General features: G+C 62.0%; 50 protein-coding genes (2 of these 50 only partly in view). 26 read left to right on the top strand and 24 right to left on the bottom strand.

The features are described 5' to 3' along the window. Positions 1–885 carry the 5' portion of a peptidoglycan DD-metalloendopeptidase family protein gene (locus ACFIQF_RS08120; RefSeq protein ID WP_393941802.1) on the bottom strand. It extends 474 nt beyond the left edge of the window, so the window shows 885 of its 1,359 coding nt (coding positions 1–885); it begins with the start codon at positions 883–885; its stop codon lies off the left edge, out of view. Between the two features lie 276 nt (positions 886–1,161). On the opposite strand from ACFIQF_RS08120, the gene tyrS reads away from it, so the two are divergent. Both tyrS and ACFIQF_RS08130 read left to right on the top strand, forming a co-directional pair. Continuing rightward, positions 1,162–2,394, top strand: a complete 1,233-nt coding sequence (tyrS, locus tag ACFIQF_RS08125) for a tyrosine--tRNA ligase (RefSeq protein WP_393941804.1) — start codon at positions 1,162–1,164, stop codon at positions 2,392–2,394. 150 nt (positions 2,395–2,544) lie between these two features. Continuing rightward, complete coding sequence (locus tag ACFIQF_RS08130; RefSeq protein WP_393941805.1) at positions 2,545–3,912, top strand: alpha/beta hydrolase family protein; 1,368 nt, start codon at positions 2,545–2,547, stop codon at positions 3,910–3,912. A gap of 154 nt (positions 3,913–4,066) precedes the next feature. On the opposite strand, the gene ACFIQF_RS08135 is transcribed toward ACFIQF_RS08130, so the two are convergent. Together ACFIQF_RS08135 and ACFIQF_RS08140 are read right to left on the bottom strand one after the other, a co-directional pair. After that, positions 4,067–4,804, bottom strand: a complete 738-nt coding sequence (locus ACFIQF_RS08135) for a GNAT family N-acetyltransferase (RefSeq protein ID WP_393941807.1) — start codon at positions 4,802–4,804, stop codon at positions 4,067–4,069. Positions 4,805–5,098: 294 nt separating this feature from the next. Further along, on the bottom strand, positions 5,099–5,596 hold the full coding sequence (locus ACFIQF_RS08140) for an Lrp/AsnC family transcriptional regulator (RefSeq protein ID WP_393941809.1): 498 nt from the start codon (positions 5,594–5,596) through the stop codon (positions 5,099–5,101). A gap of 234 nt (positions 5,597–5,830) precedes the next feature. On the opposite strand from ACFIQF_RS08140, the gene hppD reads away from it, so the two are divergent. From hppD to phhA, 3 genes are all read left to right on the top strand, one after another. Further along, a complete protein-coding gene (gene hppD / locus ACFIQF_RS08145) occupies positions 5,831–6,955 on the top strand; it encodes a 4-hydroxyphenylpyruvate dioxygenase (protein WP_393941811.1) in 1,125 nt (374 codons plus the stop codon). 117 nt (positions 6,956–7,072) lie between these two features. Next, entirely contained in the window at positions 7,073–8,038 is a 966-nt protein-coding gene (locus ACFIQF_RS08150) for a Bug family tripartite tricarboxylate transporter substrate binding protein (RefSeq protein WP_393941813.1), read from the top strand. Between the two features lie 58 nt (positions 8,039–8,096). Next, a complete protein-coding gene (gene phhA / locus ACFIQF_RS08155) occupies positions 8,097–8,948 on the top strand; it encodes a phenylalanine 4-monooxygenase (RefSeq protein ID WP_393941815.1) in 852 nt (283 codons plus the stop codon). 133 nt (positions 8,949–9,081) lie between these two features. Here the strand turns inward: phhA and ACFIQF_RS08160 are convergent, their stop codons facing one another. Next, positions 9,082–10,005 carry a hypothetical protein gene (locus tag ACFIQF_RS08160; RefSeq protein WP_393941817.1) on the bottom strand — a complete coding sequence of 308 codons (924 nt, stop codon included), beginning with the start codon at positions 10,003–10,005 and terminating at the stop codon, positions 9,082–9,084. Between the two features lie 138 nt (positions 10,006–10,143). On the opposite strand from ACFIQF_RS08160, the gene ACFIQF_RS08165 reads away from it, so the two are divergent. Next, on the top strand, positions 10,144–11,094 hold the full coding sequence (locus ACFIQF_RS08165) for an MBL fold metallo-hydrolase (RefSeq protein ID WP_393941818.1): 951 nt from the start codon (positions 10,144–10,146) through the stop codon (positions 11,092–11,094). Positions 11,095–11,180: 86 nt separating this feature from the next. Here the strand turns inward: ACFIQF_RS08165 and fabB are convergent, their stop codons facing one another. The 7 genes from fabB to ACFIQF_RS08200 form a co-directional block, all read right to left on the bottom strand. Next, on the bottom strand, positions 11,181–12,401 hold the full coding sequence (gene fabB, locus ACFIQF_RS08170; protein WP_393941820.1) for a beta-ketoacyl-ACP synthase I: 1,221 nt from the start codon (positions 12,399–12,401) through the stop codon (positions 11,181–11,183). Beyond that, a complete protein-coding gene (fabA, locus tag ACFIQF_RS08175) occupies positions 12,398–12,922 on the bottom strand; it encodes a bifunctional 3-hydroxydecanoyl-ACP dehydratase/trans-2-decenoyl-ACP isomerase (RefSeq protein ID WP_431193940.1) in 525 nt (174 codons plus the stop codon). Before fabA ends, fabB begins: the two co-directional genes overlap by 4 nt. A gap of 293 nt (positions 12,923–13,215) precedes the next feature. Beyond that, positions 13,216–14,802 (bottom strand): apolipoprotein N-acyltransferase, encoded by a 1,587-nt coding sequence (lnt, locus tag ACFIQF_RS08180; RefSeq protein ID WP_393941821.1) that lies wholly within the window; start codon positions 14,800–14,802, stop codon positions 13,216–13,218. A gap of 119 nt (positions 14,803–14,921) precedes the next feature. Further along, entirely contained in the window at positions 14,922–15,806 is an 885-nt protein-coding gene (locus tag ACFIQF_RS08185; RefSeq protein ID WP_393941823.1) for a CorC family transporter, read from the bottom strand. Between the two features lie 276 nt (positions 15,807–16,082). Beyond that, on the bottom strand, positions 16,083–17,024 hold the full coding sequence (locus ACFIQF_RS08190) for an amino acid ABC transporter substrate-binding protein (RefSeq protein WP_393941824.1): 942 nt from the start codon (positions 17,022–17,024) through the stop codon (positions 16,083–16,085). A 2-nt stretch (positions 17,025–17,026) separates the two neighbouring features. Further along, positions 17,027–18,358, bottom strand: a complete 1,332-nt coding sequence (locus tag ACFIQF_RS08195) for a dicarboxylate/amino acid:cation symporter (protein ID WP_393941826.1) — start codon at positions 18,356–18,358, stop codon at positions 17,027–17,029. A gap of 195 nt (positions 18,359–18,553) precedes the next feature. Continuing rightward, complete coding sequence (locus tag ACFIQF_RS08200; RefSeq protein WP_393941827.1) at positions 18,554–19,096, bottom strand: hypothetical protein; 543 nt, start codon at positions 19,094–19,096, stop codon at positions 18,554–18,556. A gap of 305 nt (positions 19,097–19,401) precedes the next feature. Here ACFIQF_RS08200 and ACFIQF_RS08205 point away from each other — a divergent pair, with 305 nt between their 5' ends. From ACFIQF_RS08205 to ACFIQF_RS08225, 5 genes are all read left to right on the top strand, one after another. After that, positions 19,402–19,875: a rhodanese-like domain-containing protein gene (locus ACFIQF_RS08205; protein WP_393941829.1), complete on the top strand. Its 474-nt coding sequence runs from the start codon at positions 19,402–19,404 to the stop codon at positions 19,873–19,875. A 21-nt stretch (positions 19,876–19,896) separates the two neighbouring features. After that, complete coding sequence (epsC, locus tag ACFIQF_RS08210; protein ID WP_393941830.1) at positions 19,897–20,826, top strand: serine O-acetyltransferase EpsC; 930 nt, start codon at positions 19,897–19,899, stop codon at positions 20,824–20,826. Beyond that, on the top strand, positions 20,823–21,131 hold the full coding sequence (locus ACFIQF_RS08215; protein ID WP_393941831.1) for a helix-turn-helix domain-containing protein: 309 nt from the start codon (positions 20,823–20,825) through the stop codon (positions 21,129–21,131). Before epsC ends, ACFIQF_RS08215 begins: the two co-directional genes overlap by 4 nt. Before the next feature lie 64 nt (positions 21,132–21,195). After that, positions 21,196–22,128 (top strand): family 2A encapsulin nanocompartment shell protein, encoded by a 933-nt coding sequence (locus ACFIQF_RS08220; RefSeq protein ID WP_393941833.1) that lies wholly within the window; start codon positions 21,196–21,198, stop codon positions 22,126–22,128. 14 nt (positions 22,129–22,142) lie between these two features. Next, positions 22,143–24,107: a family 2A encapsulin nanocompartment cargo protein cysteine desulfurase gene (locus ACFIQF_RS08225; protein ID WP_393941834.1), complete on the top strand. Its 1,965-nt coding sequence runs from the start codon at positions 22,143–22,145 to the stop codon at positions 24,105–24,107. Between the two features lie 80 nt (positions 24,108–24,187). On the opposite strand, the gene ACFIQF_RS08230 is transcribed toward ACFIQF_RS08225, so the two are convergent. The 6 genes from ACFIQF_RS08230 to apaG all read right to left on the bottom strand — a co-directional run bounded on the left by ACFIQF_RS08230 (position 24,188) and on the right by apaG (position 32,590). Then, a complete protein-coding gene (locus ACFIQF_RS08230) occupies positions 24,188–26,464 on the bottom strand; it encodes a protein-disulfide reductase DsbD family protein (protein ID WP_393941836.1) in 2,277 nt (758 codons plus the stop codon). Between the two features lie 258 nt (positions 26,465–26,722). Then, positions 26,723–27,022: a DUF4148 domain-containing protein gene (locus ACFIQF_RS08235; protein ID WP_393941838.1), complete on the bottom strand. Its 300-nt coding sequence runs from the start codon at positions 27,020–27,022 to the stop codon at positions 26,723–26,725. 300 nt (positions 27,023–27,322) lie between these two features. Further along, positions 27,323–28,981 carry a DUF4139 domain-containing protein gene (locus ACFIQF_RS08240; RefSeq protein WP_393941839.1) on the bottom strand — a complete coding sequence of 553 codons (1,659 nt, stop codon included), beginning with the start codon at positions 28,979–28,981 and terminating at the stop codon, positions 27,323–27,325. 111 nt (positions 28,982–29,092) lie between these two features. Continuing rightward, positions 29,093–30,082: a thiamine-phosphate kinase gene (gene thiL, locus ACFIQF_RS08245; RefSeq protein WP_393941841.1), complete on the bottom strand. Its 990-nt coding sequence runs from the start codon at positions 30,080–30,082 to the stop codon at positions 29,093–29,095. A gap of 1 nt (position 30,083) precedes the next feature. Next, a complete protein-coding gene (locus ACFIQF_RS08250) occupies positions 30,084–32,183 on the bottom strand; it encodes a site-specific recombinase (RefSeq protein WP_393941843.1) in 2,100 nt (699 codons plus the stop codon). Then, positions 32,183–32,590, bottom strand: a complete 408-nt coding sequence (gene apaG / locus ACFIQF_RS08255) for a Co2+/Mg2+ efflux protein ApaG (protein ID WP_393941844.1) — start codon at positions 32,588–32,590, stop codon at positions 32,183–32,185. The genes ACFIQF_RS08250 and apaG overlap by 1 nt, the downstream gene beginning before the upstream one ends. A 51-nt stretch (positions 32,591–32,641) precedes the next feature. Here apaG and rpe point away from each other — a divergent pair, with 51 nt between their 5' ends. Beyond that, positions 32,642–33,322 (top strand): ribulose-phosphate 3-epimerase, encoded by a 681-nt coding sequence (rpe, locus tag ACFIQF_RS08260; protein ID WP_393941846.1) that lies wholly within the window; start codon positions 32,642–32,644, stop codon positions 33,320–33,322. Between the two features lie 124 nt (positions 33,323–33,446). Here rpe and ACFIQF_RS08265 read toward each other — a convergent pair whose 3' ends face one another. From ACFIQF_RS08265 to ACFIQF_RS08290, 6 genes are read right to left on the bottom strand one after another with little or no spacing between them, the layout of a single operon-like run. Beyond that, positions 33,447–37,433 (bottom strand): pilus assembly protein, encoded by a 3,987-nt coding sequence (locus ACFIQF_RS08265; protein WP_393941848.1) that lies wholly within the window; start codon positions 37,431–37,433, stop codon positions 33,447–33,449. A gap of 43 nt (positions 37,434–37,476) precedes the next feature. Continuing rightward, complete coding sequence (locus ACFIQF_RS08270) at positions 37,477–38,106, bottom strand: pilus assembly PilX family protein (protein ID WP_393941850.1); 630 nt, start codon at positions 38,104–38,106, stop codon at positions 37,477–37,479. Then, the gene (locus tag ACFIQF_RS08275; protein ID WP_393941851.1) at positions 38,100–39,251 is read right to left on the bottom strand and encodes a PilW family protein; all 1,152 of its coding nucleotides are present in this window, start codon (positions 39,249–39,251) and stop codon (positions 38,100–38,102) included. Before ACFIQF_RS08275 ends, ACFIQF_RS08270 begins: the two co-directional genes overlap by 7 nt. Further along, the gene (locus ACFIQF_RS08280) at positions 39,248–39,733 is read right to left on the bottom strand and encodes a hypothetical protein (RefSeq protein WP_393941853.1); all 486 of its coding nucleotides are present in this window, start codon (positions 39,731–39,733) and stop codon (positions 39,248–39,250) included. The genes ACFIQF_RS08275 and ACFIQF_RS08280 overlap by 4 nt, the downstream gene beginning before the upstream one ends. An 11-nt stretch (positions 39,734–39,744) precedes the next feature. After that, on the bottom strand, positions 39,745–40,377 hold the full coding sequence (locus ACFIQF_RS08285) for a GspH/FimT family pseudopilin (RefSeq protein ID WP_393941855.1): 633 nt from the start codon (positions 40,375–40,377) through the stop codon (positions 39,745–39,747). Continuing rightward, a complete protein-coding gene (locus tag ACFIQF_RS08290) occupies positions 40,371–40,817 on the bottom strand; it encodes a type IV pilin protein (RefSeq protein WP_393941857.1) in 447 nt (148 codons plus the stop codon). Before ACFIQF_RS08290 ends, ACFIQF_RS08285 begins: the two co-directional genes overlap by 7 nt. Before the next feature lie 252 nt (positions 40,818–41,069). On the opposite strand from ACFIQF_RS08290, the gene gph reads away from it, so the two are divergent. The 8 genes from gph to trpC all read left to right on the top strand — a co-directional run bounded on the left by gph (position 41,070) and on the right by trpC (position 48,540). Then, positions 41,070–41,780, top strand: a complete 711-nt coding sequence (gene gph / locus ACFIQF_RS08295; protein WP_393941859.1) for a phosphoglycolate phosphatase — start codon at positions 41,070–41,072, stop codon at positions 41,778–41,780. 252 nt (positions 41,781–42,032) lie between these two features. Beyond that, entirely contained in the window at positions 42,033–43,319 is a 1,287-nt protein-coding gene (gene speE / locus ACFIQF_RS08300; RefSeq protein WP_393941861.1) for a polyamine aminopropyltransferase, read from the top strand. Between the two features lie 234 nt (positions 43,320–43,553). Continuing rightward, positions 43,554–45,053: an anthranilate synthase component I gene (gene trpE / locus ACFIQF_RS08305; RefSeq protein ID WP_393941863.1), complete on the top strand. Its 1,500-nt coding sequence runs from the start codon at positions 43,554–43,556 to the stop codon at positions 45,051–45,053. Then, the gene (locus ACFIQF_RS08310; protein ID WP_393941865.1) at positions 45,050–45,379 is read left to right on the top strand and encodes a chorismate mutase; all 330 of its coding nucleotides are present in this window, start codon (positions 45,050–45,052) and stop codon (positions 45,377–45,379) included. Before trpE ends, ACFIQF_RS08310 begins: the two co-directional genes overlap by 4 nt. A gap of 3 nt (positions 45,380–45,382) precedes the next feature. Then, a complete protein-coding gene (locus tag ACFIQF_RS08315) occupies positions 45,383–45,955 on the top strand; it encodes an anthranilate synthase component II (protein WP_393941867.1) in 573 nt (190 codons plus the stop codon). Then, positions 45,955–46,611, top strand: a complete 657-nt coding sequence (locus ACFIQF_RS08320; RefSeq protein WP_393941868.1) for a LysE family translocator — start codon at positions 45,955–45,957, stop codon at positions 46,609–46,611. The genes ACFIQF_RS08315 and ACFIQF_RS08320 overlap by 1 nt, the downstream gene beginning before the upstream one ends. 30 nt (positions 46,612–46,641) lie before the next feature. Then, complete coding sequence (gene trpD, locus ACFIQF_RS08325; RefSeq protein ID WP_393941870.1) at positions 46,642–47,670, top strand: anthranilate phosphoribosyltransferase; 1,029 nt, start codon at positions 46,642–46,644, stop codon at positions 47,668–47,670. A gap of 27 nt (positions 47,671–47,697) precedes the next feature. Continuing rightward, complete coding sequence (trpC, locus tag ACFIQF_RS08330; RefSeq protein ID WP_393941871.1) at positions 47,698–48,540, top strand: indole-3-glycerol phosphate synthase TrpC; 843 nt, start codon at positions 47,698–47,700, stop codon at positions 48,538–48,540. Positions 48,541–48,611: 71 nt separating this feature from the next. On the opposite strand, the gene ACFIQF_RS08335 is transcribed toward trpC, so the two are convergent. After that, on the bottom strand, positions 48,612–49,016 hold the full coding sequence (locus ACFIQF_RS08335) for a YfeK family protein (protein ID WP_393941873.1): 405 nt from the start codon (positions 49,014–49,016) through the stop codon (positions 48,612–48,614). Positions 49,017–49,303: 287 nt separating this feature from the next. On the opposite strand from ACFIQF_RS08335, the gene ACFIQF_RS08340 reads away from it, so the two are divergent. The 6 genes from ACFIQF_RS08340 to ACFIQF_RS08365 form a co-directional block, all read left to right on the top strand. Next, on the top strand, positions 49,304–50,443 hold the full coding sequence (locus ACFIQF_RS08340; protein WP_393941875.1) for an efflux RND transporter periplasmic adaptor subunit: 1,140 nt from the start codon (positions 49,304–49,306) through the stop codon (positions 50,441–50,443). A gap of 21 nt (positions 50,444–50,464) precedes the next feature. After that, positions 50,465–53,575, top strand: coding sequence for an efflux RND transporter permease subunit (locus tag ACFIQF_RS08345; protein WP_393941877.1), 3,111 nt, complete (start codon positions 50,465–50,467; stop codon positions 53,573–53,575). Then, positions 53,556–54,851, top strand: coding sequence for a TolC family protein (locus ACFIQF_RS08350; RefSeq protein WP_393941879.1), 1,296 nt, complete (start codon positions 53,556–53,558; stop codon positions 54,849–54,851). Before ACFIQF_RS08345 ends, ACFIQF_RS08350 begins: the two co-directional genes overlap by 20 nt. 42 nt (positions 54,852–54,893) lie before the next feature. After that, positions 54,894–55,619 carry a response regulator transcription factor gene (locus tag ACFIQF_RS08355; RefSeq protein WP_393941881.1) on the top strand — a complete coding sequence of 242 codons (726 nt, stop codon included), beginning with the start codon at positions 54,894–54,896 and terminating at the stop codon, positions 55,617–55,619. Beyond that, positions 55,619–57,031, top strand: a complete 1,413-nt coding sequence (locus ACFIQF_RS08360; protein WP_393941883.1) for a sensor histidine kinase — start codon at positions 55,619–55,621, stop codon at positions 57,029–57,031. The genes ACFIQF_RS08355 and ACFIQF_RS08360 overlap by 1 nt, the downstream gene beginning before the upstream one ends. 69 nt (positions 57,032–57,100) lie before the next feature. Beyond that, positions 57,101–57,472, top strand: partial view of a uracil-DNA glycosylase gene (locus tag ACFIQF_RS08365; protein WP_393941885.1) — the 5' portion only. 321 nt of this gene lie beyond the right edge of the window; the window shows 372 of its 693 coding nt (coding positions 1–372); the start codon lies at positions 57,101–57,103; its stop codon lies off the right edge, out of view.

Raw genomic sequence — 57,472 nt, forward strand, 5'->3', positions numbered from 1 at the left:
GAACTTGACCGGCGAGCCGATGTAGGTGCGCTGGTTGCTGTCGCCAGCGAAGTTGTAGTAATCGCCTTTTTCCTTGGGATTGGGCTGGAACCACAGGGCTTCGTGCGTTTTGCCGTTGTTGCGGAACTCGGCGCTCAGCATGCGGCCGGTGCGCAGGATTTCGCCATCGGCTTCCAGGGTTTCGTAGACCAGCGAGAAGCGGTCGCCCGCGCGCAGCGACTTGCGGAAATCGATCTTGTCGCCAAACACGTCGGCCAGTTGGTTGGCCACGTTGTCAGGGATGTTGGCGGCATCGGTGGATGCGTACAGCGAGCTGCGGATGATGCCGCCAGCCAGGCGCGTATTACGCGTGAGCGGCACGAACTCGGTCACCGTGTCGAACTTGCTGCCGTTTTTGCGGATGGTAAAGCGCTGGAACACATCGCTGTTCTCCGCTGCCCAGCGTACGGTCAGGGCGGTGAGCTCGTGGCTGTTGGTGGTTTCGGCGGTGACCAGGCGGCCGCTCTTGCCAATGATGGCGCTGCGCGCCTTGGCGTTGCTGCGGATGAAGGCCGCTGCCGCCGGATCGGCTACGCCCAGGCGGCGCAGCAGGGTTTCGGGCGAATCGTTACCGCGCACTTCGTCGCTGCGGTACAAAGAAAAACCTGGTCCGTCGACCAGGTCTGCAATGGAAATATCCGATGCCAGCGAGGGAACGCTGTACTCGACCGTTTGCACGGGCAGGTCATCGGGAGTAGGGCCGAGTTGGGCGACTGCGAAAGCGCCGCCACCGGCGGTCATCAGCAAAACGGCCAGAGCTGCGGCCAGACGCTTGGGGTGTTGTTGGGCGGTATTGACGAGCTGGCTGGCTAGTGCATGGCCTGCTGTGATGAATCCATTGTTCAAAGTTCAATCCCGGTTACGACGGTGCAGGCTTGTCGGGCTCTGGCGCAAGGCAGCTGGAGCAGGAAGGTTCAAGCGCGAACGATCCATGACAAGAGTTACACCCAAAATTCAAAGGCAGCGTCCGCCAAAGGCACCAACTCACTGTCACAGAACGTAATTAGTGCGGTTTTAGGCTTATCCACGCGTCGTCTGGCAGAGGCGACTAGAATAAAACGCTGCAAGGCAAGCGACCAAGTATACCGCGTCAGGCTTTGTTGGCAACCTGAGAAACCCCATATGAATCAATCGATTGTTACAACTTACCCCGTTACCGACCGTGTACAAGAGGCATTGCAGGTGAGTCTGCGTGGGGTGGACGAGCTGCTGCCGCAGGAAGACTGGCTCAAGAAGCTGGCCAAGTCCGAGGCCACCGGCGTGCCCCTGCGCATCAAGCTCGGCCTGGACCCGACGGCGCCCGACATCCACATCGGCCACACCGTGGTGCTCAACAAGATGCGCCAGCTGCAGAACCTGGGCCATACGGTGATTTTCCTGATCGGCGACTTCACCACGCTGATCGGCGACCCTTCGGGCCGCAATAGCACGCGTCCGCCGCTGACGGCCGAGCAGATCAAGATCAATGCCGAAACCTACCGCGAGCAGGCCTACAAGGTGCTCGACCCGAGCAAGACCGAACTGCGCTACAACAGCGAATGGTGCGACCAGCTCGGCGCCCGCGGCATGATCCAGCTGTCGGCCAAGTACACCGTCGCCCGGATGATGGAGCGTAACGACTTTCACCAGCGCTTTACCGAAGGCAGCTCGATCAGCCTGCACGAGTTTTTGTACCCGCTGCTGCAGGGCTACGACTCGGTGGCGCTCAAGAGCGACCTGGAGCTGGGTGGCACCGACCAGAAGTTCAACCTGATGATGGGCCGCCACCTGCAGCAGGAATACGGCCAGGAGCCGCAATGCGTGCTGACCATGCCGCTGCTGGTGGGCCTGGACGGCGTGCACAAGATGTCCAAGTCCAAGAACAACTACATCGGTATCACCGAAGACGCCAACACCATGTTCGCCAAGGTGCTGTCGATCTCGGACGAGCTGATGTGGGACTGGTTCACTCTGCTGTCGTTCATGAGCCTGCCCGAGATCGCCGATCTCAAGCTGCAGGTCGAAGGCGGCCGCAACCCCAAAGATGCCAAGGTGCTGCTGGCCAAGGAAATCACCGCCCGCTTCCACAGTGGCGCTGCGGCCGAAGCGGCCGAACAGGATTTCATCAACCGCTCCAAGGGCGGCATTCCGGACGAAATCCCTGAGGTCTCGCTGTCGGGCGCGCCGCTGGGCATTGGCGCCTTGCTCAAGCAGGCCAACCTGGCCCCGTCCACCAGCGAAGCCAACCGCCTGATCGACGGCGGCGGCGTGCGCATCGACGGCAGCGTGGTCAGCGACAAGGGCCTCAAGCTCACGCCCGGCACCTTTGTGGTGCAAGTGGGCAAGCGCAAATTTGCCCGCGTGACGCTGGCCTGATACTGGCTTTCAGCGCCCAATCGCTCTATAAACAAGGGCCGCGTTCCTGCAAGGGGCGCGGCCCTTGGTGTTTCAGCGTATTGTTTTTAGTGCGGCAGATGCTTGCTGGGCAAGCTCTCCCATAGCAAAGGCTTGAATATGCGGCTGGGTTTGTCTTCTGCTTTTTCTTCGGCCCGCTGGCTGGCGCTGGCTGTTTGCTTGCCTGCCGGCGCCTGGGCGGCCAAGCCGCAGGCAATGGGCTGTCCGCAGCATGTGCCTGCCGATGCGCGCTGCTTTGCCGCCGTCAGCAAAGCCGGCGCACACCTGATGGCCATCTTGCCCGCAGGCTGGCAGCCCGCGCAGGGCGTGGCCGTGATGCATGCGCATGGCGGGCCGGGCTTGGGCAAAGCGTCGATCAAACGGGTGGAGGAAGATGCTACCCGCTGGGCCGTGGTGCCCAGCAGCGGCTATGCCTGGGCGGGCACCAGTTACCGGCGCGGCGGTTATGGCGTGGCCATGGCGGCGCAAGACATGGAAGACCTGCGCGCATGGTTTGTGGCGGAGTTTGGTCAGCCGCGCCGCATGTTGCTTCACGGGCAAAGCTATGGCGGCGGTGTTGCCTCCATCGCTGCCGAGCGGCGTTATGGCAGCCAGCCTGTGGATAACAAAGGCCGCACGGCTTTCGATGCCGTTTTGCTCACCAGCGCAGTGCTGGGCGGCGGCGTTGATGCTTATACGATGCGCCTCGATTTGCGGGCGGTCTACCAGTACTATTGCCGCAACCACCCGTTGCCGAGCGAGCCGCAATATCCGCTGTGGCAGGGCTTGCCGGCCGACAGCAGCCTGACGCGCGCCGAGCTGGAGCGCCGCGTAAACGATTGCACAGGCGTGGATTTGCCCGCTGGCGAGCGCAGCCAGGAGCAGAGCTTGCGCTTGAAAGCTATTCTGGCGGCGATTCCGGTGACGCAGCGCAGCCTGACGAGCCATTTGGTCTGGGGGACATTCTTGTTCCGCGACCTGACGCAAAAGCGCCTGGGCAACCGCAATCCTTTCGACAACAGCCGCACGCACTACCGCGGGCTGAGTGCCGAAAACGAAACCCGGCTGAACGCCGGCGTGCAGCGTTATGCCGCTGACCCGCAAGCGGTGGGTCAGTTGCTGGCCGACAGCCGCCCCAGCGGGCGCACCCGTTTGCCGACGCTGACGCTGCGGGGAATTTACGACCAGACCGCGTTTGTAGAGCTGGCGCATAGTTATCAACAGATTCGCGAGGCCGCAGGCACGGCGGACCAGTTGGTGCAGGTGTATACCAAGGAGCGCGGACACAGCTATTTGAGCGATCCCGAATACCGCGCTGCGCTGGCCGCATTGCTCGATTGGGTGGACCAAGGCGCCAAGCCGACGCCCAATTCGCTCGCCGAGCGCTGCGAGCAAGCCCAGGCTTTGCCGGAGGTGGCGCCCGAGAGCAACCGCGGCTGCCACATCGAGCCGGGCTACCAGCCGCAGCCGCTGGCTGCGCGTGTGCCTGGGTCGGGCTGAGGTGTTATCCACAAGCGCAGGCGGTGGTAGTGAGAAAGCACGGTTATCCACCGTACTTATCCACCATGCCGCTGCGCTGCTTGCCGACCGCGCATGAAAAAAGCTGCTGGCGCTGGTACAAGCGCCGGCAGCTTTTGATTAGGGATTGACAGGCTTACTGACCCGATTGGTGGCGGCCGTTTTGCACGTCGCGGCGCACTTCTTGCACGGTGGCCAGAAAGGCCCAGAACTGGCGTGCCTGTTTCTTGAACTGGTAATCCATCTCGCCCATATGGTCCTCCACCAGATCGGCCATGCGGGTGTCGAAACCGGCGGGCGGCAGCTTCAGATAGGCTTCGGATTCCGAGCCGTCGCGCTCCACCTTGGCGCCGGCCTTGCGGGCGATTTTCAGCATGGCCGTGTTTTCGGACAGGGCATGGATGAACAGCATCTCGACACCCTTGGTGCGTGCATCCATGGCAGCACGCTCAAACAAGCGGCTGCCCAGGCCTTTGCCGCGGCCGGATTTGAGCACCGACACGCCGAACTCGGCGCAGCTTTCCATGTTGGACGAAGCGGGCGCGTAAGCCACGTGGGCCATGGCGATCAGCTTGAGGCCGCGGTTGTACACGCCGAAGATTTCGTCGCGCTCAAAGTTGAGGTTGTCCACATAGCGCTGGATCTGCGCATCGCTGGCCGCATAGCCAAAACGCAGATAGCGGTCTTGCTCGTCGAGGCTCAGCAGGTGAGCGGCGATGCGGGAGCGGTGGCGTTCGCTGAGGGCGCGGATCGGAACCATAGAGGAAGCAGTGCGTGGCTTCTTGCCGTCCGGGGTTTGACGGCCAAAGAAGGGGAAAAAGGCCATCATGCCGTTGCTCACGGATGAGGCGAACCATTCTTTCGTCGTGATCATGTGGGGAATATAAGGGTTAACCCCTGGATTATCAATCATGCTGCGGCGCAGCATATTTCGGGCCGAAAGCTTCTCCTAAACTTACAAGGGCTATTCAAGTGCAGCACTGGCGCGGCCTGCGGGCAAGGGCTGGCGGTGCGAAATCGGCGCAAAGGGCAGTCGTTGCTGCGGATGCAGGCTATTTTTTGCCAATTGCATGCCTATTTTTTGCGCAGGATCAAACCATTCAGCCCAGGAAAACAACAGGCGCCGTTGCGCAGGCTGTCGTGCCGATGTGACAGTGCAGGCGCTGCGCTATTGGCCCGGCAGCACTGGCAACGCGGTGGTGACTTTGACGCGGTCGAGCACAAAGCTGGTTTTGCAATCCTGCACCGCCGGGTGGCGCAGCAAGGTGTCCATCACAAAGCGGCTGTAGTGCGCCATATCGGCCACCACCACGCGCAGCAGGTAGTCCATGTCGCCGGTCAGCGCCACGCATTCCACCACTTCGGGCCAGCTTTGCACGCTGGCGCGGAACAGATCGAGCGGGTTGCGCTTGCTGGCCTCGGTGAACTTTTCCAGCCGCACGTTCAGGTAAGCGGTCATCGACAGGCCCACCGATTCGGGCTTGACCAAGGCCACATAGCGCTCGATCACGCCCACTTCCTCCAGCCGTTTGACGCGGCGCAGCACGGCGCTCGATGACAGGCCGACCTGCTCGCCAATCACGTCGTAGGTTTCGCGGCCATTGAGTTGCAGGCGCTGCAGGATGGCGCGGTCCAGTTTGTCGAGTTGGTGGGAGCTGGGGTTCATGGGCAGAGGGCTATGTTGCAGTGCGGCAGCTTGAAATTTCCATATCAAGCATGATTTTTGCGCATATTAAACCATCTCTGCAATAAACATGTTTGTATGGTGAATTGTGGGCCTGAAATCGCCAAAAACATGCGGGCATTGACCGCTACAGTACGGTTTTGCACCAGCCGTGGCCCCGCGTGGCCGCCCTGGCTGCCCGAATCCGTACCGCCGCGACACAACAGGAGACTTGCGATGAACGCCAACACACCGCACCAGACGATCGAATTCACCACCTGGGACAACCCCATGGGCACCGACGGCTTCGAGTTTATCGAATATGCCGCGCCCGATCCGGTGGCGATGGGCAAGGTGTTCGAATCCATGGGTTTCAAGCCCGTGGCGCGCCACCGCCACAAGAACGTCACTCTGTACCGCCAGGGTGAGATCAACTTCATCATCAACGCCGAGCCCGACAGCTTTGCCCAGCGCTTTGCCCGCCTGCACGGCCCCAGTGTCTGCGCCATCGCTTTCCGTGTGCAAGACGCCAAGGCCGCCTACGAGCGCGCCCAAAACCTGGGCGCCTGGGGCTATGCCGGATCAGCCGGCCCGGGCGAGCTGCACATTCCTGCCATCAAGGGCATTGGCGACAGCCTGATTTACTTGGTGGACCGCTGGCGCGGCAAGAACGGCGCGCAGCCGGGCGACATTGGCAACATCGGCTTTTTTGATGTGGACTTTGAGCCGCTGCCCGGCATCAGCGCGCAAGAGGCGCTCAACCCCAAGGGTTTTGGCCTGACCTATATCGACCACCTCACGCACAACGTGCACCGTGGCCGCATGGACGAGTGGGCGGATTTTTACGAGCGCCTGTTCAACTTCCGCGAAGTGAAGTACTTCGACATTGAAGGCCAGGTCACCGGCGTCAAGAGCAAGGCCATGACCAGCCCCTGCGGCAAGATCCGTATCCCGATCAACGAAGAGGGCAAGGAAAAGGCCGGCCAGATTCAGGAATACCTGGACATGTACAACGGCGAAGGCATCCAGCACATCGCCATGGGTTCGGACAATTTGTACGACACCGTCGACCAACTGCGCGCCGGTGGCGTGCGCCTGCTGGACACCATCGACACCTATTACGAGCTGATCGACAAACGCCTGCCCGACCACGGCGAAGACGTGGCCGAGCTGAAAAAGCGCAAGATTTTGCTCGACGGCAGTGGCCGCAAATTGCTGCTGCAAATCTTCAGCGAAAACCAGCTGGGCCCGATTTTCTTCGAGTTCATCCAGCGCAAGGGCGACGACGGTTTTGGCAATGGCAATTTCAAGGCGCTGTTCGAGAGCATTGAGCTCGACCAGATGCGCCGCGGCGTGCTGTAAACGCAGCAGTAAAGACAGCCTGTGCCTATGCAAACCCGGTGTTTGTTGAATATTGATATCTGTCAATTTGACACACAGGCTCTCTATACTTTCGGGCGTTAACAATTAGGAAACATTGTGAATCGCTCTGCTCTCCTCGCTGCCTGGCTGTGCGCCAGCGCGTTTGGCGCCATGGCACAAAATGCCAGCCAGCCCCTGACCTTTGTCGTGCCGTACCCACCGGGCGGCCCGCTCGACACCTCGGCCCATTTGCTGGCCGAAGGCGCCCAGCAATCCCTGGGTGCCATCACCGTGGCCAACAAACCTGGCGCCGGTGGTGCTACCGGCGCGGCCTTGATTGCCAATGCCAAGCCGCAGGAAAACCTGGTGGTGATGGGTGCGGTGGCCACGCATGCGGTGCTGCCTTATCTGGGCACGCCGCCAGCGTATGACGCGCAAAAAGACTTCAAGCCGCTGATTTTGGTGGCACGCGTGCCCAATGTGCTGGTGATGAAGAAAGAGCGCGCCGAGCAGCTGGGCATCCACCGCACGTCGGACGTGGTGGCCTACATCAAGGCCAACCCGGGCGTGCTGAAAATGGGATCGGGCGGCAACGGCAGCATTGGCCACATCGCAGGCGAAATGCTCAAGTCGCTGGCCAATCTGCAAATGCAGAACCGCCCTTATGCGGGCGCGGCGCCTGCACAGCAGGCTTTGCTGAGCGGCGAGGTAGATCTGGTTTTTGACAACCTGGCCTCCGCCCTGCCGCTGATCAACAACGGCCAGTTGCTGGCCCTGTCGGTCACCACGCCAGACCGCAATCTGGCTTTGCCACAAGTGCCGAGCGCGAACGAGGAAGTGCCCGGTTTTGACGTAGCTACCTGGTTCGGCGTGTTTGCGCCGGCCAGCCTGCCGGACAAGGATGCGCAGCGCTATGCCCAGGCTTTCCAGACCGCGCTGACCAACCCGCAGTACCGCGCCGCTTATCGCAAGATGGGCATCGCACCGGAAGACATGCGGCTGCAGGAGCTGTCGCATTTTGTGAACCAGGAAAGCCGCAAGTTCCAGTTTTTGATCAACACCATCAAAATCAAGGCGAACTGAAGCGTCTGCGCAAGACAGGTGCCGGTTCCGCCTTGTACACAACACTCAGGAGTACAAGATGGGAAAAGCACCCGTGGTCTATGGCCAATCCGAGCGTCCGCCGCGTGGCGATTACAGCCGCGCCGCCGACGACTACACCTGCGCGCAGAACTACGCGGCCTATACCGAGGCCGATCACGACACCTACCGGCGCCTGTACGCAAGGCAAAAAGCGTTGCTGCCCGGCCTGGCGAGCCAGGCTTTTATTGATGCGCTGCCGGCCTTGGGCGCCGAAGACCGCATTCCGCGCTTTGAAGACATCAACACCCGCTTGCGCGCAGCCACCGGCTGGGAGATTGTGGCGGTGCCGGGGCTGATCCCTGAAGTGCCTTTCTTCGACTTGCTGGCCCACCGCCGTTTCCCGGTGACGGATTGGATTCGCAAGCCCGAAGAGTTCGACTACGTGGTCGAACCCGACATCTTCCACGACCTGTTCGGCCATGTTCCGCTCTTGTTCAACCCGGTGATTGCAGACTTCATCCAGGCCTATGGCCAAGGCGGTTTGCGTGCTTCGGAACTGGGCGCGGCCGAGCTGCTGGCGCGCGTGTACTGGTACACCATCGAGTTCGGCCTGATCCGCGAAGCCGGAGGCATCCGCGCCTATGGTGCCGGCATTCTGAGCAGCTCGGGCGAGCTGGCCTACAGCGTGACCAGCCCCGAGCCACAGCGCCTGCCACTGAGCCTGGAGCGCGCCATGCGCACCAGCTACAAGATCGACACCTACCAGCAAACCTATTTCGTCATCGACGATATGCAGCAACTGCTGGACTTTGCTGCGACCGATTTCGCACCGTTGTATGAGAAGCTGCGCGACCAGCCCACCTTGGCTGCCAACGCTTTACTGCCGGGTGAGGCGGTGCTGGCGGTGTGAGGCGCATCACGCGCTGTGGGAGGCAGGTACTGAGCGCTTTCTGCCACCGGCGCGTAACAGGAGCGAATGAGTAGATATTAAAAAAGCATCTGCAGCGTGGGCTGCAGATGCTTTTTGTATGGGTCAGGCCTGCTTATTCCCAGCTGACCGTGATGTTGGTGGGTTGGGTTGTACCCGTTTCTGTCGTTTGCTGCACCGACAGACCGGCAAACTTGCCGACAGCTACGCGCCAATCGTCCCAGGTCTTGAGAACGCCATCATTGCCTTGGCTTGTGTATCGCAGCCTACAGGTCTCAAAAGTGCCAAAGGAGGTGGTGACCGGCTCGCGCCCCAAGTAGGTGACGGTGTCGCGCCAAGTGCCGGTCGGTTGGGGGTTGTATGCTGCGAATTCCTCACCCTGTGCGGTGTAAGTCTGGCTGGGCTTGAGTGAGATGGGGAAGCCCCTGCCCGGTACATTGTAGGTATCGAGGACGGGGACCACGCGAATTTGGAGGTACCTGCCGTAGTCCAAAGACATGCCATTGGTGATGTTGGTGTAGCGGTTGATAAAACTGTAGCCTGAAGCAATCTCAGTCGTAACCCAAGTCTGCACAGCGGCATAGTCGTGAAAAGTCGTCAACTCTCCCACAGAGAAGTGGGTAGTGGTCTGCGGAGTGATTATGGAATAGCGGTTGCCTGCTTTTAATAGCTGCGGATTGTCAAAGCAAGCCGCGCTGTCGGGGATATCGGCACACTGCACCCGAATATTGCTGACCGCCCCGTTGGCTGTGCCGCTGCCATTGGTCACAGTGCAGCTTTGGCCGCTGGGCTGGGTGGCGACGGTGACCTCGTAAGTTTTGCCCGATTCGATCTTGTTCTTGAACGCAAAAGCGCCATTGCTGCTTGCGGCCAGTGATTCGCTGCCGTTATTGCTAAGCACCACTGATTGGCCGCTGGCGAGGCCGGCCACTTCACCGCCAATGCTGAAACTGTCGCTGCCTCCGCCACCGCAAGCAGCCAGTGCCAGAGCTGCCGTGAGCGATGTCAGAAAAATTTTTGGTGTCTGGCGCAAGCGCATGGATTTTCCTCGTAGATGGCGCACACGGCCACTGGCTATAGCTAAGTGAAATCATGTTATCGGTATCCATCGGCTTGCGCAATGCGGGGATTGCCTGCGTTACAGGGGCTTGGCGGAGGCTCTGTTACGCTGTGTGCCGTGACCTATTCACCCCCATCTTCCCCATCGGCAGGCGCTGATTTTGCAGCGCTTCCAGGCCTGCAATTCATCGAGCGCGGCTGGCTGTCGGCCAATAACACTGTGTTCACGCAAGGCACAACCGCAGTCGTCGATACCGGCTACTGCATCCATGCCGAGCAAACGCTGGCGTTGGTCGAATCGGCCTTGCAGGGCGCGCCGTTGCAGCGCATCGTCAACACCCACTTGCACAGCGACCACTGCGGCGGCAACGCCTTGCTGCAACAACACTGGCCGCAAGCGCGCACCAGCATTGCGCCCGGCGATGCGCAGGCCGTGCAGCAGTGGGATGTAGAGCGTTTGAGCTACCGCCCCACGGGTCAGGACTGCCCTCGCTTTGTGTTGGACGATGTGTTGCAGCCCGGCGGCGAGACCGTGCTGGGCTTGCAGCGCTGGCAGGTACATGCTGCGCCTGGGCACGATCCGCATTCGGTGATTCTTTTCGAGCCGCAAACGCGCACTTTGATCTCGGCCGATGCGTTGTGGGAAGCAGGCTTTGGCGTGGTTTTCCCCGAGATAGAAGGCATTGCCGCGTTCGACGAAGTGGCCGCCACGCTCGATGTCATCGAGCAACTGCAACCTGCTGTGGTGCTGCCCGGCCACGGCGGCATTTTTACCGATGTAGCCGCAGCACTGGCCACTGCGCGCCGCCGCCTCGATGGCTTTGTGCGCCACCCCGAGCGCCATGCGCTCTATGCCGCCAAGGTATTGCTCAAGTACAAGCTGCTGGAATGGCAGCAACTGCCGCTCGCCCAGGTCTACGCTTGGCTGGCTGCAACACCGTATTACGGGCTGCTGCACCAAGGGTATTTTGCCGATCAGCCGTTTGCCGATTGGTCTGCTGCGCTGGTGGCCGATCTGCAGCGCTCGGGTGCCGCGCAATTGGTGGATGGCGTGTTGTTTAATAGCTGATGACGGAAGCGCTGATGACCCCGGCAAAGAAAAAGCGCCCGTGGGCGCTTTTTCGTGTCTTGAGCAACAGGTAGAGTTTGCGCTGCTCAGGCCGCTTCCCAGCGGCGCAGCACCAGGCAGGCATTGGTGCCGCCAAAGCCGAAGCTGTTCGAGAGCACTTGCTTGAGGTCTGCCGCGCGCGATTTGGTGACCAGAGGCATGTCGCCTACAGCCGGGTCAGGCGTTTCCACATTGGCCGAGCCAGCGATAAAGCCTTTCATCAGCATGATCATGCTGTAGATGGCCTCTTGCACGCCGGTGGCACCTTGCGAGTGGCCGGTGAGCGATTTGGTGCTGGAGAACGGCGGGATCTTCTCGCCGAACACCTTGCGGATGGCGTGCAGCTCGGGCACATCGCCCACGGGCGTGGAGGTGCCGTGCGTGTTGATGTAGTCGATGGGCTCGGGCAGGCCTTCGATGGCTTGCGCCATGGCCGCCACTGCGCCTTCGCCCGAAGGCGCGACCATGTCTTCGCCATCCGAGGAGATGCCGAAGCCGACGATTTCGGCCAGGATGTTGGCGCCGCGGGCCTGGGCGTGTTCCAGGCTTTCGAGCACCAGCGCGCCACCGCCGCCAGCGATGACGAAGCCGTCGCGCTCGCTGTCGTAGGGGCGAGAGGCTTTGTCGGGCGTGTCGTTGAACTTGCTGGACATGGCACCCATGCCGTCAAACAGCATGGCCAGGCCCCAGGACAGCTCTTCGCCGCCGCCGGCAAACATCACGTCTTGCATGCCCCAGGCGATCTGCTGGGCAGCCGCGCCGATGCAGTGCGCCGAGGTGGAGCAGGCCGAGGTGATCGAGTAGTTGATGCCCTTGATCTTGAAGTTGGTCGCCAGGTTGGCCGACACGGTAGAGCCCATGCAGCGCGTGACCTGATACGGGCCCACGCGGCGGATGCCTTTTTCGCGCAGCGTGTCGGCTGCCTCGATCTGGTTGGCCGGCGAGCCGCCGCCCGAGCCCATGATGAGGCCGGTGCGTGGGTGGCTGATCTGCTCGGGCTTCAGGCCCGCTTGCTCGATGGCTTGCTGCAGCGAAATTTGCGCGTACGCCGCAGCATCGCCCATGAAACGCAGTTGCTTGCGGTCGATCAGCTCTTCCACCTTGATTTGCGGAATGCCGGCGACCTGGCTGCGCAAGCCCAGTTCTTTGAACACTGGCATGTGCTGAATCCCGGAGCGGCCTTCGCGCAGCGAAGTCTCCACGGCATCCAGACCCACACCGATACAGGAGACGATACCGGCCCCTGTAATTACCACCCTACGCTTCATGCTGCGTTTTCCTTGCCGTCACCCTCGCGCAGGAACAAGCCCACGCGCAGATCGTTGGCTACATAGATTTCTTTGCCATCGGCCAGCAGGCGGGCATCGCCGATGGCCATGTTCAGTTTGCGCTTGATCACACGCTTGATGTCGATCTCGTACGTGACCAGCTTCACATCGGGGCCCACTTCGCCGGTGAACTTCACCTCGCCCGCACCGAGCGCGCGGCCACGGCCGGGCAGGCGCAGCCAGGTCAGGTAAAAGCCGATCAGCTGCCACATGGCGTCCAGGCCCAGGCAGCCAGGCATCACCGGGTCACCTTGGAAGTGGCATTGGAAGAACCACAGATCGGGGTTCACATCCAGCTCGGCCACAATCTTTCCCAGTCCGTGTGCGCCGCCGTTCTCGTCAATATGGGTGATGCGATCGAACATCAGCATCGGCGGCAGTGGCAGGCGGCCACTTTCAGGGGTAAACAACTTGCCTTCACCGGAGGCGATGAGTTGCTCGTAGGAAAAAGATTCAGCCATTGTCAGTCCAGGTCCAGGGGGCGGTCATCCGCCGCTTTTCTCTCACGGCAGCAAAAACACCGCCATGCGCAACCATGCATTATCCAGCTTTATCGTGCAAATGCAGCGACACATAGCCGTTGGCCTTGCTGTGCTTTGTCGAAAAAATACGTGTGTTGGCCGATTTTTACCAGATTTTGCACCGCGCCCCGTGCGCAATCCAACCGGGGCTGCGAGGCTGGCCATGGCAGCCTGCGGTTGCGAACTGCTGCCATCATGCGCTAACTGTCAGGCCGTGGCCGCCTCGGGGTTAATCAGCGTTGGCGGCGGGTGAGCAGGGCTCCCACCAGCAGCAACAGGCCCAGCGCCCACAGCGGCCACAGGCCAAAGCGGCCCGCCCATTGCGCAAAAAGCGTCGGTGCAGCATCCACGCCTTGCACCTGGGCCTGCAACACGCCGCGGCTTTGATGCGGCAAGGCTTTTTCCACCTGACCGCGGTGGTTGATGATGGCGGTGGCTCCGGTATTGGTGGCGCGGATCATCGGGCGTGCCAGCTCCAGGCTGCGCATGCGGCTGATCTGCAGGTGCTGGTCGATCGCGATCGAGTTGCCGAACCAGGCAATATTGCTGGCGTTGACCAGAATGGTGGGCGCCTGGCTGGCGTCGACAAAGCGGGCCGCCAGCTCTTCGCCAAACAAGTCTTCGTAGCAGATATTGGGTGCCCAGCGCTCGCCCGCCCAGCTGAGCGAGGCCTGGTTCATGCCGCCCCGGCTGAAATCGCCCAGCGGAATCTGCATCAAATCGGTGAACCAGCGGAACAGCGGCGGAATGAACTCGCCAAATGGCACCAAATGGTGCTTGTCATAGCGGTAATCGGCTTGGCCGGGCACCAGGCCGACCATGGAGTTGGTGTAGCCGAGCGTGAAGTTGCCCAGCGGCACGCCAATCAGCGCCGCCTGCTGGCCGCTGGCAAAGCGTTGTTGCAGTGCTTCCCAGTAGCCGATTGGGGCTTGTTGCAGCAGCACGGGGATGGCGGTTTCCGGCGCGATCACCATATCAGCCTGGCTGGCCCGCATTTGTTCGCTGTACCAGGCCAGCGCCTGGGGTATGCCCGAGCTGGGTTGGAACTTCTCGCCTTGCGAAATATTGCCTTGCAGCAGTTCAACCGACACGGGCTTGCGTGCCGTAGCGCTATCTTCGGCCACCAGCGGCTGGGTTGCCAGCAGCCATCCGCCAACGACCGCAACAGCCACCATGGCATAGCTGTGCCACTGGCGCCAATCGCGTGCTCGCCAGCCGCCGAGCAGCAAGGCGACTGCGCTGGCGACAAAGCCGATGCCGTACACGCCCACCCATGGCGCCAGTGCAGCCAGTGGCCCTTCGGTGTGGGCGTAACCGCCAGCGCCCCAGGGGAAACCGGTCCACCATTCGCCACGGGCCAGTTCGGCCAGCAGCCAAAGCGCGGCAAACAAGAGCACAGAACGAGGCAGGCATTGGCCTCGGTAGGCGACGAACAGACCGCAAGCGGCCGCGTAATAACTGGCCAGAAAAGCGGCCAGGGCCAGCACGGCCAGCACGGCCAGTGGTGCCGCGAGGCCGCCATAGATGTGCATCGATATGAACAGCCACCAGAACGTGGCGCACAGCCAGGCAGTGGCAAAACCCCAGCCCAGCGACACGCCATGCCAGGCGCGTTGCACGCGCGTCAGCAGCGCGGGCAGGGCGGCCAGAGACAAAATCTGCAGCCACCACAGCGGCTGGCCGTACCAAGTTTCGTACCCGTCCAAACGCCAAGGCCAAGCCAGCGACCAGGCCTGCAGCACGCCAGCGATGACGGCGAGCAGCAGCAAATGCCACGGAAAGCGGCGGGGTGGCTCATACAGCGAAAAGGATGCGGGCACGGTGTACGTCTTGTTGTGGTGCTTCAAAAACAAAAACGGCAGCGACGTCGCCGTCTGCTGCCGCCTTGCGCACTATACGCGATCAGGTGCTCGGGCGTAGCGCCCCTTGCATCTGTGGGTTACGCGTCTGCTGCCGGGTCCGAGACCGGTGCGGCCCGCTGCACGCGGAACCAGCGCACGGCGCCGCCCTTGGTCAGCAGCACCTCGAAGTGCAGGCCGCCGAGCATGATGTGCTCGCCGCGTTTGGGCACATGGCCCAGTTCGTGGGCGATCAGGCCGCCGATGGTTTCGAAGGATTCGTCCGGGTCGCTGCCTTCCAGCGCCACCTTGAACTCCTCGGCCACGCGCTCCACGGGCGTGTCGCCCGAGATGCGGTAGGTGTCGTCGGCCAGCGCGAAGATGTCGCCTTCTTCCTCGGGCAGGTCGAACTCGTCCTCGATCTCGCCGACGATCTGTTCGAGCACGTCTTCAATCGTCACCAAACCGGCTACGCGGCCGAACTCGTCGATCACGATGGCCAGGTGGTTACGGTTGCCTCGGAACTCGCGCAGCAGATCGTTCAGGCCCTTGCTCTCGGGCACGAACACGGCCGGGCGCAGCAGGGCGCGGATATTGAGCTGGGGGGAGCGCTGGAGTTTGAGCAGATCCTTGGCCATCAGGATGCCAATGATGTTCTCCTGCTCGCCGTGGAACACCGGAAAGCGCGAGTGCGCGGTGTTGATGACGGTGTGCAGCACCGTCTCGTAATCGGATTCGATGTCCACCAGATCCATGCGTGGCGCGGCAACCATGACGTCGCCGGCGGTCATGTCTTCCATCCGGATCACGCGCTCCAGCATGACGCGCGAATCGGCATTGATCACATCGTTGTTTTCGGCTTCGGCCAGGGTTTCGATCAACTCGTCGGGCGAGTCTGGCGCCGGGTGGATAAATTCAACAACCTTTTGCAAAAAGGTTTTTTTGTCTTCCTTGTCGGGGAATCGCGAAGGATGCGGGTCTGACACTGTCTTGGAATGCAGGACGTGCGGTAGTGGAACAAGCGCCCAGCATAACGGATTGCGCATTTCCTCTGATTTCGCTGCTGATTTTTTCAGCTGCAAATTTTGCTGGTTATTTAGCCTGTCAGCTATTTGTGAGCTTGGATTGAATCGTCAAAAATAATAGCAAACTACGGGAAACCGATAGTCCAGCCAGCGGCGCAGGCGGCTGCGCCTTGGGGTTTGGCGCAGGGCTTGCGCAGCGGCTGTACCCGCGCTGAAATGTCTGCTGCGCAGCCCCGCCTATTCGGTCTGGGTGGCGGCCAGGCTTTCCAGAATGATCTGCAACTGCGGGCTCATCGGCAGGTTCAGCGTCTGGCCGCTGGGCAGCTTGCGCAAAAACCAGCGGCGGTATTGGCGCTCGATCTCGCCATCGGCGGCCAAGGCCTGGAAGCTCTCAGTCACCAGCTTGGCCAGGGCCGGGTCGTCTTTGCGGAACATCAGCCCATAAGGGTCGTACGACAGAAAATCGCCCACCACGGCGTATTGTTCGCGCCCGGCCGGTGTTTGCGCGATAAAGCCGTACAGCAGCACATCGTCGGTGGCAAAGGCCTCGGCCGCGCCGCTTGCCACTTGGGCAAAGGATTCGGCGTGGTCGCGCATGGGCGTGATCTGCAGGTTCAGCTGCAAGCGCTCGGAGAGCTCGCGCAGGGTTTTCTCATTGGTGGTGCCACTGGTGACGGCCACTTTTTTGCCGGCCAGCGCGGTGTAGTCGCGCACGGCCGAGCTCTTTTTGACCAGCAGCTTGGTGCCCGAGACAAAGAATGTGGGCGAGAAAGCCACCGTCTGCTGGCGCTCCTTGTTGCTGGTGGTGGAGCCGCATTCCAGATCGGCCTGGCCGCTGGTGATGGCGGCAAAGCGCGTGGCCGAGGTGACGGGCACCCAGCGAATGCTCAGCGGCTTGTGCACTGCCACTTCCATCGCGTGCACGATGGCTTTGCACAGCTCGATCGAGTAGCCGATGGGTTTACCGCGCGCATCGAGGTAAGAGAACGGCACCGAACTCTCGCGGTAGGCCAGGGCGACCTCGCCTTTCTGGTGAATTTGTGCCAAGGTGCCAGTCAGCGCAACCGGGGCCATGGCGTTGCTTTGCGCCATGGCTGCCAATGGCAGCATGGTGCAGAGCAAGCCGCCGCGCAAGGCTTGTTGCCAAGCCTTTTGCAAAGGAGCGAGGGCGGCGCGCATGGTCAGCCCACATCCGGTGTTTTCAGGGGCTGCGCTTCCAGCGCGGCTTCGGCGTCGAGCTTTTTCGTCAGTTCGGCGGCATCGGCTTCAGACAACAACTCGCCCTCCCACTTGGCCACTACCGCCGAGGCAATGGAGTTGCCGACCGCATTCGTGGCCGAGCGCCCCATGTCGAGGAAAGTGTCCACGCCCAGAATCAGCAGCAGGCCGGCTTCGGGAATATTGAACTGGTTGAGCGTGGCTGCAATCACCACCAGCGAGGCGCGCGGCACGCCCGCCATGCCTTTGGAGGTGAGCATCAGAATCAACAGCATGGTGATCTGGGTCGACATCGGCAGGTGAATGTCGTAGGCCTGCGCGATGAACAGCGTGGCGAAGGTGCAGTACATCATCGAGCCGTCGAGGTTGAACGAGTAACCCATGGGCATGACAAAGCTGCTGATCTTGCGTTTGACGCCAAAGCGGTCGAGCGCGCTCAAAATCTTGGGGTAGGCGGCCTCCGAGCTGGCGGTGGCAAAAGAGAGCATGAAGGCTTCCTTGATCAGCACAATCAGCTTGAAGATGCGCGGCCCCAGGAAGACGAAACCCGCACCCACCAGCAACGCCCACAGCAGGAACAGGCCCAGGTAGAAATCGCCCATGAAAACGGCGAATTTCAGCAAAATGCCCAGCCCGTTGACGGCAATGGTGGCGGCCATGGCGGCCAGCACGGCCAGGGGCGCCAGCTTCATGACATAGCCGGTGATCTTCAGCATCACGTGGGAGAGCTCGTCAATCGCGGCCACCAGGGTTTTGCCTTTTTCGCCCAGGGCCGACAGGGCCACGCCAAAGAACATGGAGAACACCACGATCTGCAAAATCTCGTTGTTGGCCATGGCCTCGGCGAACGATTTGGGAATCAGGTGGTTGACGAACTCCTTGAGCGTGAACTTGCCGGTGGCCAGGTTCGCCGAGGCGCCAATATCAGGCAGCGGCAACCCCAGGTTGTGGCCGGGCTGCAGCAAATTGGCCAGCACCAGGCCCAGCACCAGCGACACCAGCGAGGCGGTGACAAACCAGGCCATGGCCTTGAGAAACACGCGCCCCACCGACGCTGCATCGCCCATGTGCGCAATGCCCACCACCAAGGTGGAGAACACCAGCGGGCCGATCAGCATCTTGATCAGCCGCAGGAACACGTCGGAGATGATGGAGATATAGCCCGCTACCTCTTTGGCGGCCCCTTTATCGGGGAACTCGACGTAGATCAGGTAGCCGATCAGGATGCCGAGCACCATGGCGCCCAGGATCAGGAAGGCGGTCGGAATCCGCTTTTTTGCGCTTGTTGCAGCCATGGTGCAGGTCCTTTGTCATTGCTATTGGTTGTTGTAAAGGCATAGCTGTTGACATCGTCCAAGGGCCGCCACGGCTTGTCCACCTTGGTTTTTACCTAGTTCGCCCCGCTGGCGTAAAACTTGTCAATGGTTGACAAAGTGCAGCGGCGCAGTGGGCCTGTGCCGCTGCTGGCCGTAAGCGGGCGTTGTTTGGGTTTAGGCCGGCTTGTCTTCCTCGTCATCCTGCGGCAAGGTCGCAAAGCTGAGGCCGCCGAGCATCAGCATCACCAGGGCAAACAGGTAGACCGCATTGGCAATACCCAGGCTCAGGCTGTAGCCCCAGGTGATCAAGGTGCACCAGTTGCTGTCGCCATACAGAGCTGCGCACTGCGTTTGTGACGGCATGTTGGCGTACCAAAGCACGGCCACCAGGGCAAAACCCAGCGCCGCCAGGGCGCCCAGCCAATTGCGGTGAAAGCGCAGCATCAGCAAAAACGACACCGGCACCAGGCTGCCCCAGACAAACATCATCAGCCAACTCGCCATGGGCGCTTGGGCCAGCCACTGTGCCAGCGCTTGCCACTGCATGCGGGGCTGGACCAGGTCGAGAGCCTCGCGCACCAAGGGCAAGGCGAGTGCCGCAATGGCGATGCACAGCAACAACACGCCCAGGCAGGCGCGTTTGGCGGTGACATGGTGGTGAGAAGGTGTTGCGCCGGCTGCGTGCTCAAACGCTTGCGCATGGGTGGTGTAAGCCATGGTGCATCTCCTTGTCGGACTGCACGGCCGGGCCGCAACGCTGGCGGCTGGCAAGGCAGCCCTGGTTGTTGCACTGTCTGTGCCTCACTGGCATAGCGCAGTGCGGAAACGCAAGCCGCAGGGGGCGGCCTACGTGCTGGAAATAGTAGACCGATTTCCCGCGTTTGACCAGCCGGCGCGGGTCACTCAGGCAGGCTTGCATATGCAAAAACTGTATTTGCAAGCGCATTTTTATTCGTTTTCTGCCGCAGCCGGCCCGCCTAAATTGGTGGCTATACCCACCAGACATTGAGAAGGTCGTATTCATGAGCACCACCGAAATCACTCTGCCCGCCGTGTTGGACGCGGCCTGGCAATACGCGCAACTGCAGGAGCTGGGCTATGCCGGCGGCGTCTCGCCAGCGCAGGCCTGGGAGCTGGTGCAAGCCGGCGAGGCAGTGCTGGTAGATGTGCGCTCGGCCGAAGAGCGCAAGTTTGTCGGCCATGTGCCGGGCAGCGTGCATGTGCCTTGGGCCACCGGTACAGCGCTCACTCGCAACCCGCGCTTTGTGCGCGAGCTCGAGGCCAAGCTCGCCCCGCAAGGCGGCAAAGAGGCCGTGGCGCTGCTGCTGTGCCGCAGTGGCAAGCGCTCGGTGCTGGCCGCGCAGGCGGCGACGGCGGCCGGATTTACCCATGTCTTCAATGTGCTGGAAGGCTTTGAAGGCGAGATCGACGCCGCCCAGCGCCGCGGTGGCAGCGACGGCTGGCGCTTTCGGCAACTGCCATGGATTCAAGACTGAACACCGCACCAGGAGTTGGCGATGAGCACCACTTTCCCCATCCAACAAGTGACGGCCGAGCTGGCCGAACAGCGCCGCCTGTGGCGCGAGGCGCACCAGCGCTCGCACGAAGCGGGCGGGCGCGAGTTCCCCTCACGCGACGCTTTGGCCCAGGCCTTGCAACTGCTCAAGGGCGTGCTTTTTCCCATGCGGCTGGGCCCGCAGGATTTGCTGCAAGAGAGCGAAAATTTTTACGTGGCCCACGCGTTGGACACGGCCTTGCACCAGCTGCAAACGCAGATAGCGCTGGAACTGCGCTACACCCAGCGCACGCCCAATGGCGTGGATGAGCGCGCGCTGGCGCTGACCCAGCAATTTGCCTTGGCACTGCCCGGCATTCGCCGCTTGCTCGATACCGATGTGCAAGCCGCTTACGAGGGCGATCCGGCAGCGCGCACGGTAGACGAAGTATTGCTCTGCTACCCCGGCGTGCTGGCGCTCATCCACCACCGCATTGCGCACCAGTTGTACAGCTTGCAACTGCCATTGCTGGCGCGCATTGTGGCCGAGCTGGCGCACAGCGAAACCGGCATCGACATCCATCCCGGCGCGCAGATTGGCGAAGGCTTTTTCATCGACCACGGCACCGGCGTCGTAATTGGTGAAACCTCGGTGATCGGCCGCAAGGTGCGCATCTACCAGGCCGTCACCTTGGGCGCCAAACGCTTTGTGCAAGACGCGCACGGCCATCTGCAAAAAGGGCTCGCACGCCACCCGGTGGTGGAAGACGGCGTGGTGATCTATGCCGGCGCCACCATCCTGGGCCGCGTTACCTTGGGCGCTGGTGCAGTGATTGGCGGCAACGTCTGGCTCACGCAAAGCGTGCCGCCCGGGGCCAGCGTTACCCAAGCCTCCTTGCAGGCGGCAGCCACGCCGGTGCCCAGCAAAACCGTGGCGGAGGTGGCGCTATGAGCGGCTTCTCCAACCACTTTGGCCTGGCCGTGCGCCAGTCGCGCGAGGCGCTGGGCTGGTCGCAAGAGCAACTGGCAGCGCGGGCCGATCTGAACCGCTCCTACGTCGGCGAGGTAGAGCGCGGCCAGGTAGCAGTGTCGCTGCCCACCATTGGCAAGCTGGCGCAGGCTTTGCAGGTGCCGCAATCCACGCTGGTGCTGCGCGGCGAAGTGCTGTGGCAGCGCTACACCGAGCGCGCTGCGCAGATGCAACAAATACAACAAGCCTTGCAGCAGGGGCGCGGCTTGGCGGCGATAGGCGGTTGAGCGCCAAGGCCCGCGCGGCCAAAAATTTCTGCTTATCACAACCACTTTCAGCACCGGAGTTTTTATGACAGCAAATGTTGGCGGCACCACCGCCTTGGGCGATATCGCCGCACGGCAGTTGGCCAATGCGACCAAGACCGTTCCCCAGCTCTCGACCATCAGCCCGCGCTGGCTCACGCACCTGCTGCAGTGGACGCCGGTAGAGGCCGGCATCTACCGCCTCAACCAGGTGAAGAACCCTGAGGCCATCAAGGTGGCTTGCACCGCCAAGGAGCACGAGAACCAGCTGCCGCGCACCTATGTCGAGTACGAGGAAAACCCGCGCGAGTTCTACCTGAACGCGGTGAGCACCGTGCTCGATGTGCACACGCGTATTTCCGATCTGTACAGCAGCCCGCACGACCAGATCAAAGAGCAGCTGCGCCTGACCATCGAAACCATCAAGGAGAACCAGGAGAGCGAGCTCATCAACAACCCCGAATACGGCTTGCTGGCGCAGGTGGCGGACGAGCAGCGCATTTTCCCGCTGACCGGCGCGCCCACGCCCGACGATCTGGACGAGCTGCTCACCAAGGTTTGGAAAGAGCCGGCCTTTTTCCTGGCGCACCCGCTGGCGATTGCTGCCTTTGGCCGCGAAGCCACGCGCCGTGGCACGCCGCCGCCCACCATCAGCCTGTTTGGCAGCCAGTTCATCACCTGGCGCGGCATCCCGCTGATCCCATCGGACAAAGTGCCGGTGGCCGATGGCAAAAGCAAGATCATCTTGCTGCGCGTGGGCGACAAGCGCCAAGGCGTGGTCGGCCTGTTCCAACCCGGGCTGCCGGGCGAGCAAGGGCCGGGCTTGTCGGTGCGCTTCATGGGTATCAACAACCATGCGATTGCCTCGTACCTGATATCTCTTTACTGCTCGCTGGCGGTGCTCACGCCCGATGCGCTGGCCGTGCTGGACGACGTGGAAATCAACAAATACCACGACTACCCCGACACCTACAAATAAGCGAAAAGGCCGCCATGGTTTCCACCGTCACTGGCGCGCCGGACCTGCCGGCCGCGCCCATCTCCCCCGATGTGCTGGCCCAGCTGGCCAGCGCATTGTTCAACGAGCGACCGGGCTCCGGCTCGGTGCCTCCGGGCGTGCAAGCGCCCGTCAATATTGCGCCGCCAGGCTCGCCCCTGGTCAGCCCTGCGGGCCTGGGGCCGAGTGTGCCGGGCACGCCCATCCCGCAAGGCGTGGCGCCGGGTGCCAATCTGTTGCCAGCATCGCCCACGCCGGTTTTGTCGCTGGCTAACCGGGCGCCTGCCTTGCTGCCGCACGCGCAAGCGGGCAATGGTGTAGCAGACACTGTGCTGAGCAATTTGCCCGCGTACGAGCCGCGTTTGGGCAGCGTTGTGCAAGGCGTGCCGCAAGCAGCGCCAGCGCAAGCACAAACCGAGCACCATGCGCCCGCCGATGGCGCCAGCAGCTACTATTTTTTGCAGCAGCAAGCCCCAGCTTCTGTGCCGGATGACAGTTTGCAGGCCTTGGCGCAGCAAGCGCGTGCAGGCGCGCCAAGCACAGGTTTGGACGGTATTGATTTGCGTGGACCGCGAGGTGTGGATGCAGCGCAGCCAGCACCTGCTGCGCCAGCCGCATCGTCTGCGCCACAGTTCTATTTTGTCGATGCAGTGCGCTTGCCGAGCGGCTACGTCACGCCCGCCAAGCCGCACCCGCATGGCGAGCCAGCCAACGCGCAGCAGGCGCAAGCCGACCGCCATCCGGCGTTTGACGTGCAGGCAGTGAGACGCGATTTCCCGATTCTGCAAGAGCGCATCAACGGCAAACAGTTGGTGTGGCTGGACAACGCCGCCACCACGCACAAGCCGCGCCAGGTGATAGAGCGCATCAGCTATTTCTACGAGCACGAAAACTCCAACATCCACCGCGCTGCACACACGCTGGCCGCGCGTGCGACCGATGCTTACGAGCATGCGCGTGAGGTGGTGCGCCGCTTCATCAACGCGCCCGATGTGAACGAGGTGATTTTTGTGCGTGGCACCACCGAGGCCATCAACCTGGTGGCCAAAAGCTGGGGCGGGCAGAACGTGGGCGAGGGCGACGAGATCATCGTCAGCCACCTGGAGCACCACGCCAACATCGTGCCCTGGCAACAACTGGCGCAAGCCAAAGGTGCCAAGCTGCGGGTGATTCCGGTCGATGACCAAGGCCAGATCCGCCTGGACGAATACCAGAAGCTCATCAACGACCGCACCAAGATCGTCGCCATCGGCCATGTGTCGAACGTGCTCGGCACGGTGGTGCCGGTCAAGCAGGTCGTCGAGATCGCCAAGCGCCGTGGCATTACCACCTTGGTCGATGGCGCGCAGTCCATTGCGCACACGCCGGTCGATGTGCAAGACATTGGCGCGGATTTCTTCGTCTTCTCGGGCCACAAGATTTTTGCGCCTACTGGCATTGGCGCGCTCTGGGGCCGCCGCGAAGTGCTGGAAGCCATGCCGCCCTGGCAAGGCGGCGGCAACATGATTGCCGATGTGACCATCGAGAAAACCGTATTCCAGCCCTTGCCCAACACCTTTGAAGCGGGCACTGGCAATATTGCCGACGCGGTGGGTTTGGGTGCAGCGCTGGAATACGTGGAGCGCATCGGCATCGAGAACATCAGCCGCTACGAACACGCCTTGGTGGATTACGGCATGCAGCAACTGGCCACGATTCCGGGTCTGCGCTTGATTGGCACCGTGCCGGGCAAGGCCAGCGTTTTGTCTTTCACGCTGCAAGGCTATACGACGGACGAAGTGGGCAAAGCGCTGAACGCCGAAGGCATTGCCGTGCGCACCGGCCACCATTGCGCGCAGCCGATTCTGCGCCGCTTCGGTGTGGAAACTGCCGTGCGCCCGTCGCTCGCCTTCTACAACACCTTCGACGAGATCGACCTGCTGGTGCGCGAAGTGCGCAAGCTGGCAGCGCAGCGGCGCTGAACGCCTGAACCGGGCTTGCCATGCAAAAGCGCCAGAGATGTTGTGTCTCTGGCGCTTTATTGATGGGTTGGGTGTGGCGCTTACAAGGCCTGCACGGCGTCCACCACTTCCTTCACACTCAGCACCTCGCTCAGTACCACGGGCGCTTTGCCCGGCGCATACAGCACATAAACGGGCACACCGCTGCGGCCCAGTTGCGTGAGCACGGCGGTGATGGCCGGGTCTTGGCGGGTCCAGTCGGCGCGCAGCAGCTGGACTTGCTTTTTGTCGAAGGCGGAGAGCACTTCGGCATTGCTCAAAGTGGTGCGCTTGTTGAATTGGCAAGTAACGCACCAGGCGGCGGTGAAATCCACAAACACCGGTTTGCCGGAGGCATTGGCCTCAGCCACTTGAGCGGCCGACCAGGCTTGCCAGCGCTCGCCCGGTGCGGTGCCGCTGGCCGCGACGTTGCTGACTGGCTGGGTGATATGCGGGCCGATGGCAGTGGCCAGATATGCGCCGCCCACCAATAGCAAAGCGGACAGCACCCAACGTGTACGACCGGCCAGGCCGAGCGCCCACACCAGAGCGGCCAGCACCACCAGCAAGGCGAGCAGCGCGGCGGCACCATCGATACCGCTTTGCTGGCCCAGCACCCAGACCAGCCAGACCACGGTGGCGAACATGGGGAAAGCCATGGCACGGCGGAAGGTGTCCATCCAGGCGCCGGGGCGCGGCAGCCAGCGCACCACGGCCGGTATCCAGCTGGCCAGCAAATAAGGCAAGGCCATGCCAATGCCCAGGGCGGCAAACACCAGCAGCGCTTGCGCGGCCGGCATGCTGACGGCCAAGCCCATGGACGCGCCCATGAAAGGTGCAGTGCAAGGCGAGGCAATGGCGACGGCGAGTACGCCGCTCAAGAAGGCATTGCTCAGCGGGTTCTTGGCTTGCTTGCCAGCCAGGCCGCTGGGCACAAAGCTGCCAAACTCAAACACACCCGCCAGGTTGAGGCCGATCACCGTGAACAGCGCGGCCAGCAGGGCCACCACCAGCGGCGATTGCAGCTGAAAGCCCCAGCCCAGTTGTTGCCCGGCAGCACGCAGCGCCAACAGCAGGCCGCCGAGCGCCAAGAAGGACAGCACCACGCCAGCGGTGTAGGCCAGGCCCGCAGCGCGTTGCTCGCGCAGCTGGTTGCCGTGGCCGGCAAAGCCCAGCACCTTGATGGCCAGAATTGGGAAGACGCAAGGCATCAGGTTCAGGATCAGTCCGCCGAGCAAGCCACCCAGCAGCGCCAACCACAAGCTGCTGGCTGCGGCATTGGATGTAGCAACAGGCGCTGCGCCCGCTGGTGCTGCGTTTTTGGCCAGAGCGGCAGCCAGTTCTGGCGACACTTGTGCCACGGCGGCGGCTTGCCATTGGCCGCTGATGGGCGCCACGGTACGCCAGGCAATGGCTTTGTCTACCGGTGTATGGTCTGCCGTGGTCAGCACCAGGGGCAGATCGGCCGGGGTTTCGCCGCGGGCGTCGGACAGCGGGACAGTGGCGGTCCAGACATCGCCTTGCCACTGCTGCGTGAAATCTTTGCCTGCCTCCATGGCGTGGTGCAAGGTGCTGGCGCTTTCGCTCAGCACTTGCAGGTTTTGGTTTTGCAAGGCGGCGGGGAGGCCGCTGACGCGCAATTGCAGCGTTGCGCCGTCGACCTTGGCGCTGCTTTCACCACGCAACGCTACCGGCTCTTGTGCGTGCGCCTGGGCAAAATCGGCTGCAAACATGCCGGTGCTGCTGTTGACGGGGATGCTCAGGCTGAACTGGCCGCTTTCCGGAATGCATTCCACGCGGCACACCAGCCAGGTGGCTTGCAGTTGCACCGTGGCGTTGCCGTTGCTGGCGGCAAAGGTGGTGGGCACCTGCACTTTGACGGGCAGCAGCACCTTGCCTTCGTAGCCATAGTTGACGAGGTTGCCAATGCGGATCGGGTGCGGCGTGGGCCAGGCTATTTCGCCCGCATCCCAGCTGGGCGGCAGCTGCCAGTCGAGCTGGGTGGCGAGGCCGGAGTCGCCGGGGTTTTTCCAGTAGGTGTGCCACTCGGGCTGGTGCTCGATCAGCAGGCCCAGCTCAATGGCCTGGCCGGGCTGTATGCCATCAGGCGCATTGGCCACCAGCTCGGCGCGCACGCGCGGCGTGGTGACCACATGTTTGCCATCGGCCAAGGCGCTGCCAGCTGCGCTGGCAGGCGTATCCATGGCGGGCCCATTGCCGCTGCCGCCGATATTGAGCTTGATTTGTGCATTGGCGCTTGTCCACAAAGCGCTGCATGTGAGCAAAACTGCCGTAAAAAACAGCGCCCGCAGAGGCAGGCGCTTGCTGTTGTGTGTCATGTAAAACCCCAGATCGCTCCGTAGGAGCCAGGCTGGCCGGCTTTGGTTCCCCGCCAGCCGCCGCACTGGGCAGTTTGCCCGCAGTGGCGAGTGGCGTAAATACCTGGGGCTTTGCCAAGGCCAGGGCTGCCACACGGGTTGGTCTAAGCCACAAAAGAAAACAGGCTGCTGGGGAGACAGCAGCCTGTGGCAGGGGCCAGGTGGGGAGTGTGTGCGCCGCCCGGCCGGTTTGGCAGATCGTGGTCTGCCAATGCGGGCTTATTCGCCTTCGACGATCGAGCCGTTGACCATGGCTTGGTGGGCAGCTTGCACCACTTCAGCGCGGCTGAGTTGGCCCTTGCCGGCTTCGTAAGCGTTCACAGCCACTTTGTCGCCTTGCACCACCATGGTGTGGTTCTTTTGGGCGTCGGCCAGTTGGGCTTGCACTTCAGCGCGGGTCAGGCCGCTGGTGGCAGCGCTCTTGGCGGCAATGGCTTGGTCGCCTTCAAAAGGGTTGGCTTGGGCCACGGTGGCACCCAGAGCGAGAGAAGCGGCGATAGCAAAAATACGTGCGTTCATTTTTCATTCCTTTTCAGATTGCGTCCGGCCACCTGGTCGGTTCGCATCGTCGGGCTGGGGCACTTGTTGGCGGCAGCCTTGTTGTTTGACGATGGAATGAAGTTTAAATTTGAGGCTAATCAAGATAAACCGGCAAAATACAGACGAATTGTTCTGAAATTTGCGCGAATCAGGCTGGAACTTTTACAAAGATGTGACAGTTTCTCTAGGTATTTACCATGAGGTATGGGTTGCACCGGGGCAAAAATATCTTATCGGTCGGCTAGGTAAAGCAATCAGCCCACGCAGGCCGCCGAGAGACTACTGCCTTTCGTTGATTTGCAGATCTTGCGGGTAGCGGATGTCGTGCTGCGCGCTCAGCTCTATGCTCGCGCCCGCAGCCAGCGTTTGCCACCACTCGACCATGCCGGCCTCGTCTTGCCAGCGCTGTGTGCGCGGCTCCGGCTGGTACTGTGAGCTGACGCTGATCTTGTCGTTGCGAGACACGGGTGCGGCCTCCAGCACCTGCAGTTGCACGGGCTTGTCGTGGCGGTTGTTGATGGCGTAGCGGTGCAGCACCTTGCGGTCGGTTTTGCTGGCCAGAAAACCTGCGCTGCCGCTGCCCGCCTCGGCAGGCAGGCTGCGCACCAGCACTTTCTCGTCGCGGCCAAAAGCCAGGCCCCGTGCCACTGCCTTGGCATCGCCAAAATCCAGCCGCGCATTGCCGACAAAAGCCGCGTCGCGGAACAAGGCCACTGGCCCGGCAGGCCAGACGCCGGGCGGCGTGCTCAGGTTGGCGACCAGGTAGGCAGCTTCTTCCAGCGCCGGCGTGCTGCGGGTGAACAGCTGCACAGCTTGCTGCTCGGTGCCCAGCGACAAGGTGACGCGCTCGCCGCTGGCGGGCACGCTGATCTTGTAGGGCACGGCAAACTGCGTGCTGTAAGCGGTGTTGATGCTGGAGACGTCGAGATCGGGTAGTGGCGCTGAGGCAGTGTCCATCTTGGCTGAAAGCTCAATGGATTTTCGTGCTGCGGCCATGGGGGTGGGCGCGGGCGGGGCCATGGCAGGTGCTACTTCGGCCTGGGGTGCACGCGCATCGAGCGTCCAGGGCCGTGGCAGGCTGGCCTGGGTGTTGCGGCCGGGCTGGCCGGTGGAGAGCAGCAATTGCACGTCGCGCCAGTCTTCACCGCTGTTTTGCACCACAAGCGCTTGGCGCTCCAACAGCACCTGGTTTTTCTGGGTGTCGAGCTGGGCACGGTAGCTGGGCTGCCAGCTGGGACCGCGCACCTGGTAGTTCAAACGCACCGTGGCCTCGGAGTTGCTGGCCAGCTGCACGGTCACGCGCATGACATTGGCGCGCTGTGCGCCGGTGCGCTCACGCTCTATGAGCAGCGGTTTGAGCTGTTCTTCGAGCAGCTCTTTTTGCCGCTTCAGCTGGTGCGCCCGCACAGCGTTGTCTCGGCTGCTGCTGCGCAATGCGTCGCCGGTGGCGGCTATCTGGTTGGGCGCAGGCAGTTTGCTGCCGTCATGGCCGGGTTTGGTCAGACCCTGGAGATAGTCGCTCACCAGGCTGGCGGCATTGGCTTCGGCAACGAGTGTGGCGAGCTGGTCTTCCAGGCTGCGGATCTGGGTATCGAGCGGGCTGGCGCAGCTTTTGCCTGCCACATCGCGCGGCTGCAGCAGGGTTTTGTAATCGCCAATGCGCACGCCGGCGTCGGCAGTCACTTGGAGGCTGGCGACGTCGATGGCTGCAGGCAGGCATTCGAACGTGAGCTGGCGTGTGCCAGCGTTGATGCGCGTGGTGCGCTCCACCGCCGCTATGCCGGGATAAAGCACCACCTGGGCGATAGGCGCTTGGTTGCCTGCAACAGTCAGCTGGTTGTTTTCGGCGGCTATGGCGGGTGCGCTAGCAGCAGCGGCCAGAGCGGATGTGATGATGGCGCTGAGCGCCAAGCGCTTGTTTTGTCGGGTGTTGCGCATGCGGTTCTCCTTGCCCACACCATAGCAGCGAGTAGCAGAAAAACCGTTGCAGATCAGCCGCAGCGGCGTTGCCTTGGAGCAAGCAAGTGCAACGGCTTGGGCGGAGAAGCCTCAGCCGTTGGCGAAGTGGTCGAAGGAGCGCAGCTGCGCCAGATCCAGCGCTTGGCCTTGCTCGTCCAGCACCCGCAAGCCGGGTTGCTCGGTGATGCGGCCGATGCGGTGCACGGGCGTGCGCGCGCTGGCAGCCGCCGCTTGCACGGCTGCGCGGGCGCTGGCTGGCGCGGTAAAGCACAGCTCGTAATCGTCGCCGCCAGACAGCGTGCATTGCTGCAGCAGCTTTTGCTCGAGCAGAGGCGCTTCCCCTGCCCACAAGGCGCTGGCTGCAATCAGGCGGCTGCTGGCGGCCAGTTCCACTTCGGCGCCCACTTGGCTGGCATCGAGAATGTGCGACAGATCGCCGAGCAAACCATCGCTGATGTCGAGCGCGCTGCTGGCAATACCGCGCAGCGCTGTGCCCAGCACAACCCGTGGCGTCGGGCTTTCCAGCCGCTGGCGTGCGCTGGCCAGCACATCGGCAGGCAGCGTGATGTGGCCGAGCAGTGCTTCCAGCGCCAAACGCGCATCGCCCAGCGTGCCGCTGGCGTAGATGTCGTCACCTGGCCGTGCGCCGCTGCGCAGCAAAGCCTGGCCGGCGGGCACTTCGCCAAATACGGTGATGCAGATGTTGAGCGGGCCTTGGGTGGTGTCGCCGCCTATCAGTTCGCATTGGTGCGTTTCTGCCAAGGCAAACAGGCCGGCTGCAAAGGCTTGCAACCAGTGCTCATCTACTTGTGGCAAAGCCAAAGCCAGCGTGAAGGCGCGCGGTGTGGCACCGCTGGCAGCCAGATCGCTCAGGTTGACGGCCAGGGCTTTGTGGCCGAGGGTGCGCGGGTCGACATCGGCAAAAAAATGGCGGCCTTGCACCAGCATGTCGCTCGATATGGCCATGTGCGTGCCTGGCGTGGGGGCCAGCAGCGCACAATCGTCGCCTACGCCCAACACGGCCTGGCGGGCCGGGCGCTGAAAGTATTTGGCGATCAGGCCAAATTCACCGAGTGCCATGTCAGCGGCCTCCTTCTGGTGCGGCCTGCTGGTTTAGGCGCAGCGGCAGCAAAAAGCTCAATGGGCGCGAGAAGAAGCGCTTGGCCAGCGCCTTGTAGATTTGCGAGCGCTCCACATGGCCCACGTTCTGGGCGCGCAAGGCCAGGCGGAAGGCGAGGTAGAAGCTGACCAGGATATTGAGGCCGCCCAAGACCGGCAGCGCTGCCACAGCCAGCCAGAAGCCGTGGTAATGCAGCACCTCCAGGCCCAAACTGGCGGCGGCTGCCGCCACTTGGCCGGCTGCGAGCGTGACGTGGCGAATGTCGATCGGCAGGCCGAAGAACTGCGCGACCACCGGGATCAGCCCCAGCATGAAACCCAGCGAGATATTGGAGGCAAAGCCCGAGATGTTGCGCCGCATGAAGCCGGCCCAGCGCGCCGCCCGCGCCTTGCCCAGAATGCGGGTGATGCTGGGGTTGTAGCGGATGGCCGAATCCATGCGGTTCAATACGAACCAGTTCTCCGTCCAGCCCGCGATGATGCTCGACGAGAACAGCAGCACGCCGGTGAAGGCAGCGTACAGCGCCGAGGGGCCGAGCAGACTGAGCGAGTGCAAGGTCTGGCGGGCGTAATCCTGGCTGATGAAGGGCGTTCCCTTGGCATAAGCCCAGCCCAGCGTCAGCGCCAGCACCATGGGGAAAACGGTGAGCACGTTGCCCAGTACAGCGGCCACTTGCGAGCGCACCAGGTAGCTCACCTGGTCGACAAAGGCGGCAATGCCTTCTTCGGTGCCGCCTGCTTCCTTGAGCTTGGCGGCCATGGCAGGCGCTGTCATGGCCGGCTGTTTGGTGGCCACGGTGAAGTGCAGCAGCTGAATCAGCACAAAGCTGATGGCGTAGTTGATGCCGGCAATAAACCCGCCCCAGAACGCCGATACCGCCAACGCGTGCAGCGTGAACTTGACCAAGGTGGTGAAGGCCATGACAAAGCCGCCGCCCGCGGCCTTGCGCACCATTTGCAGGTAGTCGCGTTTGTCGCGGGTGATGTAGTTTTCGCCGGCTTCGGCGCTGCGCTCGGCCACTTTGGCGGCGAGCAAGGAGGAGTTGGAGCCGATCAGCGCGCGGATGCTCTGGCGCTCCAGCCCCACCACCACCAGGTGCGCCAGCAGCTTGGCGGTGATGGTTTTGGGGTTGGCCGAGAGCAGGCAGTCGAGCAGCTCGCGCACGCGCAAGATGCGCATGCGCAGCTGGCGCAGGCGAAAGACCACGCCGACGGAGACGCCGTTGTCCTCGAAATGCTCGTAGATCGAGGCCACGGCCGAGCGGCATTCGTCCAGGCTGCGGCGCACGCTTTCTTCGGCTTCCAGCACGTCGGCGGCTTTGGGGCTGTGGTGCAGCATGGCACGGCGCAGCTCTTCCACATGGCTGATCAGGCTGTAGAACGGTTGTGTGTTTTGCGCGCTGCCGCTCATGCGCAGGCGCAGCTCGGGCGTGAAGCCCGAGGCCAGAATTTGCCCGGCGCAATAGGTGATGGCGTTGAGCACCAGGCTTTGCCAGGGCGAGAGGCGGTTGCCGTAGTGCTCGATGCCCACAATTGCGCCCTCGTGAACATCGCTTTGCGCAATTTGCGTGGGCACGACCAGCGGGGTCTCGATCGACTCAAAGCCGCGCGAGAGCAGCGCGGCAATGCGCTCCAGCATGGGTTTGTCGAGCGCTTTGAGCCACTGCGCATCAAACGGCGTGTGCAGCGCCATCGAGAACAGAACGGTGGCGTCGATGGTTTCGGGCGTGGAGGGCAAGAGCTTCCAGCGCAGGCGCTCGCCAAGTTCGTTGAAAAAAGCGGTGCGCGGGGCAAAGCCAAAATCGGCCAGCAGCGCAGTCAGGTCCACCGTTTGCAGCAACTGGCCCCACCAGGCCTGTACTTTGTCGCCGATGGCGGGGTTGGCCTCGATCGTGTCGAGCAGCAGGCCCACACGGGCCACCGCGCCTTCGACCGAGTTTTGCTTGCCGCGAATCCAGGCGGCCACTTCGATGATCCACAGATTGCGCTCGGCCAGCGGGGCGTCCGGGTCCAGGCTGGCCAGCAGCTCGGGCAGCCGATCTTGCTTGTCCTTGCGAAACATCAGTGCAGAACCCGTCCCGCGGCCAGATCGTCCTGCGAGGGCAGTTGTGTGGCATCCAGCACAAAGCGGGGGATGGGGCATTCAAACTGCTCGGCATCTTCGGTGATGCAGAAATACGTGCCTTCCATGCTGCCTTGCGCAGTGGCCAGGCGGCACTGGCTCTGGTATTGGAAGGTTTCGCCCGGATCGAGCAGCGGCTGGTGGCCAACCACACCGAGGCCGCGCACTTCCTGCACTTTGCCGGTGGCGTCTTTGATGATCCAGTGGCGCGCCATCAACTGCGCGGGCACATCGCCCCGGTTGCGGATGGTGATGGTGTAGACAAAGTGGAAAACACCGGCGGCGGGCGCCGATTCTTCTGGCAGATACTGCGGTGTCGCCGACACCTCGAAGTGGAACTTTGGCATGTGAAACTGGAACTTTGGCAGGTGGAAATACTAACTGCGACAATACGGGGGATGAGCTCCCCCTACCGAATTGCCCCCTCGATCCTGTCCGCAGACTTTGCCCGCCTGGGTGAAGAGGTGCGCACGGTGCTGGCCGCCGGCGCCGACTGGATTCACTTTGACGTGATGGATAACCATTACGTTCCCAATCTCACCTTTGGCCCCATGGTCTGTGCGGCTTTGAAGCCCCACGCCGTATTGCCCAATGGCCAGCCTGCGCCCATCGATGTGCACCTGATGGTGCAGCCGGTCGATGAGCTGGCTGCCGCCTTTGCCAAGGCGGGAGCTGACTATATCAGCTTCCACCCGGACGCCTCGGCCCATGTGCACCGCAGCATACAGGCGATCAAGGCGAACGGCTGTAAGCCAGGCTTGGTATTCAACCCCGCCATGCCGCTGGATGTGCTGGACTGGGTGATTGACGATATCGACCTGATTTTGCTGATGAGCGTGAACCCCGGTTTTGGCGGCCAAAGCTTTATCGACAGCACCTTGCGCAAGACCGAAGCGGCGCGCAAGCGCATCGAGGCTAGCGGCAAGGATATTCGCCTCGAAGTCGATGGCGGCATCAAGGAAAGCAATATCCGCCGCGTGGCCGACGCCGGCGCCGACACCTTTGTGGCCGGCAGCGCCATTTTCGGCAAGCCCGATTACAAATCCGTGATCGACCAAATGCGTCAGGCACTGGCTTGATATTGATGCACTTGGCGCTCTTCTATGGAGAGCACCAAGCGCTGAATCAACCAAGCGTCGCAAGACATCAACCCATAAAAAAACCGCAGCTGGACTGCGGTTTTTTGCTGGGTGCATGTCTGGCTTACTGGCCGGTGACCAGTTCGCGCCAAGACACGCGCCGGGTCTTCTGGCTGTTGGAGCCAATGGGCACCTCGATCGTCACCGTGGTGCCGTTGGACAGGTTGACGATGGCCACCACCTTGCCATTGGGCAGGCGCACCAGGGTGGGCGCACTGGCCAGGGCCGAGATGCCGTTGCTGGCCAACAGGCCACCGATATCGGTCTCGCCCGGCACGTTCAAGCCGGTTTTGTAGTTGATATAGATGATGTTGCTGGTACCGCCAGGGCTGCAAGCGCTGTCGTCGCTGGGCGTATTGGTGGTGAACACCAGGGTGCCCAGTTGCAGTGCCGGGTCGGTATTGGCGCGCTCGCCGCTGGCCGGCAGATCCACGTACCAGCCGCGCATGGAGTCGAAGTCCACGTCGAAGCCGACCGAGCTGCTGGCCGTGCGCCTGTTGTTGCTGTCGGTGTAGACCTGCTTGACAAAGCAGCTGATCTTGACCGTGCTGGTGCAGGTATCGTCGCGCGGGTTGCCGAACGAGGTGTTGAGATCTTTGATGGCGTAGATCGACTGCACATCGGTGTTGGCGATGTCGGAGACGCCCAGATAACGGCCTGTGCCCACGAACACGATGCGCTTGTCGCCGATCTTGCTGACCTGGGGGCGGGTTGTAATCGACTGCGCCCGGCTGCCGTTTTGCAAGGTCGCGAGCTTGGTAACCGTGGCGCTACCGCCGGACGATGTCAAGGTGCTGATGTCGATGCGCCAGACATTGCCCAGCAAATCGCCGCCGTACAAGGTGGTCGCCTTGTTGTTGGTCGCTGCGGTTTCGGAATAGGCCAGAATGCGTGCCAAGCCCGATGGGGTGGCGCGGCTGCCTTCACCGGTGCTGATCTCTTTGATGACAGCGCCGGTCTTGGCGTTCAACACCCAGACCTTGCCAGCGCCAGTAGCGCCCGACGCTTCGTTGTTGTTATAGCCGGAGGTGAGCAGGGCAACCCAGGTACCGTCCGACAGCTTGGTGATTACCGGTGTGCCAAACGAATAGCCCACATCAGCGTTGTTGGCCACGCTGAATTCCCACAGCACGGTGGGTGCAGCGCTTGGGTCAGTCACATCCAATGCATAAAAGCCGCGGCCACCCCGGCCCAAACCGCCCACCAAAATGGTGTGCCAGGCACCGTCGTAATACACATCGCCTTGCTGGGGCGTAGCGTTCACGTAGTACTGGTGGTTGTTGCCGTAGTTTTTGTCGGCCAGCTTGTACAGGTTGGGCAGCACCAGCGATGGGATATAAGACCAAACTTCTGCGCCCGTATCTGCATTGAAGGCGTGCAGCATGCCGTCGTTGGCGCCCACATAGACCATGCCTTGGCGGCCGGATTTGTTGCTCTTGTAGGTGCTATAGCCCGAGTCCGTGTAGTTGTACATGGGCTTTTTGATGTAGACCGCTTGCGAGTCCACCACGTCACCCATGACGTGGGTGCGCTGGCGGTAGTAAGTATTCTTGTCCGGGCCTTCGTTGCTGCGGTCACCGCGCAAAAAGTTCACCAGGTTGATGCCGGCTGCGCCGGTGGTAGTGCCGGCCGTTGTGCTGTTGACTTGGGCCGCAGTGTCCAGACAGGTATCTCCTGAGGCACACATTTGCGACAGCGAGCTGATGGCGCTGACCTTGAACATGTTTTGCAGCGTCGGGCTCATGGCTGACCATTGGAAAGCAATGCGGTTGCCGCCATCGTAGGTGTAGATGCTTCGCTCGGTATAGGTGCGGTTGTCCAAGGTGGGCGCGGCCGTAGTCTTGTTGGCGGCGTTCGAGTACACCGTGCCCGATTGTGACCAGTCGGCATCGGGGATCTGTGCGCCGGTATCCAGATCTAGGCGGTAACGTGCCAGCTCGCCAAACCACTCTACCGAGCGGAAGGTCGACTGGAACAGAAAGTTGTCGCCCTGCACCGTATTCGGGTTGCTGGTAGTGGCTGCGGCTGCGTTACCGGTGGCGGCCGACACACTTTGCAGGAAGTTGCTCAAACCGGTTTTCAGGGCGGCCGGGTTACCGGCGCTGTAGTAAGAGCCGCGGCCATTGACTGCGGCGTGCCACAGGTCGTCGATGGTGGTTTGCTCGCCGGAAACTGGCGCTGGCCAGTTGCAGGCGCCCGAGCTTTGCCAGCTGCACACGCCATTGTTCGCGTTGCTGCTGGTAACGGTAGTACCTTTAAGCACATCGTAGTAGTCGCCGCTGCGTGCTGTAGCGTAGTTCGATTGGTATTGCATCACGCCGGAAGCGCCGAGGCCCAGCGTGGAGGTGAACATGCGTTGCTGGCCGTCCGGGACATTGTTGGATGCCACGTCGGTTTGCAGGCTGCCGGTTGCGTTTCTCAAATCATCGGTACGCAAATCGGTGTTGTAGTAGTACAGCGCTACGTCGGCCAGCGTATTGCCGGTGGCGTTGCCATCGAAGAAAGGACGTGCGGTTGTGGTCGCACTGTCTTGGTCGTCAATGTTGGCAGAGCCATTGATTTGCTTTGGAAGCTCGTTCGGCAGGTTCCAATAGCCGTCGGTGGACAGAATGGTGTAGTTGCGTTGGCAGGCATACTGCATCGGGTCGTTAGCGGTGGAGCCATTGACGGTGGTGTTTTTCAGCTTGCCAGCGTAGTAACGGCCGGCGGTAGCCAGGCGTGGACGCAATGGCGTATTGCCACTGGGGTTGGCGGCGAAGAGCTTGCGGTACCACAGATCCATCTGGCCACCGCTGTCGCGATTGATGTCGGCGATGTTCAAAAAGTCACTGCCCGTGGCATTGTTGATGCTGTAGTAGCCAATGCGGAACTTTTCATCCAGTACCGAGAAGGCCAGGCTGGTGGCAGTCTTCATGGTCTGCATGCGTGTGCGGTAGTACGCCCACCAGTTGGCGTAGTTGGTCATTTCCTCGGCATAGGTACAGGTCGTACCTGCGCAATCGCTGCGGGTACTGGCTTTGCTGGTACGGCCGGGGTAGGGATAGGAATCGTTGGTCGAGGTAATGGTGACCAGTTCATTGGAGCCGGGGACTGTGCCGCCGCCGGTGAAAGCGGTGACGGACCCCGAAAAGCCTGTTGGCCAAGTCACCGTCGGCGTGTAGGTAATGGCACCAGCATCAGCGGGCGCAGTGATGGTGACTGTGTTTCCGGAACTGGTGGCAGAGTAGCCAGCAACGTCGCAATTACCTGTTCTGCGGCTGGTACAGGCACTGATTTGTGCAGCTATGTTTTTGGCGAGATTACTGGGCGCATTGTTGGTATTGTTCCCAGAGCTTGCGCTGTCAGCCATCACCTGTTGACCATTCACCTTGATGCTGCTGAGCGTCTTGCTTTTGGTGGCTGTATCAATGGTCAAAGTCGCAATGGCGGCGCTGATCTGCCCAGGGTAGCGAGCGTTGAGGTAGGTATTGCCACTTTCAATGCGCGTGGCTTGGCATTGGGTCAACGAAGCATCCGTGCACCAGCGCAGCGTGGCCGGATACGGGTAGTCGGTCGATGCTGCAGATTGGGTGGCGCAGCTTCTCAAGTTCGGTGCCGAGCAGTATTCGCCCGGAATAAAGGTGTAGTAAGTGGTACTGGCAGTAGCCAGGTTGCTGACGCTTGTCGAAGACTGTTGCACACCAAAACCGTCGTCTCTCACTCGGGTCCAACGTGTTGTATTGGCAGAGGTCATCGACGCATAAGAGGTTCTGGCGTCGTAATGCAATGGCGGCGTGTAGGTAATCGCTGGGTCGTAGTAAATGCCATTGAAACCGCTGTTGTTGAACAATGGTTGGCTTGCGCCTCTGGCCCAGTCCGGCAGATAGTCCCAATTCATACTGCCCGAGTCATCGATAATGAAAAAGATATTGGGCTTGACCTGGGTGGTGGTCGAGGTCTGCAGTGGCGCGGTGGCCAGATCGGTGTCGGTGGCCAGGGCGTGTTGGGCAATGAGCAGCGTGGCCCAAAGGCTCCAGCGGGCCCAGGTCCTGGGGGTGTTGGTCTGTGTCATAGCAGCGGTTCCGTTACGGGGCTGTTGATGAAAATGGGGCGGGCTAGATGGCCACCATGGCTTGGACAAAGCTCACGGTGTTGTTGGGGCCTTGCACGCGGACGGTGATGCGGTAGTACACCTGGCTCACAGCAAACAGGTTGATACCCTGTGTGTCGCAGCTGCTGCCACCGGCGCAGGTGCCGCCGGAAGAATTGGGTGAAGTGGAGCAAGACACACTGGTGCTGCTGGCGTCGCCAGCGGTGCTGCACATGCGTTGGATCACGTAGGCGGAGGTGTTACCGGCTGCGTCTTCGCTGAGGGTTTTGACCGCGCTCGCTGCCACCAAGGTGTTGTTCCAGAAGTCCGACCAAGATTCACCGGCCGACGGGTTTTGCAAAGCCGCCAGATAGCCGTCGGCCTTGTGGTCACAAGCCAGCATGGTGGAGCCGGGGTTGCAGGTGCCGGACTGGCCGTTTTGCTGCTCCAACCAGGCGACTGCGTTTTCCACGCCTATGTCGGCCGAGTTGGTAGCGGCCTTTTGGAAGGATAGATTGCCGGCGATCTGGTTCGAGGTGAAGACCGACTTGGTCAGAGCCAGCGAGCCCAGAATCAGCGCGACGAGCACGATCAGGGCGACGATCATCACCACGCCTTGTTGTTGGCGGGCTGGGGTGTGGGGGTGTTTCAGCATCCGCTTTCCCCTCCTTGGTAGCTGGGTTGTCCGCCTTGCCAGAGCATGTTGCGCAGTGGTACGGCGGTTTCTACGGTTTTGTAGCGGTACTGTTGCCAGCTATCGAGCGATGCCAGATTGATATTGGGGGCACCAGTGCTGCCGCTGCCCGCCCATTTAGGGGCATTGCTGTCATCTGTTACAGCCGAGAGATCTCCACTTTTTGTTTTTTCTCCGTCGTACTGAGCTCCGCGGCCGACGACGGCCAAGCGAACGCTGAGCACGCGCGCCCAGGCGCAAGATGGCGCGCTATTAACGACTGGAGTGGTTTGGTTAAAGGTGGTGACGATGCCCGCCATCGTTCCCTCCTTGCCATCATGGCCATACTGCGCACGCAGGCTCACAATATTGCTGCCCACTGGCACCCAGACGTTGCTGTTGAGGCTGCTGGCATAAGAGGACTTGCCGCAGTTGTAAGCGGTGTAGTCGCAGACCGTGAGATTGCCGTTGCGGATGGCGTAAGCGCGGACGATGGGCTGGGCGCCCAGGTTGTACACAATGTCGCCAGTCTTGATGCCGCTCAGACCTGTGGCTACCGAGATGGTGCCGTCTGAAGGCACGTTGGTGACGCGATCGGTGCTGACGGCGCAATTGGTGGTACGTGGCAAGGCCAGTGCAATCGTCTTGTCGCCGGTGGTAAACGAGGTAGGCGTGGTTACCTTGTACGAAGTGCTGCTGCTGGCGGCGACCACCGCATCGCCTTCGGAGGGGCTGTTACCAGAGCCATACATCACCAGCAAAGTGTCCGTGTTGGCGTCGCCCGCGGGCACCAGATTGGTGGGCGGGTTGATGACCACGGGCGCAATCGTCAGCGCGTTGGTCAGTGCACTGCTTTCTTTGGATGGCGTGAAGGTCCAGGCGCAACCCAGCAGGTTGTATGAGTTCAGGCCAAAGCCCGACATGCGGATGTCGCGCTCCAGGCTGGACAGTGCAATCGAGGCGTTGATCTGCGCATCGTCACCGCTGGTGGTGTTGCGCTTGGCGCCTTCGGATTGCAGCATCACCTGGCTCATGATGATGACTGCGACCATGCCGATCGCCAGACCGACCATGATCTCAATCAGGCTGAAGCCCGCTTGGCGCGAGCGAGTTGGGGAGGGAGTCATTTGATGACGGCGATGGCTGTGTATTGGTGGGCGGCAGTTTCGTTGTGGGCTTGCCACTTGACGGTGATCTGCGCCTGGGTGCTGCGGTCCACGCCGCTGGCGCTGGCCGGGCCGTCGCTGAAGCTGATGGTGGGTTGCAAGGTGGAGCTGCCTTTAACGCCTGGCAGATTGGATGCTTCGACCGCTGTGACCCAGTTGGCAAAGCCGTCGCCTTTGCTGCCGAAGTTGGTGCTCAGTGTGGTGTGGTCGCTGGACCACATGCGGCTGATCAGGTCGTTGGTCAGCGCGGCTGCTTTTGCCCGGTCTTCGGCGGCAGTGGCCTGCTTGACCGATGCTGCCTGCAGGCCGACAGCGCCCAGAATGCCCAGCGAGAAAATCAGGATGGCGATCAGCGCTTCGAGCAGCAGCACGCCGCGTTGCTGGTTTTGCCCAGCCTGGCGACTTTGGCGCTGGCGGATACGAGCGAGTGCTTGAGTTTTCATGGCGGTTTCCTTTAGCACGTGAGGGCATCGCCACGGGTGCTGATGGCCGAGTCGCACATGCGCACTTGGCCTGCCGGGCTGACTATGACGTTCAGGCAGCGCACATCGCCACCGTCTTTGATGCAACTGCCTTCGGCGGCGGTGAACTCCACGGTGAGCGCGTTGGGCGGATTGATCGTGGGATTGGTCGTGGCCGCTTGCTGGCCCAGGCCATTGAAGGCATAGACCGTCTGTGATGCGGTGACGCTGACGTTGGTGGCGGTGGACAGGGCGCCCTTTTGCAAAATCTTGGCGTCCTGGTTGTCGCCGGTTGCCTGGCCGCAAGAGGCGGCCGCGTTGTTGCCAGCACCCAGGTTGGTGACCCAGAAGCGGCCATTGGCGTTCAGATTGCAATCGTTGCCTATCGTGTCGACCAACTGCACCCGTACCACCTCGTTGCGCCGCACGGCTTCGGCACGGGCTGTTTGCAAGCTGTTCTGCATGACTTCAGCGGCAGAGCGGATGCGAGAGTTCTTCATCCACAGCGCCATGGACGGCATGCCTAGTGCCAGAACACTCGCGACAATGACCACGCCGATCATCAGCTCGACCAAGGTCATGCCGCGCGCATGCTTGGCGCTTGCTGTGGCGTGCAGGCTCAGCATGAGTCACCCTTGGAGCTGACCCAGCATCCACTCGAGGTGTTCCAGCCACTGGGGGCAGCCGTGGTTTTTTTTGTGCCGGCTTGGTCGATGGTGAAGGTAAAGCCAGCAGCGGAAGTGTTGGATCTGCCGGTGCCGGTAATGGTGTAGGCAGTCGATGAAGCAGTGCAACTGAAGGTGAAGTACTTGGTGTCTGAGATCTCTACAGGGCAAGTACTGCCTGAAGATGCGTATGCGCGATGGTCCTGGAACCACTGCTCCATCTTCACTTGGTTGAGTGCCAAGGTTGAGGTGGCATCGGGAATGCTGCCTTTGGTGACATAGTCACGGTAGGTAGGCAGCGCCACCGCGGACAAAATGCCCAGGATCGCCACCACAATCATGATCTCGATCAAGGTAAAGCCGCGCTGGCGGAACGGGGTGGAAGAGGGTGTGCGGGTCATGCAATTACCGTTTCTTCTTGAATTGATATTAACTATTTTGTTGTAATTGACAATTTTAGTTACATAAAAAGCGGTAGGTGAAAAGCGCTAACTGATTTGTATCAACGGCAGTTCCGGTGCGACAAACGGCAAGCTTGCTTGCCGCTGGGCGGCGGGCGCTGCTGTCTCACGAGCTGCCCGCTGGCCAGCGCGATCTGCGGCAGAATGGCGCGGCACTCTTGCTTTTCTCTTGATTCCGACGCCCGCGCGGGCATGAATGCCATGTTTGATCTGAAAAAAATGTTCCCCGGCTGCGAGGCCGTCATCGTCGATCTGGACGGCACCATGGTCGACACCATGGGAGACTTTGCCGAGGCGCTCAACCGCATGTTGGCGGATTTGCAGTTGCCGCTTATTGATGCGCTGACTATCGAGCCCATGGTGGGCAAGGGCTCGGAGCACCTGCTGCGCTCGGTGCTGAAGCATGTGCTGGCGCAGGGCGGAAAAACGCCGTCCGCCGCCGATGTGGACAACCATTACGCCCAAGCCTGGGAGCGCTACCAGCACCACTATCTGGCCATCAACGGCCGCTTCTCCAAGGTCTATGACGGGGTGGAAAAAGGCTTGGCAACCCTGCGCAACCATGGCCTGAAAATGGCTTGCCTCACCAACAAGCCTTTGTCGTTTGCCGAGCCGCTGCTGCGTGCCAAGGGCTTGCGCGGCTATTTCGACCATGTGTTTGGCGGTGATTCCTTCGAGCGCAAAAAGCCCGATCCTTTGCCCTTGCTCAAAACCTGCGAAGCACTGGGCAGCCAGCCTGCCACCACCTTGATGCTGGGCGACAGCAGCAACGATGCCGAGGCCGCGCACAACGCCGGTTGCCCGGTGGTGCTGGTGAGCTACGGCTACAACCACGGCCAGCCGATCCGCTCAGTGCAGGCGCTCGGTTATGTCGATTCGCTGGCGGAGATTGCTATCAGATAAAGAGCGTCCGAAGGCTTTGGGCAAAGCTTGCGCAAAGCCTGCTCAGTCCATTTCGGCTTTGGTGCAAACGCCCGCAATAGCAATATCGCACTGCAATTTGCGTTATTCGCTGCGGGCTATCATCGTCTGTTGCTTGCTGTTTGGCTGACCCGATAGTCGGCCGGCAGCACGGTGGGCAAGCCTGCTTGCCCCCATTCCATTCACCTCACAGGCGCGGCTGTGCCTGCCTGTGCAACAAGAAGGAATCCAACGATGGATGGACTGCACCTCACCGCCGATCTCTACCGCTGCCAATGCGATACTGCTTTGCTGCTGGATGCGCAGCAACTCGCGCAGCTGTGTACCACGCAAACCCATGCCGCTGGCCTGACGCTGGTGGATGACAGTTGGGTGAAGTTCCCGGATTACCAGGGCCAGCCCGGCGGCGTGACTGGCGTGGTGCTGCTGGCCGAATCGCACCTGGCCATCCATACCTGGCCCGAGACGGGCAATGTCACGCTTGATGTTTACGTCTGCAACTTCTCGGACGACAACTCGGGCAAGGCGCGCCAGCTGCTCGAATCGGTGGTTGCCGCTTTCCAACCCGAGCGCATTCAGCGCCAGCACCTGCAGCGCGGCGACATCAGCGCTGCCGGCTCGGCTGCCGAGCAGTGGGTGCGTGAAGAGCTCACCAGCAACAGCGCTTACAGCTTCCGCGCCGAAGTCATCAAACGCAAGCAAACGCCTTTCCAAAAGCTGGAGCTGCTGCAGTCGCCCGTATTCGGCCGCATGCTGCGGCTGGATGAGCGCTTCATGACTTCTGAGAAAGAAGAATTCTTCTACCACGAGGCCATGGTGCACCCCGCAGCCATGGCGCACCCTGCGCCCAAGCGTGCGCTGATCATCGGCGGCGGCGATGGCGGCGCGGCCGAAGAGCTGCTCAAGCACAGCACGATCGAGCGCGTGGTGCTGGCCGAGCTGGATGCCCAGGTGGTGGAGACGGCGCGCAAGCACCTGCAGAAAATCCACCGTGGCGCATTTGACGACCCGCGCCTGCAAGTACGCATTGGCGACGGCTTGCAACTGCTGGCCGAGACGGACGAGCGCTTCGATCTGGTGCTGATGGATTTGACCGACCCGGACACGCCGGCCGAAACCCTTTACACGCCCGAGGCGCTGCAGCGCATTAAACGCGTGCTGGCGCCCGGCGGCGCCGTGGTGCAGCACTTGGGGAGCCCGGTTTTCCATGCCAAGCAGGTGCAGCAACTGGCCGAATGCCTGCGCCGCGAGTTTGCCCAGGTGCAGTGCTATGGCCTTTACATCCCGCTTTACGGCGCGTACTGGGGCCTGGCGGTGGCTTCGGACAGCCTGCAGCCGGCGCTGTTGACGCCCGCTTTGGCCGCGCAGCGTTTGGCAGAGCGCGGCGTGGGCGATTTGCAGTTCTACAACGCAGAGCTGCACCCGGCGCTGTTTGCCTTGCCCACTTATTACCGCGAGCTGGTGGCCGCCCAGCCTGCTGGCAAAAAAGCCCTTATTCCCGATTTGGCGCTGCAGGCCTGAATCGTTTGCTACACTAAGACCCATGTTCATCCATCACGCAGTTATTGCAGGTTGCTCGGACCGGGGAGCTTGGCCCTGGCGTAAGCCTGCGTCCGTAACTGTTTGATTGCCGCTGGGTGACACGCCCCAGCGTGCGCCCGAGGCCATGCCCCCTGGCATGGCCGAAACCTGATGAACTGCAGCGCACGAATCGCACACATCCAGCGTGCGCTGCCAAAGCTGGGGACCCCGTTCGTGATCACCGAACTTGAATTCAAAAGTCTGGCCAACCAAGGCTACAACCGCATTCCTCTTGTCGCAGAAGCCTTTGCGGATCTGGAAACTCCACTCTCTTTGTATCTGAAGCTGTGCCACGCGCACGATGACGGTAAACACAGCTTTTTGCTGGAATCCGTGGTCGGTGGCGAGCGTTTTGGCCGCTACAGCTTTATCGGCTTGCCCGCTCGCAGCCTGCTGCGCGCCAGCGGCTTTGGCGCCGAAGCCAAGACCGAGGTGGTGACCGATGGCCAGATCGTCGAGACCCATGTGGGCAACCCGCTGGAATTTATCGCCACTTATCAACAGCGTTTCAAGGTAGCGCTCAGCGCCGGTATGCCGCGTTTTTGCGGTGGCCTGGCCGGCTACTTTGGCTATGACGCGGTGCGCTACATCGAGAAAAAGCTGGAGAAAAGCTGCCCGTCCGATACGCTGGGCACGCCCGACATCATGCTGCTGCAGTGCGAAGAGGTGGCTGTCATCGACAACCTCTCGGGCAAGCTCTACCTGATCGTCTACGCCAACCCGGCCGAAGCCGAGGCTTACAGCAAAGCCAAAAAGCGCGTGCGCCAGCTCAAAGAGCAGCTGCGCTATTCGGTGAGCGTGCCGCAGATCAAGGCAGGCGACAGCCACCCGGCCGAACGCAGCTTTGCCAAGGCTGATTACCTGAAGGCCGTGGAAGAGGCCAAGGAGATGATCGCCGCAGGCGATTTCATGCAAGTGCAGGTGGGCCAGCGCATCCACAAGCGCTACACCGAGAGCCCGCTGTCGCTGTACCGCGCGCTGCGCTCGCTCAACCCCAGCCCTTACATGTACTACTACCACTTTGGTGATTTCCAGGTGGTGGGCGCCAGCCCCGAGATTCTGGTGCGCCAGGAGAAGGTGGAAGAAGGCCAGAAAATCACCATCCGCCCGCTGGCCGGCACGCGCCCGCGCGCCGCTTCGCCCGAGAAGGACAAGGCCACCGAGCAAGAGCTGATCAACGATCCCAAGGAGCGTGCCGAGCACGTCATGCTGATCGACCTGGCGCGCAACGACATTGGCCGCATTGCCAAGATTGGCAGCGTCAAGGTGACCGAGGCTTTTGCGGTAGAGCGCTACAGCCACGTGATGCACATCGTCAGCAACGTCGAAGGCATTTTGAAAGATGGCATGAGCAGCATGGACGTGCTCAAGGCCACCTTCCCGGCTGGCACGCTCTCGGGTGCGCCCAAGGTGCATGCCATGGAAGTGATTGACCAGCTCGAACCCACCAAGCGCGGCATCTATGGTGGCGCCGTGGGTTACCTGAGCTTTGCCGGCGACATGGATCTGGCTATTGCCATCCGCACCGGCGTCATCAAGGACGGCATGCTCTATGTGCAGGCGGCGGCCGGCGTGGTAGCCGATTCGGTGCCCGAGCTGGAATGGAAAGAAACCGAACACAAGGCCCGCGCACTGTTGCGTGCGGCAGAACTCGTAGAGGAAGGACTGGAATGACCCGCGCTATCGACAAAGTACAAGACTGCAACACCATGACCGACGTGCGCCGCAATGTGAACGCGCTCGACGACATTCTGGTGCCACTCTTGGTGGAGCGCGGCGGCTACATGACCCAGGCGGCCAAGTGCAAGAACAACCCGGATCTGGTGCGCGATGAAGAGCGCATTGAAACCATCGTCGCCCGCGTGCGTGAACGCGCAGCGCTGGAAGGCGGCCAGCCCGATGTGATCGAGGCCATCTACCGCGCGATGATGGAAACGTACATCGCCTACGAACACCGCGAACTCGCCCGCCTGCAAGCGGGCGGCAAGCCCAAGGACTAGACCATGAAAAAGCTTCTGATGGTCGACAACTACGACAGCTTCACCTACAACATTGTCCAGTACTTTGGCGAGCTGGGGGTGGAGGTGGTCGTGGTGCGCAATGACGAAACCTCGCTCGAAGAGATTGCCGCCCACCAACCCGACTGGCTGGTGATTTCGCCCGGCCCCTGCAGCCCGGCCGAAGCTGGCATCTCGGTGGCCGCCATTCAGCACTTTGCCGGCAAGCTGCCTATTTTGGGCGTGTGCCTGGGCCACCAGGCCATTGGCGCGGCCTTTGGCGGCAACGTCATCCGTGCCGTGCAGCAAATGCACGGCAAAACCAGCGTCATCAGCACCACGCAGCAAGGCGTGTTTGCCGATCTGCCCGCGCAGTTCACCGTCAACCGCTACCACTCGCTGGTCATCGAGCGCAGCAGTTGCCCTGATTGCCTGGAAATCACCGCTACCAGCGAAGACGGCGAAATCCAAGGCGTGCGCCACAAGAGCCTGCCCATCCAGGGCGTGCAGTTCCACCCCGAAAGCATCCTGACCGAGCACGGCCACGCGATGCTGAAGAACTTTCTGGAGCAGCGCTGATGATTGAGCTGCACCAGTTGCTGATGTTCATCGCCGCCGGCTGGTTGCTCAATCTCACTCCTGGGCCAGACGTGTTCTACATGCTCAGCCACGCTACCCGCCAGGGCATGCGTGCCGGCCTGGTGGCCAGCGCCGGTATCACCGCTGGCTGCATGGTGCATGTGGCAGCGGCCTCCTTGGGCGTGGGCGCCTTGCTGGCCACATCGGCCACTGCGTTCAGCGTGCTCAAATGGCTGGGTGCCGCCTATCTGCTGTGGATGGGCCTCAAGCTCTTGCGGGCCAAAAACAACGGCCCGCTGGCGGTGCCGGCCAGTGCAGCCGCCAGCCCGGCCCAGCCGTTGCAGCTGGCGCGCATCTTCTGGGGCGGCTTCTGGACCAATGTGCTCAACCCCAAAGTCGCCATCTTCTTTCTGGCTTTCATCCCGCAATTCATCGCTGCCGACTACGCCCACAAAAGCCTGGCTTTTGCGGCGCTGGGCCTGCTCTTCAACATCAATGCCATTCCGGTGAATGTGCTGTGGGTCTGGCTGGGCTCGGGCCTGGCGAGCCGCGCTGGCTGGCTGCGCAGCCGTCTGCACTGGCTGGACCGTGCGGCCGGTGCCATGTTCATCGGCTTCGGCCTCAAGCTGGCGTTCAGCGACAAACCGGGCGCTTGATCCTTCATCGAAACGAATATTCAACACACCATGTCGATCACTCCCCAAGAAGCGCTGCAGCGCACGATTGAACACCGCGAAATCTTCCACGACGAAATGCTGCACCTGATGCGCATGATCATGAAGGGCGAGCTCTCGCCCGTGATGACCGCGTCCATCATCACCGGCCTGCGCGTCAAAAAGGAAACCATTGGCGAGATCAGCGCCGCCGCCGAGGTGATGCGCGAGTTCTCCAACAAGGTCAATGTGGCCGACCGCACGAACCTGGTCGACATCGTTGGCACCGGCGGCGACGGCGCCAACACCTTCAACATCTCCACCTGCTCCATCTTTGTGATCGCGGCAGCAGGCGGCAAGGTCAGCAAGCATGGCGGCCGCAGTGTCTCCAGCAAATCGGGCAGCGCAGACGCGATGGAGGCGCTTGGCGTCAACATCAACCTCAGCCCCGAGCAAATCGCGCAAAGCATCGCCAAGGTGGGCATCGGCTTCATGTTCGCGCCCAACCACCACCCGGCGATGAAGAACGTGGCGCCCGTGCGCAAAGAGCTGGGCGTGCGCACCATCTTCAATATCCTGGGCCCGCTCACCAACCCGGCCAGCGCGCCCAATATTTTGATGGGCGTGTTCCACGAAGACCTGGTCGGTATCCAGGTACGTGCCCTGCAGCGCCTGGGCGCTGAGCACGCCTTGGTGGTGTACGGCCGCGATGGTTTGGACGAAATCAGCCTGGGCGCCAGCACCCTGGTCGGCGAGCTCAAAGACGGCGTGGTGCGCGAATACGCGATCCACCCCGAAGACTTCGGCATCCAGATGGTGGGCACCCGCGCTTTCCGCGTGGACAACCCCGAGCAATCCAAAGCCATGCTGATGGGCATCTTGCAAGGCGAACAAGGCCCGGCACGCGACATCGTCTGCCTCAACGCCGGCGCCGCGCTGTATGCCGCCAACGTGGCCAGCTCCATCGAAGACGGCTTGCAGCGCGCGCGTGCTGCCATCGACAGTGGCGCGGCGCTGCAAAAGCTCAAGGATCTGGTGGCGTTTTCTCAGCAGCAGGCTTGAAGCGGCTGCGTAGCAAAGGACTAATTTATGTCAGACATCTTGAAAAAAATCTGCGACGTCAAAGTCGAAGAAGTCGCCGCTGCCAAAAAGCGTTTGCCGTTTGAGGCCATGCGCCGCGATGCGGAAAGCCGAGTGGCTACGCGCGATTTTGTCGGCGCCCTGCGCGCCAAAATCGCGGCAGGCGAGGCGGGCGTGATCGCCGAGATCAAAAAGGCCAGCCCGAGCAAGGGCGTGATTCGCTCCGATTTCGACCCGGCCGACATTGCGCAAAGCTACATGGTGGGCAACAGCAACAACAAGGCCAAGCTCTACGGCAATGCCACGGCAGCCTGTTTGTCGGTGCTGACGGACCGCCAGTTTTTCCAGGGCGAACCGGATTTTCTCAAGCAGGCCCGCGCCAGCACTTTGCTGCCCGTGCTGCGCAAGGATTTCATGGTCGATCCCTACCAGATCTACGAATCGCGCTCCATGGGCGCAGATTGCGTTCTGCTCATCGCCGCTTGCCTGGAAGACGCGCAAATGGCCGAGATGGAGCAGATCGCTCGCAGCCTGGATATGGCGGTGCTGGTGGAGGTGCACGATGGCGCGGAGCTGGAGCGTGCGCTGAAATTGAAGACGCCGCTGGTCGGCATCAACAACCGCAACCTGCGCACCTTTGAAGTCAACATCCAGACCACGCTGGATTTGCAAAAGAACGTGCCGGCTGATCGCCTGTTGGTGACCGAATCGGGCATTCTCAGCAAAGACGATGTGAAAACCATGCGCGATGCGGGCATCAACGCTTTCCTGGTGGGCGAGGCATTCATGCGCGCCGAAGAGCCGGGCGAGGCGCTGGCAGCCTTGTTCGCCAACCCGGTCGAACGCGCTTAATCAGTCAATTTCGCAAAAGCAGCTGCTGCGCTGACAAAGCGCAGCAGCTGCTTTTTTATGGGCGATGCGCTTTATTTGCTGGCGCGCAGCTGCTGCAATTGCTCGCTGAACCACTGCTTGCTTTGCACCTCAGGCTGGCCTGGGCAGCGCACCAGGTACGGTTTGCTCGATACGCTGCTTTGGCTGGCGGCGCGCTCGATGAAGGCCTCGGTGCTGGGTACCAGTTTCTTCTTCAGCAAATAATCGTATTTGCTTTGCAAATGCTGGCTGGCTTGCTTGGCGCTGTACCAGCTGCCGTTGCGGCTGAACTCGCAACCCGATTGCAGCAGTGCAGCGAACAGCCCATCAATCTCAACGGCAATGGCCGTGGGTGTGGCAGCGGGGGCTGCGGTTTGCGCCTGCGCTGGCAGGGCACTGAGGCACAGGCTGCAGAGCGCTGCGATCCCGGCCCGGACAAGGTGGTTGGAAGAAGGCATCGGCGCATCTTGCCGTTTTTTGTACCGCTCAGCTGTAAACCTGTGTTAATCGTCCACGCCGCTTGTGCTGTCCCCGGCATTCGCCGTGCGCTTGCCTGGCCGCCTTTGGTGCGGCCGCAAGCAAGCCTGTGCGTGGCTGTTCAGGCCCAGAGGCAAAGCTAACCAAATCGTAATTCGTCGGTAATCCCGAGTCTTGCTGCGCCTGCATAGCATCCAGGGAGCAAGGGGCATGCCCCAAAAACGCCGCCAGCGAGCGGTACAGCGAGACACAGACACCAGGGGCACGGATGGATCTTCATTTCTACTCATTTCGCCAGGGCTGGGCCTGGGCGGTGGCGGCCAGCCTGGCGATGGCTTTGGTCGGCTGCGGAGGCAAAACGGATGCAGCTGCCCAGCAGGCGAGCGCTCCCAAGGCTGCGGCACTGGCGCCGGGACAGGTGCGGTTGCAGCCGGCTTCGCTGAAGATGCTGGAGATCGTGAGCCTGAGCCAGTCGGGCGCCGCACAAACCACGGCCATGCCGGCGCGGGTGGCTTTTCAGGATGACAAAGTGACTGCGGTGGCGATTCCTGTGGAAGGCCGGGTGGTCTCGGTGAATGTGCAGGTGGGCGACAAGGTGCAGACGGGCGATACGCTGGCTACCTTGGTCAGCCCCGATGCCTTGCGTATTCGCTACGAAGTGGAGGCAGCTCGCACGGCCAAAGATCTGGCGGCAGTCGAAGAGCAGCGCCAGCGCACCATGCTGGCCAAGGGCGTGGGCGTAGAGATGGAGCTGCGTGCGGCGCAATCCAAGTTGCGCGAGACCTCGCAAGAGCTGGCGCGGGCGCAAGGCGCGGCGGCTTTGCTGGGCGCGGGCTCGGGGGACCGGGTGGTGTTGCGTGCTCCGCGCTCGGGCGTGATTGCTGAGCGCAATGCCATGCCCGGCGCGGCTGCTGACAATGGCGCCGCGCTGTTTTTGGTGGGCGATCCGGGCGCGATGCGAATCGTGGCAGACGCGTTCGAGGGCGATCTCTCGGGCATCCATGTGGGCGCAGAGGCCATCGTCAAGGTGCAGCAGTTGGCGGCCACCGCGGCCGGTACGGTGCGCAATATCGGCGCGGTGCTGGACAAGGAATCGCGTCGCGCCACCGTGCTGATCGACCTGAAGGCGCAACTGCCAGGCTTGCGGCCGGGCATGCAGGCCTCGGTCGAGATTCCGCTGGCTGCCACGCAGCAAATGCTGATTCCGGTGACGGCGGTGCTGATCAAGGATGGTGATCGCTCGATCGTCTACGTGCAGGTGGACGACGGCTTGTTTGAGGCGCGCAATGTCGTGCTGGGCCAGCCGCTGCGCGGCACGGTGCCTGTCCAAAGCGGACTGCAGGCGGGCGACAAGATCGTGGTGCGTGGTGGTCTGCTGCTGGACGGTGCTGCCAGCCAGATGCTGTAAACCGTAGCAGGAGAAGCCACCGTGCTACGTTCACTGATTGCCTTTGTCGTGCACCGCCGCTTGCTGGCCTTGTGCGCCACCGTTGCCATTGCGGTTTATGGGGTCTGGTCTTACCTGAACACCGCCATTGAAGCCTATCCGGATGTGACGAATGTGCAGGTCGGGGTGATTGCCCAGGCGCCTGGTTTGGCGCCTGAAGAGGTTGAGCGCCAGATCACCCAGCCGCTCGAGCGCGAGCTCAACGGCACGCCGGGGCTGATGTCTTTGCGCTCGGAGAGCTATTTCGGCCTCTCGATGATCAACCTGGTGTTCAACGACGATGCCGACAGCTTCAAGGCCCGCGCCGAAGTGTCCCAGCGCATGCCGCAGGCGGACCTGCCGCCGGGCGTGACGCCGCAGATGGCGCCCGACTACACGCCGCTGGGGAAGATCTACTACTACCGCTTGCAAAGCGACCGCCACACCTTGGCGCAACTGCGCACCGAGCAGGAATGGCATGTCACCCGCGTGCTCAAACAGGTCCAGGGGGTGGCCGATATCGTCAGCATCGGTGGCTTTGTCAAAGAGTTCCATGTGGAGGTCGATCCGCAAAAACTCTACAGCCTGGATATTTCGCTCGAAGACGTGGGCGATGCGCTGGCCAAATCCAACCGCAATGTGGGCGGCGGCCTGCTGCGCCGCGGTGAGCAGTCGCTGATCGTGCGCGGCATCGGCCTGTTGGCGCAGCCAGAGGATATTCAGCGTGTGGTGGTGGCCATGCGCGGGGGCCAGGCGGTGACGATTGGTGATGTGGCGCGGGTGTTTCAAGCGCACACGCCGCGCCAGGGTTCGGTGGGCATGGACGACATGGACAACGTGGTCGAAGGCATCGTCTTGCTCAAGCGCGGCGAGAACCCGTCGCGCGTGCTGGACCAGATCCACCTGAAGGTGGAGCAGCTCAACCGGGGCGAGTTGCCCGAGGGCATGAAGATGGTCACGAGCTATGACCGCTCCAACCTCGTGGGCCACACGCTGGCCACGGTGCAGCACAACCTGTTGTTCGGTGCTGTGCTGATCGTCAGTGTGCTGTGGCTGGTGCTGCGCAGCCTGCGCGGCTCGCTCATTGTGGCCACGGTGATTCCGCTGTCCTTGCTGGTGGCTTTCATCGGCTTGCATTGGCTGGGCATGCCGGCCAATCTGATATCGATGGGCGCCATCGACTTCGGCATCATGGTGGATGGCGCGGTGGTGCTGGCAGAAAACATCATCCGCAATGCCCGCCTGCGCAAGCCGCAAACCCAGGCGGACATGCGCCACATCATCATCGACTCGGCGGTGGCGGTGGCCAAACCGACCTTGTTTGCCATGGCCATCGTGATCGCGGCGCTGATACCGGTGTTCTCGTTGCAGAGCATTGAAGGGCGCATCTTCCGCCCCTTGGCCATGACCTACACCTTCGCGCTGCTGGGCGCGCTGGTGTTTGCCATGGGTCTGGTGCCGGCCTTGTGCGCGCTGCTGCTCAAGCCCAAGCATGTGATGGTCGAAGAGCCCAAGATTTTCGACCGTGCGCACCACGGCTACGAACGCTTTATTGGCAAGGTGCTGCAATCCACCCGCGCCCGTTCGCTGGTGGCTTTGGTGGCGGTAATCGTGCTGGTCTTGGTGGGCTATTCAGGGCGTTGGTTGGGCACGGAATTTCTGCCCGAGCTCGACGAGGGCGACGCCTATGTGCTGGTGGAAATGCCGGCCTCGATTTCGCTGGAAAAAGGCCAGGAAGTGCTGCGCGAAGTGCGCGCGCGCCTGGGCCAGTTCCCCGAGGTGATATCGGTGATCTCCGAGCAAGGGCGCCCCGAATCGGGCACCGACAACGAAACCCTGAACCTGGCCAAGGTGCTGGTGCGACTCAAACCCCATGAGCAGTGGACCCAGGGCCTGAGCAAGCCGGCGCTGATCGAGCGCATGCGCCAGAGCCTGCAAGAGATACCGGGCATTGCCTTCAACTTTGCCCAGCCGATTCGCGACAGCGTGGAAGAGTCCTCGTCGGGCGCGCGCGGCCAGGTGGTGCTGAAAGTGTTCGGGCCCGAGATTCCGCAGCTGCGGGCCTTGCTGCAAAAAACGGTGGATGCGGTGCAGCCGATTGCAGGCGTGGTTGATCTGGGGCTGTACCGCGATGCCCCCGCTCCGCAAGTGCATGTGACCTTTGACCGCCTGGCCCTGGCCCGGCAGGGGATCGACATGGACACCGCGCAAAAAACGCTGGAGATGGCCTTGGCCGGCGATGTGGTGACGACCTTGTGGGAAGGCCAGTATCCCGTGCCCGTGCGGGTGCGTCTGCCCTATGTGGACCGCATGGATGAAGCCCGCATCCGCGAGATCGCCATTCCCACACCGAAAGGCCAGTCCTTGCCGCTGCACTCGCTGGCATCGGTCAAGGTGGAGATCGGCAACTCATCGATCTTCCGGGAAGGCAATGCGCGTTACATGGCGCTCAAATTCAACGTCGAGGGGCGCGACATCGGCTCGGTCGTCAAAGACACGCTGGCAGCTTTCCAGGAGAAAGTAAAAATGCCCGAAGGCTATACCGCCGTCTGGGGTGGCGAGTGGGAAAACCAGCAGCGCGCTGCCGCTCGTTTGCGCATTGTGGTGCCGCTGTCGCTGCTGATCGTGTATGCCCTGCTGTTTGGCGCATTGGGCCGAGCGCGCAGTGCGGGCGTGATCATGCTGTGCGCGCCGTTTGCCATGGTGGGCGGAGTGGTGGCATTGCATGTGACGCACATCGAGCTGTCGATCAGCGCTGCGATCGGTTTTATCGCGCTGCTGGGGCAAGTCGCTCTGGTGGGCTTGCTGGTCTTGTCCAGCGTGGAAGAGCGCCGCCGGGCGGGCCTGCCCCTGATGCCTGCGCTGGTGGAGGGCGCGGCGGAGCGCATGCGCTCGGTCATTTTGGTGGCGCTGCTGGCGCTGCTGGGTTTGCTGCCCATGGCCATGTCCACCGGCGTGGGCAGTGAAACCCAGCGTCCCTTTGCCTCGGTCATCGTGGGCGGCATGATGGTGCTGCCTCTGATCGCCCTGGTCTTGCTGCCGGTGCTCTACGCCGTGTTGGGCCCCAAAACCATGTTGACCCAGGAAGAAGAAGATGAGCGCTCGGCTGAATAAAAGGATGCTCTCCTCGGTGTGCGCGCTGCTGTGCGCCAGCTGGCTGGCGGGCGCTGCGCAGGCGCAGCAAGCGGCGGCGCCGGTGCCCGTGGCTGCACCTGCGTCAGCGTTGGCGGACGCCTTGCCCGCGCAGGCGCAAACCCTGAACGAGTATCTGCAACTGGTGGTGCGCAACAGCGCCCAGCTCAAGGCCGACCGCACGCGCATTGCCGCCGCGCAAGCCGACACGCTGAGCGCTGGCACCTGGCCCAATCCGACGCTGGGCCTGAGCAAGCAGCCGCAGGAGAAGGACTTGTCCATCTCGCAACCGCTGCCCATCTTTGGCCAGCTCAGCCAGCGTGTAAAAACCGCACGCCAGGCCGAAGAGGTGGCCGCAGCGCAGTGGAACAGTGGCGTGCAAGAGGTGATGAACGAGGCCGCCGGGGCCTTCAACGAAGTGCTGGTAGCGCAGCGGCGCCTGGAGTTGTGGCAGGCCGCGGGCAGCGATTTAGCCGGCGCCGCAAAAATTGTGAAAGGCCAGATCGAAGCCGGTGCCCGCAGCCAGTACGACGGGGCACGCATAGCGCTGCAAGTGGCGCAAATGGATATCCAGATCCGCAAGGCGCAGGCCGCCTTGCAGGACGCCAGCAGCAAAATGGCAGCGCTGGCCTCGTTGCCGCGCTGGCAGCCCCAGGCCTTGGGCTCGCTCAAGCCATTGCCAGCCTCTGCTTATGCCAGCAGCGATGCGCTGTGGGAGCAGGCCCGTGGTCGCTTGCCGGCCCTCAAAGCCGCCGCCGCTGATCTGGAGCAATCGCGGCAGCAAATTGCACTGCAGCAGCGCGAAGCCATACCGACGCCGGCGCTCAGCTATACCCGGGTCAGGCACCGGCAAGATGGGCGCTACGGCATCGTGGGCGTGTCGGTCGACATTCCGCTGTTCGACCGCAAGCAAGGGGCGGTCGACAAGGCGCGCGCCGACGAAATGCAGGCCCGCTACAAACAGGAATCGGTCGAGGTGGCTGCGCAGGCCGAGCTGATGCGCAGCCTGCAGCAGCTGCGCCTGGCCAACGAGGCATTGCAGACTTTCGAGGACGAAGCCTTGCTGCAGCTCGACCAGCTGCACCGCATGGCCCAAGACTCCTATGTGCTGGGCAAGAGCAATGTGCTGGAGATGATTGATGTGTTTGACAACCTGCGCGAACGCCGCATGGACCACCTGGATCTGGTCAAGGACATGCTCGAAGCGCAATGGCGCGTGCGTGTGGCCAGTGGCAACCTGCCGCTATTGCCGCCTTGAGCGCAGAGCCGGGGGCGCGGCTTTGACGCTATAGTTCTGGACATGGGAGTCGAATCCACCTTGGCCAATCACCGCTACCTGATTGTTGAAGATGACCAGCTCAACGCCGGCTTCATCGCAGACGGCCTGCGCCAGCAGGGCGCACAAGTCATGGTTTGCCACGAAGGTGTGCAGGGCCTGGCCCAGGCGGTGGGGCAGGAATGGGATGCCATCGTGCTCGACCGCATGCTGCCGGGCGATTTTGACGGCCTCAAAATCGTGCAGGCCTTGCGTTCCATGGGCAAGAACACGCCCGTGCTGGTGCTCAGCGCGCTCTCGTCTACCGACGAGCGCGTGCGCGGGCTCAAGGCCGGTGGGGATGACTACCTCTCCAAACCATTCGCGTTTTCCGAGTTGGTGGCTCGGCTCGAAGCCCTGATGCGCCGCTCGCAAGTCACCGAAAAACCGCGGGAGATGCAGGTGGAAGACCTGCGGCTGAACCTCATGACGCGCAGCGCCGAGCGTGGCGGCCAGGCGCTGGTGCTGCAGCCGCGCGAGTTCCGGCTGCTGGCTTACCTGATGCAGCATGTCAACCAGATCGTCACCCGCACCATGCTGCTCGAATCGGTGTGGGATTACCACTTTGACCCGCAAACCAATGTGATCGATGTGCACATCAGCCGCCTGCGCGCCAAGGTCGACAAAGGCCACGCCGTGCCTCTGATCCATACCGTGCGTGGCGTGGGCTACTGCCTCTCGCCCCAAGCGCAAACGCTGCCAGCGGTGTGATGTCTCAGATCCGCCCCTGGAGTTCGCTGGCGTTTCGGCTGGCGCTCAGCTATGGCGCGATGATGGTGTTCACCGTGGCGGTGGTGCTGGCTGTTTTCTACATACAGATTGTTGGCGTCTTGCGCAACCGCTTGGACCTGTATGCCAACAGCCAACTCAAGCGCTTGCAGGAATACAGCGCCATCCATGGCGAAAATGCCTTGCGCGGCGAAATCGACCACATGCTGCGCGACGGCATCAATACCGATACCGAAATCATCCTGTTGCTGGACCGGGTGGGCGAGACCATCATCGGCAATGCCCGCATTGTTCCGCCCCGGCGCCTGAGCCAATTTGGCATGCGCGAGCTCCAGGTGTGGCGCGACGGGCGCCAAATCGTCGGGCGGGTGCAGGCCCTCGAATTGTCCAACGGCAATTTCCTGGTGGTGGGCAGCGACATGCAAGCCCAGCGCGACATAGAAGACCTGTTCGCACGCGCCAGTGGCATCGTCACCGTGTTTGCCTTGCTGTTGGCGGTGATTGGCGCCATCACTTTCCGCCGCGTCGTCGACATGCGGGCAGCCGATATCCGCACCACCATGGCCCGGGTGGCCGCGGGCGATCTGGCGCAGCGGATCCCGGTGCCGGCCGGGCACAAGGACGAATTTGCGCTGTTGGGGCGCGACATCAACAGCATGCTGGAGCGCCTGCAGCAGCTGATGGATGGCGTTCGCCATGTCTCCAACACCATTGCGCACAACCTGCGCACGCCCATGACCCGCATCTTGCTGCGCTTGCGAGCCGCAGAAAACGCCGACCCGGCCGAGCAACGCGAGACCCTGCGCCTGGTCGCCAACGAAGTGGCCGAGCTGGGCCAGGTGTTCGACAAACTGCTGGCGATTGCCGAGGTGGAAAGCGGCGCTTTGCGCCAGGCCTTTACCGCTGTGGATGTGGCCGCCCTGCTAGAGGACATGTACGAGCTCTACGAGCCCTTGGTGCAAGAGCAAGGCGGCAGCATACAGCTGCAAGTGCAAGGCCGCCCGCAAGCGCTGGGAGACAGAAACCTGTTGGCCAGTGCGTTGGCCAATTTGGTGGAAAACGCCATCAAATATGGCAGCCAAGCCGGCCAGGGGGTGCACATGGTTTTGGAGGCGAGCGAGGCGGGGGACGTAGACGTGGCAGATCTGGGCAGTGATGCGCCGCAAACAGCGATCACGGTGCGCGACCTGGGGCCGGGCGTGGCGCAGGCCGATCTGGCGCAACTGGCGCAACGGTTTTTTCGGGCGCACCAAGAGCAACCAGGGACCGGCCTGGGCTTGGCCTCGGTCAGCGCCGTGGTGCGCTTGCACGGCGGTCAGCTGCGCTTTCGCAATGGCCACCCGGGCTTCGAAGTGCAAATGCACTTGCCGGCTGTACCGGCGAAGGCCCTGTAGCGCTGCGGCTGGAACCGGCGCGGGTTTTAGCGTGCACAATGGCTGCAGTTTTATGCCCTTGAGCCCTTCATGCAACTGACCCCAGAGACTTTCCAGAACCACCAGGTGGCGCCGGGCTGGCAGCCCACGGTGGACGCATTTTTTGCCAGCCCCAAGGGCCAGCAGCTGGCGCAGTACATTCAAACCCGGCTGGATGACGGCGCGGTGATCTTCCCGCCCGAGCCGCTGCGCGCGCTGCAGCTCACGCCGCCCGAAGAGGTGCGCGTGGTCATCCTCGGACAAGACCCTTACCACGGCCGTGGACAGGCCGAGGGGCTCGCATTCTCCGTGGCTCCGGGCGTGCGTTTACCGCCTTCGCTGCAGAACATCTTCAAGGAAATGCAGCGCGATCTGGGCACGCCTTTCCCGCCATTTCCCGAGCCCGGCGGCAGCCTGGTCAAG

Source organism: Comamonas trifloxystrobinivorans, assembly GCF_043359985.1.
In the GTDB taxonomy this organism is placed as follows: Bacteria; Pseudomonadota; Gammaproteobacteria; order Burkholderiales; family Burkholderiaceae_C; genus Comamonas; species Comamonas trifloxystrobinivorans.

Coding starts and splice junctions, on each gene's coding strand:
- tyrS (WP_393941804.1), top strand. CDS start 1,162: ATGAATCAATCGATTGTTACAACTTACCCCGTTACCGACCGTGTACAA.
- ACFIQF_RS08135 (WP_393941807.1), bottom strand. CDS start 4,804: ATGATCACGACGAAAGAATGGTTCGCCTCATCCGTGAGCAACGGCATG.
- ACFIQF_RS08140 (WP_393941809.1), bottom strand. CDS start 5,596: ATGAACCCCAGCTCCCACCAACTCGACAAACTGGACCGCGCCATCCTG.
- hppD (WP_393941811.1), top strand. CDS start 5,831: ATGAACGCCAACACACCGCACCAGACGATCGAATTCACCACCTGGGAC.
- phhA (WP_393941815.1), top strand. CDS start 8,097: ATGGGAAAAGCACCCGTGGTCTATGGCCAATCCGAGCGTCCGCCGCGT.
- ACFIQF_RS08160 (WP_393941817.1), bottom strand. CDS start 10,005: ATGCGCTTGCGCCAGACACCAAAAATTTTTCTGACATCGCTCACGGCA.
- fabB (WP_393941820.1), bottom strand. CDS start 12,401: ATGAAGCGTAGGGTGGTAATTACAGGGGCCGGTATCGTCTCCTGTATC.
- fabA (WP_431193940.1), bottom strand. CDS start 12,922: ATGGCTGAATCTTTTTCCTACGAGCAACTCATCGCCTCCGGTGAAGGC.
- ACFIQF_RS08190 (WP_393941824.1), bottom strand. CDS start 17,024: ATGCGCGCCGCCCTCGCTCCTTTGCAAAAGGCTTGGCAACAAGCCTTG.
- ACFIQF_RS08195 (WP_393941826.1), bottom strand. CDS start 18,358: ATGGCTGCAACAAGCGCAAAAAAGCGGATTCCGACCGCCTTCCTGATC.
- ACFIQF_RS08200 (WP_393941827.1), bottom strand. CDS start 19,096: ATGGCTTACACCACCCATGCGCAAGCGTTTGAGCACGCAGCCGGCGCA.
- ACFIQF_RS08205 (WP_393941829.1), top strand. CDS start 19,402: ATGAGCACCACCGAAATCACTCTGCCCGCCGTGTTGGACGCGGCCTGG.
- epsC (WP_393941830.1), top strand. CDS start 19,897: ATGAGCACCACTTTCCCCATCCAACAAGTGACGGCCGAGCTGGCCGAA.
- ACFIQF_RS08215 (WP_393941831.1), top strand. CDS start 20,823: ATGAGCGGCTTCTCCAACCACTTTGGCCTGGCCGTGCGCCAGTCGCGC.
- ACFIQF_RS08220 (WP_393941833.1), top strand. CDS start 21,196: ATGACAGCAAATGTTGGCGGCACCACCGCCTTGGGCGATATCGCCGCA.
- ACFIQF_RS08225 (WP_393941834.1), top strand. CDS start 22,143: ATGGTTTCCACCGTCACTGGCGCGCCGGACCTGCCGGCCGCGCCCATC.
- ACFIQF_RS08230 (WP_393941836.1), bottom strand. CDS start 26,464: ATGACACACAACAGCAAGCGCCTGCCTCTGCGGGCGCTGTTTTTTACG.
- ACFIQF_RS08235 (WP_393941838.1), bottom strand. CDS start 27,022: ATGAACGCACGTATTTTTGCTATCGCCGCTTCTCTCGCTCTGGGTGCC.
- ACFIQF_RS08240 (WP_393941839.1), bottom strand. CDS start 28,981: ATGCGCAACACCCGACAAAACAAGCGCTTGGCGCTCAGCGCCATCATC.
- thiL (WP_393941841.1), bottom strand. CDS start 30,082: ATGGCACTCGGTGAATTTGGCCTGATCGCCAAATACTTTCAGCGCCCG.
- ACFIQF_RS08250 (WP_393941843.1), bottom strand. CDS start 32,183: ATGTTTCGCAAGGACAAGCAAGATCGGCTGCCCGAGCTGCTGGCCAGC.
- apaG (WP_393941844.1), bottom strand. CDS start 32,590: ATGCCAAAGTTCCACTTCGAGGTGTCGGCGACACCGCAGTATCTGCCA.
- rpe (WP_393941846.1), top strand. CDS start 32,642: ATGAGCTCCCCCTACCGAATTGCCCCCTCGATCCTGTCCGCAGACTTT.
- ACFIQF_RS08265 (WP_393941848.1), bottom strand. CDS start 37,433: ATGACACAGACCAACACCCCCAGGACCTGGGCCCGCTGGAGCCTTTGG.
- ACFIQF_RS08270 (WP_393941850.1), bottom strand. CDS start 38,106: ATGCTGAAACACCCCCACACCCCAGCCCGCCAACAACAAGGCGTGGTG.
- ACFIQF_RS08275 (WP_393941851.1), bottom strand. CDS start 39,251: ATGACTCCCTCCCCAACTCGCTCGCGCCAAGCGGGCTTCAGCCTGATT.
- ACFIQF_RS08280 (WP_393941853.1), bottom strand. CDS start 39,733: ATGAAAACTCAAGCACTCGCTCGTATCCGCCAGCGCCAAAGTCGCCAG.
- ACFIQF_RS08285 (WP_393941855.1), bottom strand. CDS start 40,377: ATGCTGAGCCTGCACGCCACAGCAAGCGCCAAGCATGCGCGCGGCATG.
- ACFIQF_RS08290 (WP_393941857.1), bottom strand. CDS start 40,817: ATGACCCGCACACCCTCTTCCACCCCGTTCCGCCAGCGCGGCTTTACC.
- gph (WP_393941859.1), top strand. CDS start 41,070: ATGAATGCCATGTTTGATCTGAAAAAAATGTTCCCCGGCTGCGAGGCC.
- speE (WP_393941861.1), top strand. CDS start 42,033: ATGGATGGACTGCACCTCACCGCCGATCTCTACCGCTGCCAATGCGAT.
- ACFIQF_RS08310 (WP_393941865.1), top strand. CDS start 45,050: ATGACCCGCGCTATCGACAAAGTACAAGACTGCAACACCATGACCGAC.
- ACFIQF_RS08315 (WP_393941867.1), top strand. CDS start 45,383: ATGAAAAAGCTTCTGATGGTCGACAACTACGACAGCTTCACCTACAAC.
- ACFIQF_RS08320 (WP_393941868.1), top strand. CDS start 45,955: ATGATTGAGCTGCACCAGTTGCTGATGTTCATCGCCGCCGGCTGGTTG.
- trpD (WP_393941870.1), top strand. CDS start 46,642: ATGTCGATCACTCCCCAAGAAGCGCTGCAGCGCACGATTGAACACCGC.
- trpC (WP_393941871.1), top strand. CDS start 47,698: ATGTCAGACATCTTGAAAAAAATCTGCGACGTCAAAGTCGAAGAAGTC.
- ACFIQF_RS08335 (WP_393941873.1), bottom strand. CDS start 49,016: ATGCCTTCTTCCAACCACCTTGTCCGGGCCGGGATCGCAGCGCTCTGC.
- ACFIQF_RS08340 (WP_393941875.1), top strand. CDS start 49,304: ATGGATCTTCATTTCTACTCATTTCGCCAGGGCTGGGCCTGGGCGGTG.
- ACFIQF_RS08350 (WP_393941879.1), top strand. CDS start 53,556: ATGAGCGCTCGGCTGAATAAAAGGATGCTCTCCTCGGTGTGCGCGCTG.
- ACFIQF_RS08355 (WP_393941881.1), top strand. CDS start 54,894: ATGGGAGTCGAATCCACCTTGGCCAATCACCGCTACCTGATTGTTGAA.
- ACFIQF_RS08360 (WP_393941883.1), top strand. CDS start 55,619: ATGTCTCAGATCCGCCCCTGGAGTTCGCTGGCGTTTCGGCTGGCGCTC.